This window comes from Streptomyces sp. NPDC102462 (assembly GCF_044765425.1).
GTDB lineage: Bacteria > Actinomycetota > Actinomycetes > Streptomycetales > Streptomycetaceae > Streptomyces.
Map to the genome: position 1 here is coordinate 56,137 of NZ_JBIWKB010000008.1, position 57,671 is coordinate 113,807.

Here is a 57,671-nt window from a genome sequence, read left to right on the forward strand (position 1 = left end):
GCTGAGCGGGCGGAGCGTCGGTGATCTGCGGGCCGTCATCTCGGGCGCCGGGGCGGCCGGTTTCGCCATCGCCAAGATGCTGGTCGAGGCCGGGATCGGGGACGTCGCGGTGGCCGACCGCAAGGGCGTCGTGTCGGCCGACCGGGACGACCTGACGCCGGTCAAGCGGGAACTGGCTGGGTTCACCAACAAGGCCGGCCGCACGGGCTCGCTGGAGGACGCGCTGGCCGGCGCGGACGTCTTCATCGGCGTCTCCGGCGGTACGGTCCCGGAGGCGGCGGTGGCCTCGATGGCCGACGGCGCGTTCGTGTTCGCCATGGCCAACCCGGAGCCCGAGGTGCACCCGGACGTCGCCCACAAGTACGCGGCGGTCGTCGCGACCGGCCGGTCGGACTTCCCGAACCAGATCAACAACGTGCTGGCGTTCCCCGGCATCTTCGCGGGCGCGCTGCAGGTGCGGGCCTCCCGGATCACCGAGGGGATGAAGCTCGCGGCGGCGGAGGCGCTGGCGGCGGTGGTCGGCGACGATCTCGCCGCCGACTACGTCATCCCCTCGCCGTTCGACGAGCGGGTCGCTCCCGCGGTGACGGCGGCGGTGGCGGCGGCGGCCCGAGCGGAGGGCGTTGCCCGCCGGTAGCCGGTTGTCCTGGGCCTCGCCTCGTCCGGCCCCCTCGGCGGGGGCCCACCGAGGCGGGGCGCTCCGCGCGGGTGCGGCGTCATTCGGGTGCGGCGTGGTTGTGGCTGGGTGCGCAGTTCCCCGCGCCCCTTTGGGGGTGTTGCTGTCGTTATTTGGGTGCGGCGTGGTTGTGGCTGGGTGCGCAGTTCCCCGCGCCCCTTTGGGGGTGTTGCCGTTGTGGGTCGGGTGCGGCGTGGTTGTGGCTGGGTGCGCAGTTCCCCGCGCCCCTTTGGGGGTGTTGCTGTCGTGGGTCGGGTGCGGCGTGGTTGTGGTTGGGCGCGCAGTTCCTCGCGCCCCTTTGGGGTTGTTGCCGTTGCGGGTCGGGTTCGGCGGTGTTGTGGTTGGGGGCGCAGTTCCTCGCGTCCCTTTGGGGCGCGGGGTGTGTCACAGGGGTGCCTGGTTCCGTTGGTGGGGTGGGGAACCTATCGTCGAGCCCATGTTCGCTGTCTACGCCGCCCGAATCGACCCCGAGCAGCCGCTGTCCGGCCTTGAGTTGGGGGAGCGCCCGGCCCCCGAGGCCCGCCCCGGCTGGAGCACCGTCGACGTCCGGGCCTCCTCCCTCAACCACCATGACCTGTGGTCGCTCCGGGGCGTCGGCCTTCCGGAGGACCGGCTGCCGATGATCCTGGGCTGTGACGCCGCCGGAGTCGACGAGGACGGCAACGAGGTCGTCCTGCACTCCGTCATCGGCCAGACCGGCCACGGCGTCGGCCCCAGGGAACCCCGCTCCATCCTCACCGAGCGCTACCAGGGCACCTTCGCCGAGCAGGTCGCCGTGCCCACCTGGAACATCCTGCCCAAGCCCAAGGAGCTGTCCTTCGAGGAGGCCGCCTGTCTGCCCACGGCCTGGCTGACGGCGTACCGCATGCTCTTCACCAACGCCGGGGTGCGGCCGGGCGACTCGGTGCTCGTGCAGGGCGCGGGCGGCGGCGTGGCCACGGCCGCGATCGTGCTCGGCAAGGCGGCGGGGCTGCGCGTCTTCGCCACCAGCCGGGACGAGGCCAAGCGCAAGCGGGCCCTGGAGCTGGGTGCCGTCGAGGCGGTGGAGACGGGGGCGCGCCTGCCGCAGCGGGTGGACGCCGTCATCGAGACCGTCGGCGCCGCCACCTGGTCCCACTCGGTGAAGTCCCTGCGGCCCGGCGGCACCATCGTCATCTCCGGCGCCACCAGCGGTGACCGGCCGTCCCACGCCGAGCTGACCCGGATCTTCTTCCTGGAGCTCAAGGTCGTCGGCTCGACCATGGGCACCAAGGAGGAGCTGGAGGATCTGCTCTCCTTCTGCGCCGCCACCGGCGTACGTCCCGTCATCGACGAGGTGCTGCCGCTGGACCGCGCCCGTGAGGGCTTCGAACGAGTGGAGTCCGGCGGCCAGTTCGGAAAGGTCGTGCTCACCCACGGCTGACCCCGGCGCCGCTGCCACACCGACGGTCGACCCGGCCCCCGGGTCGGCCGTCGGCTTTGTCAACCAGGGTTGACAGGTCTCTTCATGTCAACGTAGGTTGACATCATGACCGAGGCAACCAATCTCGCCGAGCGCGCGGGCGACCGCGACCCACGGGTCGGGCTGCGGGCCGTCGTCGCCCTGCGCAGGCTGCTGGAGCAGCTGGAGGCCGTGCAGGTGCGCAACGCCCGCAACCAGGGCTGGTCGTGGCAGGAGATCGCCGCCGAACTCGGCGTCAGCAGGCAGGCCGTGCACAAGAAGTACGGGAGGCAGTGATGTTCGAACGGTTCACGAGGCACGCCCGTGACGTGGTACGCGGCGCCGTGGAGCACGGCGAACGGGAGGGCGCGCGGTCCATCGGCCCCGACCACATGCTCCTCGCGCTGCTCGACCGCGAGGCGAGCCGCGCCTCCTTCGCGCTGGCCGCGCTGGGCCTCGCCGACCGCAAGGAGTCCGTGCGCGGCGCGCTCGGCGAGGCGCGGCGGCGGGGCGGCCTGACCCGGGCGGACGAGGACGCTCTCGCCGGGCTGGGGATCGACGTCCCCGGGATCGTCCAGCGGGTCGAGGAGACGCATGGCGTCGGGGCGCTGTCCGGCGACCGCGGGGGCAAGGGCCGGTGGTCGGGCCACCGCCCCTTCAGCCGGGGCGCCAAGGACGTCCTCGAACGGGCGCTGCGCACCGCCGCCGGCCGCCATGACCGGCACATCGGCGACGAGCACATCCTCATCGCCCTGACCGTCTGCCCCGGCGTACCCGCCGAGGTCCTGGCCGATCACGGCGTGACGTACGAGTCCGTGGCGCGGGTGCTGTACGGCGGCGGAGAGGCGAAGGCGTCCTGACGCGGCCTCCCCCGAGCCCGCGCCGGGCGCGGGCATCGGGCGCGGGGTAGTGGGAGAAGCGGTGCCGGGGGTCAGGGGTGGGGCCGGCGGAGGATCACCCCGATGTGGGCCGCCGCCGTCGACAGATGGCGGCGGGCGTCCCGCAACTGGTCGGCCGTGACGCCGTTGTCGCGGGCCGCGTCCCGGATGTCGTCCCGGAAGCGGTCGAGGAGGCGGTCCAGGTCACGGGCCGGATCGCCGCTGGTGTCCTCGTGGGCCCAGGCCGGTACGTAGTCGGCCGGGAAGTCCTCCGCCGTCTGCTCGTACTCCGGAGCGGGCGCGGCCTTGTGGGTCCCCGCCGCCGGTCCCTGGCCGGTTCCCGCTCCCGCCCCGCCGCGGCCGAACCCGAAGTCCTTGCCGAACTCCTTCCCGAAGTCCTTGCCGAACTCGCCGAATTCCTTGGCGAGTTCGCTCAGCCCCTCACGCATGCCCGTGGGCCAGTCGCCCCGCGTGAAGTGGTCCTGCACACGCTCCTGGACCCGCCGCGCGATCCGCTGCATCTCCTCCTGCGCCTGGGCCCGCGCCCGCGCCTGGGCCTCCTGGGCCTGGCGCCGGGCCCGCTGGGCCTCGTCGCGGGCTCTGCGGCTCTCGTCCTTGGCCCGCCGGGCCTGCTCCTTCCACTCCTGCTTGACGCGGCGCATCTCCTCCTTGGCGGCGCGCCAGGACTCCTTGTCACCGGCCTCGCCGTACTCCCCGAAGGGGCCCTGTTCGGCGGCGCGGGTGCCGGCACCTTGCCGGGCCTCCGAGGCGGCGGCCCGCATCTCGCGCCGCAGGTCGCCCGCCGCGCCGCGCACATCGGCCCGGATCTCGGCGGCGAGTTCCGCGACCGACTCGCGGATCTCCAGCTCCAGGTCGGCCAGTTCCCCGCTGCGGTCGGCCAGTTCGGCGCGGCCCGCGTCCGTGATGGCGTACACCTTGCGGCCGCCCTCGGTGGTGTGCGTGACCAGGCCCTCGGCCTCCAGCTTGGCCAGCCGGGGGTAGACGGTGCCCGCCGACGGGGCGTACAGCCCCTGGAAGCGTTCTTCGAGGAGACGGATCACCTCGTAGCCGTGGCGCGGAGCCTCGTCGAGCAGCTTGAGCAGGTAGAGGCGGAGGCGGCCGTGGGCGAAGACGGGAGGCATGTCAGAGCACCTTCTTGTCGGTCGTGCCGTCGGCCGGGGCGCTCGTCGTGTCGGCTGTCCGGCCGGAAGCGGAATTGTCCCCCGACGTGTGCCGGGACGCGGCCGGATCCGGCTCGGTGTCGTCCCAGGTCGTGTCCTCGTCCTCCTTCGGCGGGCGGCGCAGCAGGGCGATCGAACCGGAGACCGTGGTGGCCCGGAGCTTGCCGTTGCCCGCGCCGAGCCGGCCGGTGATCTTGTGGGCGCCCCACTGGCCGTGCACCCGCAGTCCGTCGAAGGCGTTGGAGATCGTGCCGCTCGCCGTGTTCGCCTCCACCTCCGCGTCCGCCGGATGCGGCAGCCGGATGGCTATCTCGCCGGAGACGCTGGTCAGCCGGACGTCGGTCGGACCGTCCGGATCCAGGTCGATGATCATGGATCCGCTGACGGAGTCGGCGCGCACGGAGGGGCCGGAGCCCTCGACGACGGTCAGGTCGCCCGAGACGGAGTTGAAGCGGAGGTCGCCGGTGACGGCCTGGGCCTCCAGGCTGCCGGAGACCGTGTCCGCGCGGACCGGGCCTGACAGGGCGACGAGGGTCGTGTCACCGGTGACGCCCTTGACCACCGAGGGGCCGCGGATCCCCGAGACCACGGCGCCGGCGCCGACCACGCCCACCTCGACGCGGGTGTCCGCGGGGACCGCGAGCGAGACGACCGCGGTGCGTCGCCAGCCCTTGCGGTCCAGCCACTTGAGGAAGCCCTTCCAGGGCAGGTCCTCGTACGCCACGGTGAGGGTGCCGCCCTCCTGGGTGACCACCAGGGGCGGGCCCTCGATCTGGGAGATCTGGAGCCGGGCGGAACCCTCGTCCGTGCCCACGACGTTGACTGTTCCGTTGACGATGCGCACGTGCAGATCGCGCACAGGGTCGTCGAAGGTGAGCTTCCTGGGCTCTGCGACGGACCACTCGGACATGGTGCTGACCTCCTCGGCGGGACGCGACGCGCCATATCGCGTCTTCCGTGAAACACGATATATCGCGGACCGCGAAAGTCAAGACACCCGTTCGTGGACCGCCCCGGCCCACAGGGGCGAGGCCGGTCCGGGCGCTCGGCGGTTTGCGGGTTCGTGGGTTGCATAGGCTGTGTGCCAAGGCCGAGTGCACACGTATCCGCAGGAGAGACACCCCATGTACTTCACCGACCGCGGCATCGAGGAACTGGAGAAGCGGCGCGGCGAGGAAGAGGTCACCTTCGAGTGGCTTGCCGAGCAGTTGCGCACCTTCGTGGACCTCAACCCGGACTTCGAGGTCCCCGTCGAGCGGCTGGCGACCTGGCTGGCCCGGCTCGACGACGAGGACGACGAGGACGACGAATAGATCGTTGCCCCTCCCACTCGTCTTCATCCGGAGTTAGCCTTCTCCTCCCATTGAGCGAACGGGGGCGGCATGGGCGCAGGGGTCGAACGGATACGGCTGGACGACGGAACCGTCGTCTGGGCCAGGATTGGCGCGGCCGACGACACCGCGCAGGACGACGGGTTCCGGGACACCGGGTTCGGGGGCCGGGTCGTCGACATGGCAGGGGGACTGGCCGCCACGGTCGGGGGCGTCGTGCGCTCCCTGCGCGCCGGTCTGGACACGACGGCGCCGGTCGAGGTGTCCGTGAGCTTCGGGATCGAACTGACGGCGCAGTCCGGCAAGATCGTGAGCGCCATCGCCGAAGGCGGCGGCACCTCCTCCCTGACCGTGTCCCTGACCTGGACCGAACCGGCGGGCGACGGGGGGCGGACCGATCCGGCGGCGGACCGGAGGGCCGGCGCGGCGCCCGGCTCCACGGCCCCCCACGCGGAATGAGCGCCTTCGACGAGATGGTGCGCCCCTCGCTCGCACGCATCGGCGCACCGGGCGACGGGTATGCAACCGACCGTGACGGGTACTGGGGATCAGGCTTCTTCATAGCTCCGGGTTGGCTGCTGACCTGCGCGCACGTCGTGGGAAAGGGGGGTGCTGCGGTGTGGCGAGGCGAGAGGGTCGTGGGCGTGGCCTGGGAGGGCCGCGGCGCCGCGGGCACCCGTGGGGAGCGGACCGCGACCGGCACCGTGGTCCTCGCCGACCCGCGCCCCGAGCACCCCGACGCGGCGGGTGACCGCTGGCGGCTGCCGGACATCGCGCTGGTCCGGGTGCCGGACGCCGAGGACGCGCGGTGCCTGTGGCTGAGCGACCGGGCGCCCAGCACCCCCGCCCCGATCGGCCTGCACGGCTGGTCCCGCAGGACCGGCGAGCTGGGCGTGCGGCACGGCGTCGGCGAGGCGACAGGATCGGACGGCCGGGCGCTGCTGATCAACGGCAGCCTGCCGTTCGAGGGACTGTCCGGCGGGCCCGTGATCGACCGGCGCTACGGCGCGGTCATCGGCATGATCAAGGGCCGCGGCCGGGACGAGGGCGCCGCCGTCCCGATCACCGCGCTGCGCGAACTGCTCGACGTACGCGGCGGCGATCTGGTGCACGAGGTGCTGCGCGCCCACGACCTGCACCACCTCGCGCTCCTCGACGACCCGGCGGAGTACGCGCACTGGACCGCGGCGCAGTCCGGCCTGCCCGGCTACGACGGCTCCGGGATCACCCCCGAACTGCGGGCCCGGCTCTACGGCCATCTGGCGCACCTCCCGCCGCCCGCCGGGCCCGGCGAGGTCGTCCATCTCGTCGAGGAGGTCAGGGCCCGGGTGCTGAACAGCCGGCACCGCTCGCTGATCGTGCACGAGCCGCGCAGCTGGCGCGAGGGCGCAGGACTGCTGCACGGGCTGCGCGCACCGGGGCAGGCCGGCGGGGCCCCGGTCGACCTCGACGCCGTCCTGCTGTACGCGGCGCGGGTGGCCCGGCACACCGTCCGGGAGCGCCCGGGCGAGGCGGACCCGGAACGGCTGCGCGCCTTCGCCGACTGGATCACCGAACAGGCCGACCGGCACGAGTACTGGGCGGTCGGCGAGGCCATCCACGGCATCCTCGACGGCCTCTTCGACCCGGCCGCCGCGCACCCCGCGGAGCCGTCCACGGCCCGCACCGACGTCCTCGTCAAGGTCGGCGAGCCGATGTACGGCGACCTCTACCCCTGGAGCGTCCAGCTGATCTACGACGGCCAGGACGTCACGCCCGTGGCCGGCGACGACCGCGGCGTACGCGCCGACGAGCTGTCCGCCACCCTGCGCGAACCGCTGGCCCGCGCGCTCAGCCAGGGCGACCACGGCGAACACCTGGCCGCGGTCGAGGTGTTCCTGCCGCGCCGCCTGTTCGACCTGCCCGTGGACGACTGGGGCCTCGCTCCCGACGGCGCCGTAGGCGAGAGCGAAGACACTACCGACGATGCCGCCGATCCCGACGAGCGCGCCATGCCGCTCGGGCTGCGCCGGACCGTCGTCATCCGCGACGCACGGCGCAACGCCAGGAAACCCTCGCCGGAATGGCTCAAACGGTGGCGGGGCACGGCCCGCGGCCCGCTCTCCCACCAGCCGCTGCGCGGCGAGGCACCGGCCGGCGGACACCCGCCCGGCGGCCGTAGCGAGGGCGAGTACGCCGTCTACGGCCGGCTGTCGGCGCTGGGCAACGGCTGCGTTCCGGTCTACTGCGGCCCGGTCGGCAGCGGCGAGGGCCAGGTGGCCATGAAGTACGCGCTCATGGCCGGCCACTCCGTGGTGCTGTGGCGCCGGGACCGGCACGACCACGAGGAGTGCCGCGCCTTCCACCGGCAGGCCGCCGACCTGCTCGGGCTCGCCAAGGGGGCGGACGGGCTGCACGGCCCGGTCCGTGACCTGCGCATCCGGCTCGCCGACCCCGACACCGTGCGCGCCCAGGGGCTGCGCGGCAAGCTGGCCGTGATGTTCGATCCGCCCGACCGCACTCCGTACGGAACGGAGGCCATGCGACCGCCACCCCTGGCCGCCCCAGGCGGCTGACCGCCCACCGGACACCCCGTCAACCCACCTGCATCACAAGGGCGTTCCCGGACCGGGAAGCGACACCGGACGCCCGCGAAGCTCGGCAGGCACGGCCGCCTGGCGGTAACGTCGTACGTCGAACGGCCGGGCCCGCAGCCTGATCACCGGAGCCGGGAGGAGCCCATGGTGAACGACTGGCGGATCTACCGCGGAGTGGGTCAGCCGCACGACGGAGTACGGCGGTTGCCCGCGCCGCCGCCCTGGCGTGACTTCGCGGCCGCCCAGGACGGGGCGGAGTCCGGCCCGGAGGACTCCAGCAGCGCCCGCCGGCTCGGCGTGCGCCGGCGCCTGGTCGAGAACTACGCCCCACGGCCCGCCGAGGTCGACGCCGTCAACGCCGCGCTCTATCTGCGCCGCCCGCTGCTCGTCACGGGCAACCCGGGCACCGGCAAGTCCACCCTCGCCTACGCGGTCGCCCATGAACTCGGCCTCGGCAAGGTGCTGCGCTGGCCGATCGTCAGCCGCACCACGCTCCACGACGGCCTGTACCGCTACGACGCGATCGGCAGGCTCCAGGACGTCCAGCTGGAACGCGCCCAGGGCGCGGAAGGGGCCGCGGCGGCGGCCTCCGGCATCGGCTCCTACATCCGTCTCGGCCCGCTCGGCACCGCCCTGCTCCCCGCCGAGCAGCCCCGGGTCCTGCTCATCGACGAACTGGACAAGAGCGACCTCGACCTGCCCAACGATCTCCTGAACACCCTGGAAGAGGGCGAGTTCGCGATCCCCGAACTGGAGCGGCTTGCGGACCGCGAACCCGTCGTCGACGTGCTCACCCACGACGGCGAGCGGGTGCGCGTGCACGGCGGACGCATCGCCTGCACCGCCTTCCCGGTGATCGTCCTGACCTCCAACGGCGAGCGTGACTTCCCGGCGCCGCTGCTGCGCCGCTGCATCCAGCTCGAACTGGAGCCGCCCGGCGAGGAACAGCTCACCGCCATGGTGGAGGCGCACCTCGGCGAGGAGAGCGTGACCACGGGCCGCGATCTGATCGCCCGGTTCCTGGACCGGGAACCGGGCGAGGTGGTCGCCGCGGACCAGCTCCTCAACGCCCTCTTCCTCACCCAGCACGCACCGCGCGCGGAACGCCTCACCCGGGAGCGGATCGCGGACATGCTCATGCAGCCGCTCGACCGTACGAGGTGATGGCCGGATGCGCGGCATGCGTCTGGACGAGCTGATCGGCAGGCTGCGCCGCGGCGGGCTCGACCTCACCGCCGAGGACGTCGCCGACGCCGTCTGGCTGGCGCAGCGGCTCGGCACGGCCCTGCCCCGCGACGCGCCCCGGGCGCCGGGCCCGGCCGCGTCCACCCCGGACCGGGACCCACCCGGCCCGGGCCCCGGCCCCGGCAAGGAGCCCGCGGGCCGGCCGGCCACGCCCGAGGCTCCGGCGCGGGCCACCGGGGACGCACCCTCCGCCCCCGTGCCCCTGCACACCGCGGGCGCCGCCCCGCACGGCAACGCCGACGGCACTCCCTCCGTCTTCCCGGTCCGCGCGCCCGCCGCCGGCGCCCTGCCCGGACTGCTCGGCCTGGAAAAGGCGCTGCGCGCGCTCGGCCGCTACCGGTTCGCCACCGACACCCCCCGGGACGAGGAGATCGACGAGGAGGCCACCGCGGACCGTGCCGCCGCGAGCGGCGTACTGCTGCCCGTGACCCGGCCCGGCCGCCGCCACCGCTGCGACGTCCAGCTGCTCATGGACACCGGCCCCGCCATGGCCGTATGGGGGCAGCTCGTCGAGGAACTGCGCCAGGCCTGCCAGCAGTCCGGCGCCTTCGCCTCCGTCCGCGTCCACCACCTGTACGGCGACGAGTCCGGCACGCCCCTGGTCGGCACCACCGCGGGACCCGGCGCACACACCCGGCTGCGCAGGGCCGACGAACTGCACGACCCCACCGGCCGCCGGCTCACCCTGGTGATCAGCGACTGTGTGGGGCCGCTGTGGCAGAACGGCACCGCGCAGCGGCTGCTGCACGCCTGGCCGCGCACCGCGCCGCTGGCGGTCGTGCAGCCGCTGCCGCCCCGCCTGTGGGGCCGCACCGCGTTCCCCGCCGAACCGGGCCGCCTGGTGCGCCCCGGCGAACTGAGCGGCCGGATCGGCTTCGTGCCCGACGAGGAGCCCTGGGAGGCACCGGCCGCCGACGCCCGGCCGGTGCCGGTGCTCCAGCCGACGCCGGAGGCGTTCGCGGCCTGGGCCCGCCTGCTGTCCGGCACGGGGCCGACCAGCGAACGCGCCTGGGCCGCGCTGACCGCGCCCGCCGTCCCGGCCGCACCCGGCGCCGGGACCCCGCGCAGCGACGACGAGATCCTGCGCGCCTTCCGGGCCGCCGCCTCACCCGGCGCGCTGCGTCTCGCCGTCTACCTGGCGGCGGCCCCGCTCACCCTGCCCGTGATGCAACTGGTCCAACGCGCCATGCTTCCGGACACCGGCCCCATGGAACTCGCCGAGGTGCTGCTCGGCGGCCTGCTCAGGCAACTGCCCGGCACCGAGGAGCAGCCCTGCTTCGCCTTCCCCGGCAGGCTCCAGGAACTGCTGCTCGACTCCCTCGACCAGGACACCGCCGGACTCGTCCTCAAGCACTGCTCCGCCTATGTGGAACGGTACTTCGGCAAGGGCACCCGCAACTTCGCGGCGCTCGCCGCCGCCCGGCTCGCCGACCGCGACCCGGCCGCGGGCACCGCCCGCTTCGCCGACGACGGCGGGGCACAGGACGCCCAGGGCGGCGTCGAGGCCGAACTGTTCGCCCGCATCCCCGCCCGGGTGCTGCGCTTCTACCTGCCCGACCTGGTGACCCCCGAGCCGCTGGCCGAGGCGGAACGGCTGCTGCGCCAGTGGCAGCAGCTCGCCGACCCGGAGACGCTGCGCCGCGCGCGGGAACAGGCCGAGGCCGCGGTGGGCCCGCCCGGCGGCCCGGCCGCGCAGGACCCCGCCGACGCCGTACGGGCCCGGCTGGTCCTCGGCCGGATCCTGCGGGCCGAGGCCGGCACGGCGGCGGTGCGTGCGGCCGGCCGGCGGGCCGGACTGCTGCGGGACGCCCTCGACGACCTCGCGGCGGCCCACGCGGCGGCACCGGCGGACAGCGCCGAGCAGGCGGAGGCGGCCCTGGAACTGGCCGCGTGCCGACGGGAGCTGTGGCAGCTGACGGGAGAGTCGGAGCAGTTGTCGGCGGCAGCGGCGGTGCTGGACCCGGGGCACGCGCCCTGGCCCGGTGTGGCGGCCGGGGCGCGGGCGTGGGCCGAGTCGGTGCGGCAGGGCGGGGTGCGGGAGCCCGCCGGCGGTGCGCCCGCGTCGGTCACCGCCCATCGGGCCCGGCTGCTGCTGCGCGGGCGCCTGCTGCTGGACCTGGGCCGCCCCGGGGTCGCCGTACCGGACCTGCGTGAGGCGTGCGCGCTGCTGGAGACCGAGCGGGCCGCCGCGGCGGTGCGCAGCCCGGCGCTGCTCGACCTGGCCCGGGCGCTCCGGGCCGCGGGAGCCGAGGACGCCGAGACCCGTGCCGCGCTGGAGGCGGCCGAGCGGGCCGCCGGTGAGGACACGGACCTGCGGCTGCCCGCTCTCGCCGCGCGGGCCGCGTTCCACGACGCGATGGGCGAGGCCCCCGAGGCCGACGAGGCGTACGAGACGGCCGTCATGCTGGCGCCGCCCTACAGCCCGCGGCGCTGCGAACTCCTCACCGCCTGGGGCGAGTCGCTGCTGCGGCGCGCGTCGGCGCGGGACGGCGCGCGGGTCGTGGACCGGGCCGAGAACGTGCTGCGCGAGGCGCTGAAGGCGCTGCCCGCGCGGTCGGCCCAGCGCGGCCGGCTCCAGGGCCTGGTGGGCAGCGCCCTGGCCCAGCGGTTCCGGCATCTCGGCTTCCTGCCCGACCTGTTCGAGAGCCGGCACCTGCTGGGGCAGGCGGTACGGGCGGCGGCCGACGCGGCGGTGCGGGCCGAGGTGTGGCTGCAGCTCGGCCGGGTCCGGCTCGAAGGCTGGTACCGGGCCGGGGCGCCGGTCCTGGTGGACGCGCTCCAGGCGTACGAGAACGCGGAACGGGAGGCACTGGCCGCGCACGGGGCCGACCCCGGCTCGGTGACGGCGGCCCGGGCGCGGCACGGCACGGGATCCGTGCTCGCCCTGATGGACCGCCCCCGCGCGGCCCTTGCCGCCTACCGGGCGGCCCGGGACCAGTGGCAGCGGCTGGTGGGTGCGCTGCGGGAGGTGGACTGGGGGGACGTGGAACTGACGCGGCGGCTGGAGGAGGAACAGGCGTGGTTCGCGGACACGGGCATGCCGGACGGACAGGCGCGGTCCCGGGCCGAGCGCATGCCGGAGGAACAGTGGCACGCGGTGGCGCCGCCATGGTGGCCATGGACGGCAGAATGGGCGAACTTGACGGAACACGAACGAAGTTGATCGCAGTCGGGTTTCTGCCCCCGGCCTGTCGGGAAGAAGTGGGCAGCCAGTGCGGCTGTGCGGGGCGGGCGTAGGCAGGGAGGAGCCGAGGGTGGGGGAGCAGAGGAACGGGGCGGTCGGTCCCGGCGACGAGGTCGCACGGACCGCGCTCCTGCCGGACCTCACCGACGTCGACCTGCGGACATTGCGCGCCATGGACGATCCGGGGCTGAGCCTCGCGGTGGCGCGGGTGCTCCGCAGCCCGCACGAGTTGACCGAGGCCTGGTACTCCACCGGGGACGACCCGCTGCTGTCCGGCGACGCCCCAGAGCGCATGTTTCCGGTCGGATCCGTGGAGCGCGTCCCGGGCGAGGAGAGCCGGGAATGACCCTGGCGTCCGTCTCGTCCGAGGTCGCCAGGGCGCTCGCGAGCACCCGGCCCCTGCCCATGGGCGACGCGGCACTGCGTGCCGGACTCCACGCGCGTCGACTGCTGTTCCTGAAGTCCCTCCTGGTACGGCTGGAACAGCCCGGCGGCGCGCTCGGCCCGGCAGCCCGACGGCGCTTCGAGCGCGACTGGGCCCTGCTGGAGAGCGCGGAGCGGGCCGACCCGGCAGCGGTGCGCGACGTGCTCGACTACCCCATGACCGGCGCCTGGCTGGCCGAAGCGCTCGCCGCACCCGACGGACCCGCCCTGGAACGGCATCTGGCGCACTTCGGCGGGGTGGCCCTGGCCGCCGCGATCCGGGCCGGCTGCCCGGTCGGCGGCACCCGGACCCTGCCCACCGGCGTGCTGGCCCTGCCCGGCCTGGGCACGCTGCGCCGCACCACCCCGCAGATACGCCTGACCGGCCGGGCCGGGACCCTGCGGATGGCGGACCCGACGGGCCGACAGGCCCCCGTCCTGCTGCGCACCGCCCCACGGCCGGAGGGCCGCACCACCCGCGTCCTCGGCGGCGGCCCCGGCTGGTCCGCCCTGCGCACACTGCCGGGCAGCGCGATCGTCCTGGACGACCTGGACCCCTACCGGGTCCCGCCGCACGGAATCGGCCCAGCCGCCCTGCCCGCGGCCGAGCGCCCCGAGTCCGCCTGGTGGCTGTGGGCCCAGCGCTGGAGCGAGGCGCACGCGCTGCTGTCGGCGACCGATCCCGGCCGGGCCGCGGAGATCGGGACGGTACTGCGGGCCGTGGTCCCCCTCGCCCCCGAGCGACGGGCCGGCGGCGCCCCGCGCAGCGCCACCGCCCGGGCCGCGCCCGGCGCGGTGCTGGCCCAGCTTCCCGGGGACGGCGCGGAACTCGCGGAATCCCTCGTGCACGAGACCCAGCACACCAAACTGGCCGCCCTGCACGACCTCTCACCGCTGTGCGTACCCGGCGCCGGCACCCTGCACCGGGTCGGCTGGCGGCCCGATCCCCGCCCCGTCATGGGCGTGCTCCAGGGCGTCTACGCGCATCTCGCGCTCGTCGATCTGTGGTCGCGGGCCGGCGGCACCCCGTCCGCCCCGCCCGGCTGGCGGCGCCGCGCCGAACTGCGGCTGGAAATCTACCGTGAGCACGTCGGAGAAGCCTTGTCCGCGCTCGGCGAATCCGATGAACTGACCCTGGTGGGAAGGGAGTTCGTACGGGGGATGGGCCGACACCACGCCGGTCTCGGCAGGGCGGCCAGAAGCCTGCGATAACACTCCGTGGGCATAGGATTGCGTCACGCTATGCACGTGGCCGCGCGGCAGCGCGGCGGACGCTGGAACAGGGAGCGACGATGGCGGTACAGCGGCGTTCGGGCGGGGACGGTACGCCGTCGCCCGAACACTTCCTGGTGGTCTTTCCGGGCTACCACCGCTCTTGGGCGACATGGATCGCACAGTGCCTGGAGGGCCACGGCCACCGGGCCACCCTGCAGCGCTGGGACCCGCCGCGCGAGGTCCCGCTCGAGGACTCCCTCGGCGACCTGCTGCTGTCCAGCGGGCGCGTCCTCCTCGTCCTCAACGACTGGTTCTTCGAACTCGGACCGCGGCCTGCGGGGGAGTGGAACGACGCCCTGCGCGGATTCGTCGCCGCGCACGCCGACCGCTTCGCCGCGGTCAACCTCACCAACCGCCCGCTGCTGCCGGCCACGGCCGTCCTGGAACCCGCGAGCCTTTGGGGGCTGAGCGAGGAGAGCGCCGAGGAACGGCTGCTGCGCCGGCTCGGCCTGGAGCGCGCCCGGGTGCCACGGACCGTGACCAACCGGGTCCGCTACCCCGACACACGCTGCGAGATCTGGGGCGAGGTCCCCCGCCGCAACCCGCGCTTCACCGGCCGCGACGACCTGCTCACCGACATCCACCAGCGGCTGGCGGACGCCGAGCGCGGCGCCGCCGCCTGCACCCTGCTCGGCATGTCGGGCATCGGGAAGACCCAGCTCGCCGTCGAGTACGCGCACCGGTTCAGCACCGACTACGACGTCGTGTGGTGGGTCAACTCCGACGACCGCAACATCCAGCGCGACCGGCTCGGCGAACTCGCCGTGGAGATGGGCCTGACCATCGGCAGCGAGCCCGGCGAACGCATCCGCGCCGTCCGTGACGCCCTGCGCCGCGGTGAGCCGTACGCCAACTGGCTGGTGATCCTGGACGGCTGGGACGACACCGACGGGATCAACACCCTGCTCCCGCAGGGTCCCGGGCACGTCCTGATCACCTCCCGCAACCGCGGCTGGAGCGAGCACACCGACATCGTGGAGATCCCCGCCTTCCTGCGCGCGGAGTCCACCGCCTATCTGATGCGGCGCGCCCCGCACATCACCGCGGCCCAGGCCGACGAGGTCGCCGCCGAGTTCGGCGACGTTCCGCTGCCCCTCGTACAGGCCGCCTCCTGGCTCGGCGAGTCCGGCATGGAGGTGCCCGAGTACCTGCGCATGGTGCGCGAACGCCAGCTCTCCACGGTCGACGAGCCCGCCACCGGCGAGGGCTTCCCGCAGTCGTCCATGACCTCCTGGTCGATACTGCTCAACCGGCTGCGCCGTGCCCAGCCGCAGGCCATCGACGTACTCAGCCTGTGCACGTCGTTCGCCCCCGGCCGTATCCCGCTGGGTCTGATCCGCGCCTACCCGCAGGCGGACCTCCCGGAGGACCTGCGCTGGATGACCACCGACCTGGCCGCCTGGACCCGGGCCCTGGACACCCTCGTCAACTACTCGGTGCTGACCCGCGAGACCCGAGGCCCGGCGGGCGTCGAGATGGGCCCGCACCAGGAGTCCGTGCACATGCACCGGCTCGTCCACGACATCGTCTCCAAACTGGTCAGCGAGCAGGGCCGCACGGACCACCAGCGGGTCGTACGCACCCTGCTCGCGGAGGCCGACCCCGGCAACCCCATGGACAGCAGGAACTGGCCGCGCTACGCCGAACTGCTGCCGCACCTGGAACCCTCGGGCGCGCTCTCCAGCACCCGGCCCCGGGTCCGGGAGACCGTCCTGAACTGTCTGCGCTACTGCTTCCGCAGCGGGGAGTACCGCAGCGGACTCGACCTCGCCCGGCGGATCCGGGAGAACTGGTCGGGCACGTCCGACCCGCTGGACCAGTCGATGCTCGACCTGACCACCCAGGAGAGCAACATCCTGCGGGCCAGCGGCAGCTTCCGCGAGGCGCACGAGCTGGACCGCGGCATCCTGGACAAGCTCCAGGCCGCGCCGGTGCGCAACGAACTGGCCGAGCTGACCACCAAGGGCACCATGTCGAGCAGCCTGCGGCAGCTGGGGCGCTACCAGGAGGCGTACCAACTCCAGCAGGAAGTCCTCGACGGCAACACCCGGCTCCTCGGGCCGGACGAGACGCTCACCCTGATCGCCCGGCACAACCTGGGCGTCGTGCTGCGGCTGCTCGGCCGCTACGCCGAGGCGTACGAGATGGACCTGGAAACCCTCTCCCGGCGCGAGAACACGCTGCGCGCCCGGCACATCAACACGCTCAGCTCGGGCAACGCCGTCACCCACGACCTGCGGCTGCTCGGCCGCTACCGGGACGCGCTGGCCCGCCAGGAACCCGTGCTGCGCCTGCACGTCCAGGTGCTGGGGCCGCAGCATCCGCAGACGCTGGAGGCCCGCGCCCAACTGCTCATGTGCCGGCGCCGCGAGGGCGGACAGGCGCGGGACACCGGGCCCGCCATGGTCAGCCTGCTGGACCAGCTGACCCAGGTGCACGGCCGAGAGCACTACCGCACACTGTCGTTCCTCACGAACTACGGCAACTACCTGCGGGAACACGGCGACCTCGGGCTGGCGCGCGAGCTGATCGCGGAGGCCGAGGCGGGCTACCGTGCGCTGCTCGGACCCGCCCATCCCGTCGCCACCGGAATGCTGTCCAACACCGGTCTGGTGATGCAGGCCGCGGGCGAACGCGCCGAAGCGATGGCCATGTTCGAGTCCGCGCTCGCTGGGCTCACCGCCACCCTGACCGCCGACCATCCCTGGGTCCTGGGCTGCGCGCTGAACGCGGCGAGCGCGCGGAACTTCAACGGCCGTATCGCCGACGCCGTCGAGCTGAGCCGGGACACCCTGCGGCGCTCCCGCCGGGTGCTGGGCGACGAGCATCCCCTCACCCTGTCCTGCCAGGTGGCCCTCGCCGCCGACCTGCGGGCGGCACGGGAGCAGGAGGAGGCCGGAAAGCTGGAGGAGGACGGCCTGCTGTCCCTCACCCGCACCCTGGGAGCCCAACACCCCCACACCATCTCAGCCCGCCAACGAACCCGCCCCTACTGGGACTTCGAAACCTACCTGAGCTGAACGCTCCGCTGGAGTACGCCGGGACAGGCAGTCGGTCATCTGCGGCACCGTCGTGGTTGCTCGCGCCCCTTTAGGGGCGCGGGGAACTGCGCGAGCAACCACAACAAACCCGCACCCGCGCCCGCTCCGCAACCGACCCCCCGAACAGGCGAAGGGCCCGAAACCGAGCAAGAACTCGACCCCGGACCCTCCAACCATCGCCCAAACCGCCGGAGGCCTACGCTTCGAAGACCTCCCGCACCAACTGCTCCTGCTCCGCCTGGTGCCGCTTGGCGGAGCCGACCGCCGGGGACGAGCCGTGCGGCCGGGAGATGCGGCGCAGCCGCTCACCGTGCGGCACGTCCGCGCCGACCGCCAGGTCCAGGTGGTCGATCAGGTTGAGGGCGATGAACGGCCAGGCACCCTGGTTCGCCGGCTCCTCCTGGGCCCACAGGTACTTCTCGGCGTTCGGGTACTTGGCGATCTCGGCCTGCAACTCGGCGCCCGGCAGCGGGTACAGCCGCTCGATCCGGATGATCGCCGTGTCGGTCACACCGCGCTTCTTCCGCTCGGCGTCGAGGTCGTAGTAGACCTTGCCCGCGCAGAAGACAACCTTCTTCACGGCCGCCGCGTCGACCGAGTCGTCGCCGATGACCGGGCGGAACTGACCGCTCGTGAACTCGTCCGCCTTCGACGCCGCCGCCTTCAGCCGCAGCATCGACTTCGGGGTGAAGACGACCAGCGGCTTGTGGTGCGGGTTGTGCACCTGCCACCGCAGCAGATGGAAGTAGTTCGACGGCAGGGTCGGCATCGCGACCGTCATGTTGTTCTGCGCGCACAGCTGAAGGAAACGCTCGGGGCGGGCCGAGGAGTGGTCCGGGCCCTGGCCCTCGTAGCCGTGCGGGAGGAGCAGCACCACGCCGCTCGTCTGCCCCCACTTCTGCTCCGCCGACGAGATGAACTCGTCCACCACCGTCTGCGCGCCGTTGACGAAGTCGCCGAACTGGGCCTCCCACATCACCAGCGCGTCCGGCCGGGCCAGCGAGTAGCCGTACTCGAAGCCCATCGCCGCGTACTCGGAGAGCAGCGAGTTGTAGACGTTGAGGCGGGCCTGGTCCTCGGACAGATACAGCAGCGGCGTGTAGTCCTCGCCCGTCTCGCGGTCGATCAGGACCGCGTGGCGCTGGCCGAAGGTGCCGCGCTGCGAGTCCTGGCCCGCCAGCCGGACCGGGGTGCCCTCGAGCAGCAGCGAGCCGATGGCGAGCGTCTCGCCCATGCCCCAGTCGATCGTGTCGTCCTCGACCATGGCCGCCCGGCGCTGCAGCTGCGGCAGCAGCCGCGGGTGGACGGTGACCCGGTCGGGCACGTTGACCTGGGACTCGGCGATGCGCTTGACGACCTCGGAGGAGACGGCCGTGGGGATCGCCACCGGGAAGCCGTCCTGCGGCTCCTGGACGTTCGCGGCGGCCGGCTGCGAGGTGGCCTCGCGGACCTCCGTGAAGACCTTCTCCAGCTGCCCCTGGTAGTCCTGCAGCGCCTGCTCGGCCTCTTCCAGGGTGATGTCGCCGCGACCGATCAGGGACTCGGTGTAGAGCTTGCGGACCGAGCGCTTCTTGTCGATCAGGTCGTACATCAGCGGCTGGGTGAAGGCCGGGTTGTCCGACTCGTTGTGACCGCGGCGGCGGTAGCAGATGAGGTCGATCACCACGTCCTTGTTGAACGCCTGGCGGAACTCGAAGGCCAGGCGCGCGACGCGCACGACCGCCTCCGGGTCGTCGCCGTTCACGTGGAAGATCGGGGCCTCGATCATGCGGGCCACGTCCGTCGCGTACATGGAGGAACGCGAGGACTCGGGGGCCGCGGTGAAGCCGACCTGGTTGTTGATGACGATGTGGACCGTGCCGCCGGTGCGGTAGCCGCGCAGCTGCGACATGTTCAGGGTCTCGGCCACCACGCCCTGGCCCGCGAAGGCCGCGTCGCCGTGGATCGCCACCGGCAGGACGGTGAAGTCCGTGCCGCCCTTGTTGATGATGTCCTGCTTGGCGCGGGACACGCCCTCCAGGACCGGGTCGACGGCCTCCAGGTGGGAGGGGTTGGCGACCAGCGAGACCTTGATCTGCTCGCCGTCCAGGCCGGTGAAGGTGCCCTCGGCGCCCAGGTGGTACTTGACGTCGCCGGAGCCGTGCATCGACTTCGGGTCGAGGTTGCCCTCGAACTCGCGGAAGATCTGGGCGTACGACTTGCCGACGATGTTGGCGAGGACGTTCAGGCGGCCACGGTGGGCCATGCCGATGACGACCTCGTCCAGCCGGGACTCGGCCGCCGAGTCGAGGACCGCGTCCAGCAGCGGGATGACGGACTCGCCGCCCTCCAAGGAGAACCGCTTCTGCCCGACGTACTTGGTCTGCAGGAAGGTCTCGAACGCCTCCGCGGCGTTCAGCCGGCGCAGGATCCGCAGCTGCTCCTCGCGCTCCGGCTTGGAGTGCGGGCGCTCCACGCGGTCCTGGATCCACTTGCGCTGCTTCGGGTCCTGGATGTGCATGAACTCGATGCCGGTGGTGCGGCAGTACGAGTCGCGCAGCACACCGAGGATGTCGCGCAGCTTCATCATCGACTTGCCGGCGAAGCCGCCGACGGCGAACTCGCGCTCCAGGTCCCACAGCGTCAGACCGTGCTCGACGATGTCCAGGTCCGGGTGCTTGCGCTGGCGGTACTCCAGCGGGTCGGTGTCGGCCATGACATGGCCGCGCACCCGGTAGGAGTGGATCAGCTCGAAGACGCGGGCGGCCTTGGTGACGTCGTCGTCGTGCGAGGCGTCGATGTCCTTGAGCCAGCGGACCGGCTCGTAGGGGATGCGCAGCGCCTCGAAGATCTCGTCGTAGAAGCGGTTCTCACCGAGCAGCAGGTTGGCGACCTGGCGCAGGAACTCGCCGGAGGCGGCGCCCTGGATCACCCGGTGGTCGTAGGTCGACGTGAGCGTCATGACCTTCGAGATGCCGAGCTTGTTCAGGGTGTCCTGGCTGGTGCCCTGGAACTCCGCCGGGTAGTCCATCGAGCCGACGCCCATGATGACCGACTGACCGGGCATCAGACGTGGCACGGAGTGGACGGTGCCGAGGCCGCCCGGGTTGGTCAGGGAGACCGTGACGCCGGTGAAGTCGTCCATCGTCAGCTTGCCGTCGCGGGCGCGGCGGACGATGTCCTCGTAGGCCTGCCAGAACTCGAAGAAGTTCAGCGTCTCGGCCCTCTTGATCGCCGCGACGACGAGCTGGCGGTCGCCGTTGGGCTTGACCAGGTCGATGGCGAGGCCGAGGTTGACGTGGGCCGGCTTGACGAGGGTCGGCTTGCCGTCCTTCTCGCCGAACGACCAGTTCATCGACGGCATGGCCTTGATGGCCTGGACCATCGCGAAGCCGATGAGGTGCGTGAAGGAGATCTTCCCGCCGCGCGCCCGCTTCAGGTGGTTGTTGATGACGATGCGGTTGTCGAACAGCAGCTTCACCGGGACCGCGCGGACCGAGGTGGCGGTCGGCAGTTCCAGTGAGGCGTTCATGTTCTTGGCGACCGCCGCGGAGGGGCCGCGCAGCGTCACGTACTCGGGGCCCTCAGGAGCCCCGGTGGCCGGGGCCGCCGGGGCTGCCGGCCTGGCCGCCGGCGCGGCGGGCTTGGCCGGCGCGGGTGCGGCAACGGCGGGCCGGGGGGCGGCCGGGGCCGGGGTCGCGGGCTTCGGGGCGGCCGGCGCAGGCGCGGCCGGCGCAGGCGCGGCGGACGCGGCGGGCGTGGGCGCCGCCGGGGCGGCGGGCCGGGCCGGGGCCGCCGGTGCGGAGGTCTCTGCGGCCCCCGCGGTCGCAGTACCCGCCTGGGCCGGGGCGGCAGCCGCTCCGGGCTTGTAATCGGCGAAGAAGTCCCACCAGGCGCGGTCTACCGAATTCGGGTCCTGGAGGTACTGCTGATAGATCTCGTCGACGAGCCACTCGTTCGCGCCGAACGCGGCGGTGGGGTTCTTCCCGGCCTGTTCGTCGGTCGTGGTGGCACCGCCCGACCGAAGGCCGGGGGAGCTCGGGTTACTGGGGGACTGTGGCGACACGGCGGCAACCGCCCTCTTCCGCTTCACAAGGTGATGGACAGCGGGAATAAAGGCTACGCCTCCATGAGCGTGAAGGTCAGGTCGGGCCGGTTCATCGTCGTGTAAGTCACATCAGAAAGCGGGTTTCGGGCCTTGAAATGGCGGGAAACAAGCGGGATTCAGCTGTGCGAGGGATGCCTCGGCCCGCGCCTCGGCGCGCGTGGCGGCGCGGCTTCGCGCGGATCCACGCACCCGTCGGCCGGGACGCTCGTGGATCTTGTGGCTCCGCTTCGAACTTTACGTCAACTTGGCAGAGAAGGCTCTCCCGGAAGGGTGATGAGAATCCGGCAGCCCCGCTCGGATTCGGCCACCCCGATCCGGCCGCCGTGCAGATCGACCGCCCAGCGGGCGATCGCGAGACCGAGCCCGGTGCCGCCGTCGCTGCCCGGACCGTGCGGGCGGCTGACGGCGCCCCGGTTGAACCGCTCGAAGACCTTGCGCCACTCCGAGCGCGGAATGCCGGGGCCCTCGTCCAGGACCTCCAGTTCCAGCGAGTCGGGCTGCGGGCCGCGCCGCGCCTTCACGGTGACGCGGCCGTGCGGCGGACTGTGCTTGACCGCGTTGTCGATGAGGTTCGCGACGACCTGGTGGATGCGCTCCGGGTCGGCGAGCGCGGTCAGCTCCGGCGGGGAGACGTCGAGGTGCAGATGGACGTCGGTACGGGTGTGGCTGCCCGAGCCGGAGGCGATGGCGGCACGCGCCGAGGCGACCATGTTGGCCTCCTTCAGCACGCCCGACAGATACGGCCACACCTCGAAACGCCGCTTGCGCAGCGGGACGACCCCGTTGTCCAGCCGGGACAGGTCGAGCAGCGTCTCCACCAGCCGGCCCAGCCGCTCCGTCTGCTTGAGCGCCGTGCGCATGGTCTCGGTGTCCGGCTCCGCGATGCCGTCCACGACGTTCTCCAGCACCGCCCGCAGGCCCGCGATGGGGGTGCGCAGCTCGTGCGAGACGTTCGCCACCAGCTCCTTGCGCTGGCGGTCCTGGGCCTCCAGCTCGTCCGCCATCACATTGATCGTCTGGGCCAGGTCGCCCAGTTCGTCCCGGCGGTTCTCACGCACCCGGCGCGTGTAGTCGCCGTGCGAGATGGAGCGCGCCACCGCGTTCATCTCGTCCAGCGGCGCGGTCAGCGACAGCGCCACGAACTGCGTGATCAGCAGGGTGGCGATCATCGAGAAGACCGTGATGAAGCGCAGCTCCGTCTTCGTGTGCACCGCGATCATCGACAGACCTGTCGTGATCAGCACCGAGATGACGACCAGCGCACCCAGCTTGGTCTTGATCGAGAACGGGCGTACGCCGCCCCAGGGTTCCCCGGGGCTCCTCCGTGCGGCCGACCGCCCGTCGCTCATGGCGTCGGCGTCTCCAGCGCGTAGCCCACCCCGTGCACCGTGCGGATCCGCTCGGCGCCGATCTTCCGGCGCAGCGCCTTGATGTGGCTGTCGACGGTCCGGGTGCCGGAGGCGTCCGCCCAGTCCCACACCTCGGCGAGCAGCTGCTCGCGGGAGAGCACCGCGCGCGGCGTGTTCGCCAGGCAGACCAGCAGATCGAACTCGGTCGGCGTCAGGTGCACGTCCTCGCTGCGCACCCGTACCCGGCGCTGCGCGTGGTCGATCTCCAGCTCGCCGAGGCGCAGGATGCCCGAACGGGGGGTCGCCGCGGCCAGCGCGGCCCGCTCCACCCGGCGCAGCAGCACATGCACCCGCGCGGCCAGCTCCCGCATGGAGAACGGCTTGGTCATGTAGTCGTCCGCCCCGACCCCGAGCCCGACCAGCATGTCGGTCTCGTCGTCCCGCGCGGTCAGCATCAGCACCGGTACCGGGCGCTGGGCCTGCACCCGGCGGCAGACCTCCAGACCGTCGAAGCCGGGCAGCATGATGTCGAGGATCAGCAGATCGGGCTGCCATGCCTCGGCCGTGTCGACGGCGGCCGGGCCGTCGCCCGCGGTCTGCACGAGGAAACCCTCGGCGCGCAGCCGGGCCGCGATGGCGTCGACGATCGTCTGGTCGTCCTCGACGACCAGGACCCGGCGCTGAGCGCCCGGGCTGGCCGCCGACGTGCCGTTGTGGGAGGTGTGTGTCTGCTCCATCGCCCGCCCCTGAAGTGTGCTTTCCGGAATCCGTGGGGTGATCCCATGACTGCGATTGACGCTTGAATGATCCGCGTCAGGGAAGCACACTACGGCGACAGACCGTGCCGTCGCTATCCAGGTCGTACGGCGAGGTGCACGACGTCCGGAACGCCCCGGGCAACGGGGATCTCTTCGGTACGCACCTGCTGGAACCCGGCATTCTGCAAGGTTCCTTCAAATTCCGGAGAGGGCTGCGCCGACCACACGGCGAGCACTCCGCCGGGCCTCAACACCCTTGCGCAGTCCGCCAGTCCGGCCGGTGCGTAGAGGCCGCCGTTGCCCTCGGTGACCGTCCAGCCGGGCCCGTTGTCGATGTCCAGGCACAGCGCGTCGAACGTGGTGGACGTCTCATGGACGTACGCCACCAGGTCCGCCTCCACGATGTGGGTGCGCGGGTCGGCCAGGGCCGCGGCGGACACCTCGGCGAGCGGTCCGCCGCGGTGCCAGTCGACGACCGCGGGTTCCCGTTCGACGACCGTGATCCGCCCCCAGCGCGGGTTCGCCGCGGCGTGTGCGAGCGAGAACCCGACTCCCAGGCCGCCAATCAGCACCTGCGGCGCCGGGCGGTCGTCCAGGGCGTCGAGCGCGGCGTCCACCAGCAGCCGCTCCGAGCGCCCGTCGGAGGTGTCCATCAGGAAGCAGCCGTTGGCGATGATCTGCAGCAGCGTGCCGTGCCGGCGCAGCACCACCTCGCCGTAGGGGCCCTCACGGCGGTCCAGGACTTCGGGAATGGCGTACGGGGTGGTCATGGCCCCATCCTGCCCGACACCCGGGGCCGGTCCGGCGGGCCGGTCACGGTCCCGCTCACGGTCACGGGAGGGCGGCGCGCGTCACCCGAACGAGCGGCGCGCCGCGGCCGTGTCCTCCCGTACGGCGCAGCCGGTTCCTCTGAGCATCCTGTGAATCGGGTTACGCGTGGCGTCGGTCATAGACAGCGGCCCCCGCGGCGCGAAGGGTGGGGCCGAGCGGAAGGAGCGCCTGACGGTGGAACGGACCGCGGAGGCGGCGACCACGGCCCCGCCCACGCGCCTCAAGGACGCCCCCGAGCCGGCCGGGAGCCGGACGGCCGAGCTGTTGGACGGGATGCCGCGGCAGCGGGGCCCCGCGCCGTCGGCGGCACCGCCGGTCGCGCGGACGCTGTGCGTGCCGCGGCCCTGGCGGCTGCTGCCCACGCCCGCCGGTACGCCGTTCACCTTCGCCTACGCGGCCCTGCTCGCCGTGACCTCGCTGGTCGCCTCGTTCGCCGACCCGTCCCTCGTGCACGCCCTCCAGCAGGGATCGAGCACGGACGTGGCCCACCTGGTGGGCGCGCCCGGCGCGGTGCTGGTGGCGAGCGCGCTGTGGATCGCCGGCGGGGCCGCATCGCCGTACGCGCTCGGCTTCCTGCTGGTCCTCACCGCGCTGGAGCGGCGCGTCGGCGCCCTGCGCGCGGCCGGTGTCTTCCTGCTCGGACACGTGCCGGCCACGCTGGCGACCGAGGTGCCCGTGGGGCTCGCCGTGCTCACCGGGCATCTGCCGGTCACCTCGCTGCACCGCCTCGACTACGGCATCAGCTTCGGCGTGGCCGCCGTCACCGGCGCCCTGGCCGGGCTTGCCGCGCCCTGGCTGCGGTGGACGCTGCTGGGCCTGTTCGGCGGGATGGTCGCCGCGGACCTGATCGAGTTCGCCGACCCGATGACCGACTGGGGTCACCTCATCGCGCTGGCCATCGGTGTGGCGACCTGGCCCCTGGTACGCCGCTGGAATCACACCCCGGCACCGACCGCGCCCTGAAGGGGCGCGGGGAACTGCGCGGGTAACCCCAACGCACCCGCATCCGGCAGCCGGCCCGCGCCCTGAAGGGGCGCGGGGAACGGCGCGGGCAACCGCAACGCACCCGCACCCGGCAGCCGGCCCGCTCTGTCACGGCGACCGACCGGTGGCCTCGTGATCGCTCAGAGCGAACGGGGCCCGGGGAACAATCGGTGGCTCACGTGCATTGAGTCGGCATAGCTCAACTTGACTGCCGAAGGGGAGATCATGGCTGCTGAGTCCGCGGCGTTCACAACGCTCACCCTGCCCGTGCTGCCGCTCGACGACGAGGTCGTGCTGCCCGGGATGGTGGTTCCGCTGGACCTCAACGACACCGACGTACGCGCCGCGGTGGAGGCCGCCCAGGCCGCCGCGCGCGCGGAACCGGGCAAGCCCAGGGTTCTGCTGGTCCCGCGCATCGACGGGACGTACGCGAGCACCGGTGTGCTCGGCACCGTCGAGCAGGTGGGCCGGCTGGCCGACGGCGACCCCGGCGCGCTGATCCGCGGCCGGAGCCGGGTGAGGATCGGCGCCGGGACCACCGGGCCGGGCGCGGCGCTGTGGGTCGAGGGGACCCGCATCGACGAGCAGGTGCCTGAGCCGCTGCCGGGCCACGTCGCCGAACTCGTCAAGGAGTACAAGGCCCTCGCCACCGCCTGGCTGCGCAAGCGCGGCGCATGGCAGGTCGTCGACCGCGTGCAGGCCATCGACGACGTCTCCGCGCTCGCCGACAACTCCGGCTACTCGCCGTTCCTGACCACCGAACAGAAGATCGAACTGCTGGAGACCGGCGACCCGGTGGCCCGGCTCAGGCTGGCCACCCAGCAGCTGCGCGACCACCTCGCCGAGCAGGACGTGGCCGAGACCATCGCCAAGGACGTCCAGGAGGGCGTCGACAAGCAGCAGCGCGAGTTCCTGCTCCGCCGCCAGCTGGAGGCGGTCCGCAAGGAACTGCGGGAGCTGAACGGCGAGAACGGCAAGGATTCGGACGAGGAGTCCGACGACTACCGCGCCCGCGTCGAGGCCGCCGACCTGCCGGAGAAGGTCCGCGAGGCCGCGCTCAAGGAAGTCGACAAGCTGGAGCGGGCGAGCGACCAGTCCCCGGAGGGCTCCTGGATCCGCACCTGGCTCGACACCGTCCTCGAACTGCCCTGGAACGAGCGGACCGAGGACGCCTACGACATCCAGGGGGCCAAGGCGATCCTGGACGCCGAGCACGCGGGCCTGGAGGACGTGAAGGAGCGCATCACCGAGTACCTGGCGGTGCGCAAGCGCCGTACCGACCGGGGTCTCGGTGTGATCGGCGGCCGGCGCGGCGGCGCCGTGCTCGCGCTCGTCGGGCCGCCCGGTGTGGGCAAGACGAGCCTGGGTGAGTCCGTGGCGCACGCGATGGGCCGCAAGTTCGTCCGCGTCGCCCTCGGCGGCGTCCGGGACGAGGCCGAGATCCGCGGCCACCGGCGTACCTACGTCGGCGCGCTGCCCGGCCGGATCGTCCGCGCGATCAAGGAGGCCGGGTCGATGAACCCGGTGGTCCTGCTGGACGAGATCGACAAGGTCGGCTCGGACTTCCGCGGCGACCCGGCGGCGGCCCTGCTCGAGGTCCTGGACCCGGCGCAGAACCACACCTTCCGCGACCACTACCTGGAGGTCGAACTCGACCTGAGCGACGTCGTGTTCCTGGCGACGGCGAACGTGCTCGAAGCCATCCCGGAGGCCCTGCTCGACCGCATGGAGCTGGTCCGCCTCGACGGCTACACCGAGGACGAGAAGGTCGTCATCGCCCGCGACCACCTGCTCCCGCGCCAGCTGGAGCGGGCGGGCCTGGACAAGGACGAGGTCACGCTCGACGAGAGCGCCCTGCGCAAGCTGGCGGGCGAGTACACGCGCGAGGCGGGCGTGCGCACCCTGGAGCGGTCCATCGCCCGGCTGCTGCGCAAGGTCGCGGCCCAGCACGAACTGGGCGAGCGCGAGCTGCCGTTCACCATCACGGACGCCGAACTGCGGGGTCTGATCGGCCGGCCGCACCACGTGCCCGAGTCCGCCCAGGACCCGGCGGAGCGCCGTACGGCCGTGCCGGGCGTGGCCACCGGCCTCGCGGTCACCGGGGCGGGCGGCGACGTCCTGTTCGTCGAGGCGTCCCTCGCGGACCCGGAGACCGGCGCGGCGGGCCTGACCCTGACCGGGCAGCTGGGCGACGTGATGAAGGAGTCGGCGCAGATCGCGCTGAGCTTCCTGCGCAGCCACGGCGCCGAGCTGGAACTGCCGGTGGCCGACCTGAAGGACCGGGGCGTGCACATCCACTTCCCGGCGGGCGCGGTGCCGAAGGACGGTCCGAGCGCCGGCGTCACCATGACGACGGCCCTGGCCTCGCTGCTGTCCGGGCGGCTGGTGCGCACGGACGTGGCGATGACCGGCGAGGTCTCGCTGACCGGCCGGGTGCTGCCCATCGGCGGGGTGAAGCAGAAGCTGCTCGCCGCGCACCGGGCCGGGGTGACGACCGTCGTCATCCCGAAGCGCAACGAGCCCGACCTGGACGACGTCCCGGCCGAGGTGCTGGACAAGCTCGACGTCCACACCGTCACGGACGTCCGCCAGGTCCTGGAGCTGGCCCTCGCGCCGGCCGCGAACGGCGCGGAGCCCGAGGTTCCGGTGGCGGCGTGACGGACGTCATCGGATGAAGGAAGGCCCGGGCCCCCTGCCGGGGACCCGGGCCTTCGCCTGCCTGGGAGGTCAGCCGTTCGCGAGTGCCTGCACCCGGTCCAGCGCCCCGTTGAACTTGTCGTGGTCCCCGACGGTCGGCCCGGTCGAGGTGTACTGCCACATGGTGTAGTAGCCCCAGCCGGCCGGGAGGGTGCCCACGTCGGAGGCGTAACGGGCGATCCACAGCGGGTTGGCCGAGGCGAAGCCGCCGTAGTTGCCGGTGCACTGGGTCCACCAGCTGGTGGCCGTGTAGATGACGGCGTCGCGGCCCGTGCGGGCCTTGTACGTGTTCAGGAAGTCGGCGATCCAGCTGACCATCGCGGCGGCCGTCTTGCCGTAGCAGGCGGCGCCGTACGGGTTCCACTCGATGTCGAGGGCGCCCGGGAGGGTCCTGCCGTCCCGGGACCAGCCGCCGCCGTGGTCGACGAAGTAGTTGGCCTGGGCGGCGCCGCTCGTGGTGTCGGGGGTCGCGAAGTGGTACGCGCCGCGGATCATGCCGACGTTGTAGGAGCCGTTGTACTGCTGGGCGAAGTAGGGGTTCGTGTAGTACGTGCCCTCCGTCGCCTTCGTGTACGCCCACTTGACCCCGCTGTTCCACAGGGTCGACCAGGCGACGTTGCCCTGGTAGCTGGCGACGTCGACGCCCTCGGTCTGGGTGGCGTCACCGGTGCGGGGCATGCCGCTCTGGCCGTCGTGCGCCAGGACGCCCATGCCCATGTACGCGGAGCCGCGGGCGGGCGTGGTGGCGGCCTGGGCGCTGGTGAGGGGGAGGGTGAGGGACAGGGCGGCCAGCAGCGTCACGAACAGGGCCGTGAATCTGCGGCGGGTGGTACCGGGTCTGTGCACGGGCATGGCGTGCCTCCGAGGAGTGGGTGGGGGGACCGCGGATGACCGACTGGCGTGAGCATGCCAGTAATTGGTAAAGAAGCTACGCACGTAGACCGCGCCGTGGGAAGGGGCCCCGGAGGCTGCCGTTGGTCTACGCCTGCGAAATACTTACGGAGCTGCGGCGATGGCGGCGCGTGGCGGAAACTTTCAGAACCGCGAAACCGATCAGGGGTGCTGACGTGCACGAGGACGCGAACGGCGACGGACGGCCCGTCGCCGGCCGGCTGTCGGCGAGTGGTGCAGACCAGGAATTCCTGGCGCTGGAACGCGAGTTGACCATGCTGCTGCGGCGTGCCCGGGCCAACCAGGGCGAGATGGCCCGCGAGGTACACCCCGATCTGGAGCCCGCCGCGTACGGCCTGCTCGTCCTGCTGGAGGAACACGGCCGGCAGCGCGCCACCGACCTCGCCGGCTACATCGGTGTCGGCAAGGCCACCATGTCCCGCCAGCTGCGCGCCCTTGAGCAACTGGGGCTGGTCGGCCGCGAGCCCGACCCCGCGGACGGCCGCGCCTGGCTGGTGAACCTGACCGAGGAGGGCCGCGGCCGGGTCGTCCGGGTGCGCGAGGCCCGCCGCGCCCGCTACGTCAGCCAGCTCGCCCACTGGGACCGCAGCGAGGTCGCGGAACTGGCCCGGCTGCTCCACCAGTTGAACGGGGTCATGGAGAAGTAGGCCATCGCGGAGGAGGCCACGCAGGGGCGCGTCCTGCCGGGGCGGGGCTTGGCGCGGTAGGACGTGGGCGGGTGGGTCTTGTCGGGGCGGGTCATGGGGAGGTGGGTCGTGGAGGGGCGCGTCCTGGGAGGGCGCGTACCGGCGGGGTCGGCCGTGGCGGGGTGGCGGGGGTGGCTCGGTCATGCTGGGTGGGGCCCGGCTCTCAGGACGGCCTCGGTCACCGCAGTTCCGCGTAGACCACCGTCGCGTCGTCGTGCGTCTTGCTGCGCCCCAGATACCTGCGTTCCTCGCGGTCGGCCGTCTCCAGGGCCCGTACCCGGTCGACCAGGGCCCGTGCGCCCTCCTTCCGCAGCAGAGTGAAGCAGTCCGCCCAGTCGCCCTCGTGGAACTTCTCCACCCAGCGTGTCGCCCCGTCCGTCAGCGCGGCCAGGGCGCGGACCTCGTGGCGGGGCACGCTCCCGGTCACCGCGCGGACGGCGACCGACGGGTCCGCCGCGGCCGTGAAGAAGCCCCCCTCCTTGTTGCGGACCGTCGCGTCCGCCACCGCGTCCGAGGCCAGCGCGGCGCGGGGCAGCCGGGCCAGCCGGTCGTCCTGGACCGCGGTGACCGTGCCGGCGGGGGACTCCAGCAGCAGGGTGGAGTCGGACAGGACCAGGTACTCCAGCAGGTCGGCCGACCAGCGGACCAGGACGACGGTCGCCTGGGGCGTGCGCGGGTGAGAAAGGTCACAGGTGAACGCGTGCGCCTCGGCTGTACGGAGAATCGCCCGGGAGAGAATCTCCGACAGCGTCAGATCTCGGTCGGAAACGGTCAGTTCGGTCAGTGCGCCGCCGAGTCGCGCGGTGAACCACGGGACGGAATGCAGACATCCCGTCCCGTCCTTCGGCGGGGTCACCCCGTCCAGGACGATCACGCAACCGCCCTGTCCGCAGGCCGGTAGTCCGACACCGGCGAAGTCCTCGTCGGGGCGGTCCGGGTCGCCGGGCTCGGAAACGACGTCAGTACGCATCCAGCCAGTCTGCACGAGCCCTTCACAAGGTCTGTCAAAGACCCCCAATGGTTGCCGCATTGGTGCGACGACGCAGGTCAGTCGCCTGGTTTGCGGGGGAATGGCACACTCCGGGAACGCGTGGCGGCGAATCCTGCCAAAGCGAGCCGCCCGCGTCCAACCGGCCCGCCCGAAACCACCCCCGCGCTTGCCCGAGGAACTTGCCCGCCAACTCCCCTCCGAGGTTCACTCCTTCGGGTGGCGGGCCAGGTGATGCATGACCGCCGACCACCGGCACTGGGAGGGTCGGAACGGACCGTACCGGGTGTACACACCACCTTGGCTTCGACGACGGACATCGAGACGGCGGGGTGCCACCCGGACCCATGGGTAGACGAGTTCAGGAATGCGAGCACCGGTGCAGATGAAGCGGCCTCGGCGCAAAGGCAGGCAGACGACCCCCGAAGGGAGCGCCGGGCACACATCCGTCGGCACCGGCCGCCCCACCCACGTACGCAACCGGCTGATCGTCGCCGTGGCCGTGGTGGCCGCGGCCGTCGCCGGGGCCGGCGCCCCGTCCCTGCTCGCCGCCTCCGGACAGCTGAGCGACACCCAGGAACTGGTGACCCTCGCCGGACGCACCGAGAGCGCGCTGACCCTCGCGCACGCGCTCGCCGACGAACGCGACGAGGTCACCTCCTACATCGCCGCGGGCCGCCCCAAGTCCAAGGCACCCTCCGAGGACCGCGGCGCCCGCGTCGACCAGCAGGTCGAGGACCTGCGCGCCGACCCCGACACGCCCGCCGGGCTGCGCGCCGACCTCGACGCCATCGCCTCCGTCCGGCGGGCCGCGCTCACCGGCAAGAGCACCGCGCTGGAGGCCCACCAGGGCTACACCGCCACCATCACCGACCTGCACCGGCTGGCCGGGGAACTCGCCGAGCGGATGCCCGAGCGGGCGGGCTCCGGAGCCTACGCACTCGCCGAGCTCGACCTTGCCGTCCAGCAGTCCGCCGCCGCCCGCGGGCTGCTCCTCGCGGCCCTGAACGTGCCGAGCACCACCCAGACGGTGATCGACCCCATCACCGGGCTGCCCACGACGAGCGTGGTCACCACCGAGGCCGACAAGAAGCAGCGCGACGCCCTCACCGCCGCCGCCCAGCAGGCCCGCCTGCGGGCCGACGCCGCCCTCGCCGACTTCCGCGACGGCGCGCCCAAGCAGGCCGTCACGACGTACGACTCCACGGTCACCGGCCCCGAGGTCAACTCCGCCGACAAGTACCTCGCCGCCCTCACCGACCAGCCGACGCTCTCCGACGGCGAACTGGCCACCGGCACCAAGAAGCTGGACGCCGCGCTGTCCGCGCGGGTCGACCTGATGCGGGGAGTGGAGTCCTCGCTCTACGACCGCCGCACCAAGGACCTGGAACTCCTGCGCGACGACGACGTCACCGCGCTGGAGATCCGTGTCGCCGCCCTCGGCGCCCTGCTGCTGCTCGCCGTCGGCATCGCCACCGCCCTGGCCCGCACCCTCACCCGCCCGCTCTCGGTGCTGCGCCGCGGCTCGGCACGGCTGGCCGACGCCGAGAACCCGTCGGCCGAGGAACCCATCACGTTCACCGGCCGCAACGACGAGTTCGCCCAGGCCGTCCGCTCCGTCAACGCCCTGCACGCGCGCGCCGCCGCCCTGTACGAGCGCGTCGCCACCCTGGAGGCCGATCGCAAGCACCTGGTCGGCCAGCGCCAGAAGATGGCCGACGCCCGCGAGGAACTGCGGGCCGAACTCGCGGCCGCGCAGGCGGACCTGGAGCAGGTGCGGGGCGGCATCGGCGGCACCGTCGTGAACCTGGCGCTGCGCACGCTCGGCCTGGTCGAGCGGCAGCTGGCCGTCATCGAGGGCCTGGAGGAACGCGAGCAGGACCCCGACCGGCTGGCCACGCTGTTCAAGCTCGACCACTTCGCCACGGTCATGCGCAGGCACAGCGAGAACCTGCTGGTCCTCGCCGGGACCGAGCACGTCCAGAACCACCACGGGCCGGTGCCGCTGGTCGACGTGGTACGGGCCGCGGTCAGCGAGATCGAACGCTACGAGCGGGTCCGTATCGCCGCGCTGCCGCCGCACGCCCACGTGGCCGGCTTCGCGGCCGACGACGTCTCCCATCTGCTGGCCGAACTGCTGGAGAACGCCACCTCGTTCTCCCCGCCGGACCTGCCCGTCGAGATCTCCGGCTGGCTGCTGGAGAGCGGCGAGGTGATGCTCTCGGTGCAGGACGAGGGCATCGGCATGGCCGCCGAGCGGCTGGAACGGCTCAACGCCCGCCTCGCCGACTTCGACCCGGAGGCGGCGTACGGCCAGGAGAGCGAGGACGGTCTCGGGCTCGGCCTGTACGTCGTGGCCCGCCTCGCGCACCGGCACGGCGTCCGGGTGCAGTTGCGCGAGCAGAAGCAGGGCGGGGTGGCCGCGGTCGTGGTCCTCACCCAGGACCTGCTGACGAACGCCCCGGCGAAGGCCGTGCCGTCCCCGGCGGCCGCGGTCGGCGGTGCCCGGCCCGTCTCCCTGCCCGGCGCGGACGCCGAGGCCAACTCCAATGTGCTGCACGGCCGGACGGCCGACGCCGACCCGCTGGTCGCGCTCGCCGAGCAGACCGTACGGGACGCGGCCGGCCCGGACCGCCTCCCGCACGCCCCCACGCCGCCGCACCCCAGGCCCGGCGACCCGGAGCCCGAGAACACCCTGTCCGCACACACCCGGACATCGGAACACCCGGCGGGGCACGTGGATGCGTCGACGGACGGAAGCGGTCGCGCCGAGCATGCTGAGGTGGGACTCAGGGACGCGCCCGTGTCCGGGAGCGGCCCTGGCAGGCACGCCGCGGCGCCGGGGCCTTCGGCCGGACGGGCGGGCCACGTGGATGCGCCAGCGGGCGGTGGGCCAGGCGGGCACGCCGAGGTGGGGCGCGGGGACGTACCGGCGGACGGGAGTGACCCCAGCGACCACGCCGCGGCGCCGGGGCATCCGGCCGCGCAGGCGGGCCAGGCGGAGGCACCGGCGGACGGGAACGGCCCGGCCGAGCACGCCGCGGCGCCGGGATACCGGGAGGGACAGACGGACGCACCGGCCGACGGACGTGGTCCCGGCGGGCATGCTGCCGTGTCTGAGCGTCCGGTGCCGGGGTCCGTCGGGTCCTCGGAGAGGCTTGCTGAGACGACCATGGAGTTGCTGGTGCCCAACCCGGCGGCCGTCGACGCCGCGGCGGCCCGGCAGGGCGCACCCGCCACGGAGGCCGGGACCCACGGGTTCCCGGCGCCCGGAACCCCCCGGCCCGGCGACGACGCTCAGGCGCCCGCCACCGCCGCCGAGAGGGAGGCCGGCGGCGACGAGGCGGCCCACGAACGCACGCCCGACCTGCTCACCGCCAAGGGCCTGCCCAAACGCACCCCGAAGATCACCGCAACCGCCCCGGCCCCCCGCCGGCAGCCCGGATCCGTGGATGCCGACGCCCTGCGCCGCAGGCTCGGCGGGTTCCGCCGCGGAGCGGATGCCGGCCGCCGCGACGTCGCGGCGGAGATAGCGGAACAGACAGGCGAAACCAGCACACCCGCGGCCCAGACCGCGCAGCGCACCGCCGGAGAAGCCACGGGGGGCACCGTCGAGGAGGCAAGCAGTTGACCGCGCCCAGTACCTTCGGACTGAGCAGTGAAGCCCGCAACCTGCACTGGCTGCTGACGAACCTGGTCGAGGAGGTGCCGGGCATCCAGTCGGTCGCGGTGGTCTCCTCCGACGGCCTGCTGCTCCTGTCCTCCGACCCCGCCCGCGCCGCCGAGGCCCGCGAGGCCGGCGAGACGCCGCGCACCGGCCCCCGCGGCTCCGCCGCCGACCTGGCCACCATCGTCTCCGGCATCGGCAGCCTCACCCTCGGCGCCGCCAAGCTGATGGACTCCGGCGGGGTCAAGCACACGATGGTCGCGATGGACGAGGGGAGCCTCTTCGTGATGTCGATCAGCGACGGCTCGCTGCTCGGCGTGCACGGCTCCGCGGACTGCGACATGAGCGTCGTGGCGTACCACATGGCGCTGTTCGTGGGCCGGGCCGGCCATGTGCTGACCCCGGAACTCCGCAGCGAGCTGCGAAAATCCCTGGAGTCCGAGTCGACGGGGAGCCCCCGATGAGCAGCGCTCCGAAGAAGCTCCCGGTCCGCGGCGGAGACCGCAAGCCCGCCCGGGTCCGCCCCTACTCGCTCACCGGCGGCCGCACCCGCTTCGGCCACGTCCTCCTCGTGGAGACGTTCGTGGCCAGCACGGAGGCCCTTGAGGCCCCGGAAGAGCGCAAGGAGCTGACTGGGGGTACCTCCCATGCGTTGAGCTATGGGGGAGGTAATGTCGCCTCGCGGGTCATGCCGGAGATGCGGGCCATCGTCGAACTGTGCCGCCGCATGCGTACGGTGGCCGAGATCGCCGCGCTGCTGCACATGCCGCTCGGCGTGGTCCGGGTGCTTCTGAGCGACCTCGCGGACCAAGGAAAGATCCGTGTGTACGGAACCGGAACCGGTCACGGTGTCGGCCGGCCGGACCGCGCTCTGCTGGAAAGGGTGCTGAGTGGACTCCGTCGTCTCTGACGCCGTCGGCGTCGCCCCCCTCGTCGTCGAGCCCGACGAGGAGCTGAAGTCCTGGCAGACGGACCGCACCCGGGCGCCCGCGGCCACGAAGATCGTCGTGGCGGGTGGCTTCGGCGTCGGCAAGACCACGCTGGTCACCGCCGTCTCGGAGATCACTCCGTTGCAGACCGAGGCGCTGATGACCGAGGCGAGCGAGGCCACCGACGACCTCACCGCCACGCCCGGCAAGCTGACCACCACCGTGGCCATGGACTTCGGCCGTCTCACGCTCGACGACGACCTGGTCCTCTACCTGTTCGGCACGCCGGGTCAGCAGCGGTTCTGGTTCATGTGGGACGACCTGGTGCGGGGCGCCATCGGCGCCGTCGTGCTCGCCGACACCCGCCGGCTCAAGGACTGCTTCCCGGCGCTCGACTACTTCGAGAGCTGCGGGGTGCCGTACGTCGTCGCCGTCAACCACTTCGACGGCAGCGAGCTGTTCGACCCGCAGGACGTCCGGGACGCGCTCACCGTCCCCGCGCACGTACCTGTCATGATCATGGATGCGCGGCGCCGGATATCGGTGATCGAGACCCTCCTCGCCCTCGTCGCCCACGCACTTGAGGAAACCCCCGAGTAGGCCGTAGGCCCACCGTCGTCCTCCAGGAGGCACCACCCGCATGCGGAAGATACTCGTCGTCGGAGCCGGCCAGTCCGGTCTCCAGCTCGCCCTCGGACTTCAGTCCCACGGCTACGAGGTCACCCTGATGTCGAACCGGACCGCGGACGAGATCCGCTCCGGCCGGGTCATGTCGACGCAGTGCATGTTCCACACGGCGCTGCAGCACGAGCGCGATCTCCAGCTGAACTTCTGGGAGTCCCAGGCCCCGAAGATCGAAGGACTCGGCGTCTCGGTCGCGGCACCCGGCTCCTACGAGCCCGGCCCCGCGCAGCGGGCCATCGACTGGGTGGGCAAGCTGGACGGGTACGCGCAGTCCGTCGACCAGCGGGTGAAGATGGCCGGCTGGATGGAGACGTTCGCGCAGCGCGGCGGCCAACTGGTCATCCACGGCGCGGCGGTCGGCGACCTCGACTACTTCTCCCGCACCTACGACCTGGTGCTGGTCTCGGCGGGCAAGGGCGAGCTGGTGTCCATGTTCGCCCGCGACCCCGAGCGCTCGCCCTACAGCGAGCCGCAACGCGCTCTCGCGGTGGCCTACGTGCACGGCCTCGGCCCGCGCCCGGAGCACCCCGAGTTCGACGCGGTGCGCTGCAACCTGGTCCCCGGCGTCGGCGAACTGTTCGTCATGCCGACCCTGACCACCTCCGGCCGCGCGGACATCCTGTTCTGGGAGGGCATACCGGGCGGACCCGTCGACGCCTTCGCCGGCGTCAAGGACCCGGGCGAACACCTCTCCCTGACCCTGGAACTCATGGAGCGGTTCACGCCCTGGGAGCACGCGCGGGCCACGAAGGCCGAACTGACCGACGCGGGCGGGGTGCTGGCGGGCCGTTACGCGCCCACCGTGCGCAACCCCGTCGGCCGGCTCCCCGGTGGTGGTCTGGTCCTCGGCGTGGCGGACGTGGTCGTCGCCAACGACCCGATCACCGGGCAGGGTTCCAACTCGGCGTCCAAGTGTGCGGCCTCCTATCTCGCGTCGATCCTCGAACACGGGGAGAAGGAGTTCGACGAGGCGTGGATGCGGGCCACGTTCGAGCGGTACTGGGAGACGGCCCGGCATGTCACCAAGTGGACCAACGCGATGCTTGCGCCGCCGCCGGAGCATGTGCTGAACCTGATCGGGGCGGCGGGGGAGTTGCAGCCGGTCGCGGATCGGTTCGCGAACGGGTTCAATGATCCGGCCGACTTCGAGAACTTCTTCTTTGAGGCGGAGAAGTCGGAGGCGTACGTGGCTTCTGTGGCCGGGGCCTAATCGCCGTGGGGGGCAGTGTGCGCGGGCGGCAGCGGGTACGTTGTGGCCGATCGCGCAGTTCCCCGCGCCCCTGAGCCCCGTAGGGGTTAATGGGGATGGGCGGCCGCGGGTGCGTGGTGGCTGGTCGCGCAGTTCCCCGCGCCCCTATGCCTATGGGGTGGCAGTTGGGTCGGGGCGTACTGCGCCCAGGATGGGGTTGGTGGCGATGGGGGAGATCTTTACTCGGTCGCCGGTGCGGGGGGCCTGGACGACCTTTCCGTCGCCCAGGTACATCGCCACGTGCGTGGCCTCGGGGAAGTAGATCACGAGGTCGCCCGGGCGCAGCTCGTTCAGCGGGACGTGGGCCAGCCGCGCCCACTGCTCCTGACTGGTCCGCGGGATCGGGGTGCCGGCGTGCTCCCACGCCTGTGAGGTCAGCCCCGAGCAGTCGTACGCCCCTGGCCCCTGCGCACCCCACTGGTACGGCTTGCCGAGCTGCCGCACCGCGTAGCGCACGGCCCGGTCGCCCTGCCGCGACGGGGGCCGCGCGCTGCCGAGCGAGCCGGAGGCGACGAGCTTGCGCTGTGCGGCGTCGACGCCGTCCTGCTCGAACCGGGCGAGTTCGGCGAGCCGGTCGGCGCTGAGCGAGGCGAGCAGCCTCTCGACGTCGGCGAGCCGGGTACGCACGTCGTTCCGCTGCCGCTGCTGCCGCTCGGCGAGCCGGGCCTGCCCGTCGAGGGCCTTGCGGGCCTTGCGGACCAGGACGTCCTGCTTCTTCTCCCCGGCCCGCAGCCGGTCCACCGCCCGCGCGCGACCCCGGGCCACCTGGCCGATCACATGCCCCTCGTCCAGCGCGCGCTGCGGGTCGCGGGCGAGCAGCAGCCGTACGTACGGGGACAGGGCGGTGCTGCTCTGGTACTGCTGCCGGGCGAGCCGCGCGGCGTCCCGGCGGCTGTCGTGCAGGGATCGCCGGGCGCGGGCCAGCTCCGCGTCGAGCCGTTCGACCTCGGCGCGCTGCCGGGCCAGCCGCTCCGCGGTGGCGTTGTAGGTCTCGGTGGACCGTTCGGCCTGCCGGTACAGCTTCTGAAGGTCCGTCAGCAGCTCGGCCACGGGCCGCTGCGGTGCCGGCACGGCTGCGGCGGGTGCGGGCACGAGGGCGGCCTGGGCCGCGACCGCGGCCGTACCCACCAGGCGCAGCAACCTTTCTGACACGTTGTCACCTCCGATGCGGGCGGGCGTTTGTCGTATCTTCGCCTCCGCACCGTGGACATCAGGGGTACGCGCGCGATCCGCGCGCCGAACGTGCGCGGTTCGGCTCAACCGTGTCACCCCTGGGTGTCATCCGGCTTGCCGGGCGATGCGGCATCCGCTCCGGCCGCCGGCCGGGACCAGGGCCACCGGAGCCCGGCGCCGCCCTTCGCCGACCTGCCGCCCTCGGCGTCGAACGTGTACTTCCAGCCCTGTACGAGCCCCATGCGCCTGCTGTGGCCGCGGGGCACGCGGCGGTAGACGAGGACGGTGGGCGGCCCGCCGTGCGCGTCCGGCACCGGGATGCGGTACGTCTTCGGCGGGTGACCGGTGGGGCCCAGCAGCACCGGGAGCACGCGCCCGTCCATGGGCCCGCCCTCGAACGGGATGTCCTGACTCTTCACGGCACCAGTGTCAGCCATCCTCGGCGAGCGCGGCGACGAGCGCCGCCGTCTGCGGGTCACGGCCCGCGGTGACCGTCAAGGCGGCGACGAACTGCTCGACCAGCCAGTCCCGCAGCTCGTCCAGGGGCGGCTGTTTGTCCTCGTCGAGCCAGATCAGCGAGGCCGCCTCCACGGCGGTGATCCACATCCGTACGGTCATCCGGAGCCGGGGCCCGGGGTCGGTGATGCCGAGGTGGTGGTGGATGTGCACGGCGGCGGCCCGCCGGACGCCGTCCACGATCGCGGTGGTGCGGCTGGTCTCCACGACGCTGCCGCCCTGCAGAAGTGCGCTGAAGCCGGTGTCGTGCTGGTCGACGAAGGCGAGGTAGCGGTCCAGTGCGTGGGCCAGGCGGGCCAGCCGGGGACCCTCGCGCGGCTCGTCGAAGCACTGCTCCAGCTCTTCGGCGGCGGACCCGAGGGCGGCCTCGTACAACTGCTGCTTGCCGCCGGGAAAGTAACGGTAGACCAGCGGGCGCGAGACCTTGGCCGCCTCCGCCACGTCGTCGAGGGACACCTCCTCGGGCGCGCGGTGCGCGAACAGCGACAGCGCGGCGTCGATGAGCTGACTGCGGCGCTCCTCGACGCTGAGCCGGCGGTAGGCGGGGCTGGCGGCCTGCGGGGTCATGACCGGCAGCGTAACCGCTTTCGGCGCAGGCGCCCCCGGGGCCCTCGGCCCCGGCCGCGGCTCAGGCCAGCAGCCCGGACGAGCGCCACAGCCGGCGGCCCGCACCGCGCAGCACCCCGATGTCGTCCAGGAAGTCCGTCAGGCGCCTGGCCCCCGTCTGCATCACCTCGCGGCGGTGGCCGCTGGCCTTCACCTGTGCCATCGCCTCCCGCTTGGGCAGGCCCACGTTCGTGTACACCTCGGGGTTGATGAAGGCCACCGAGAACACCCGGGCGAACTCGCCCGAGGTGACCCGGGTGAACTCCTGGGACCACCTGGGGGCGGTCACCATCTGGCGGCGCAGTTCCTCGCGGGCGTAGCGCACGTGCCGGGCCTCCTCGACGACGTGGATCCGGGTCACGCCCCGGATCAGCGGCTGGACCCGCTCGTCGGGGAAGGTCAGCCGCTGCATCCAGTCGAGGACTTCCTCGCCGAGCAGCGTCGCCGTGAAGGAGCCCGGAGTCGTGGAGACCGTCTTGAAGATCCGGCCCAGGGTCTGGTGCGCGCGGCCCACGGGGTACCAGGGCGTGTCGCTGCGGGAGATCAGCCGGGCGAACATCTTGGAGTGCCGGCACTCGTCCTCGATCTCGGTGAGCGCGTAGCGCACATGGGCGCTGGTCGCCGCCCGGTCGTAGATGTGCCGGACCAGCAGCTGCATCAGGATGAGTTCGAACCAGATGCCGAGCGAGGCGAGTGCCGCTGCCTCGTGCCGGGAGAGCAGGATCCGCTGGTCCTCGCTCATCCGCTTCCACAGCGGGGTGTCGTAGAGCGACACCAGTTCCGGTGGCCAGAACCACTTGCCCTCCTCGAAGGGCGCGTCCCAGTCCAGCTCCTGGTCGGGATCGAAGGAGTGCTTGGCGGAAGAGGCGAGCAGCCGCTCGGCCACCTGCTCCCGGTCCTTGAGCAGGCCGAGCGCGTCGCGCAGCCCGTCGAGGGCGTCCGCTTCCGTCAGGGTCGTCATGGCTCCGTCACCTCGTTGCCCGGGGTCCAGTCTCTCCGCACTTATGAGACTGCTTGTCAGCAAGCCCGTCAATCCCCCGCACACGACTTGTTGACTCGGCGTCTACGTGTGAGCCTGCGAGACATGCCCACCTATGACGTGTACGCCAAGGACCCGGGAGAACCCCTCTGGCAGGTGCCCGCGACCGGCGCGGCCCGGTTCAGCTGGGAGTACGAGGACGGCCGCGACCGGCTGCTCGCCCTGTACCAGAAGGGCAAGGACAAACAGTGGGACGGCACGCGGCGCATCGACTGGGACATCGACGTCGACCCGTACGACGCGCTCGGCACCCCCGACGAGGCGATGACCCTCTACGGAACCCCCTACTGGGCGAAGATGACCGACCGCGACAAGGGAGAGCTGCGCCGGCACTTCGCCTCCTGGCAGTTCAGCCAGTTCCTGCACGGGGAACAGGGCGCGATGATCTGCGCCGCGCGGATCGTGGAGTCGGTGCCCGACCTGGACGCCAAGTTCTACTCCGCGACCCAGACCATGGACGAGGCACGGCACGCCGAGATCTACGGCCGGTTCCTGCACGAGAAGATCGGGCTCGTCTACCCGATCAACGACAACCTGCGGTCGCTGCTCGACGACACGCTGCGCGACAGCCGCTGGGACATGCCCTACCTGGGCATGCAGGTGCTGATCGAGGGCCTTGCCCTCGCCGCGTTCGGCATGATCCGCGACACCACCGAGAAGCCGCTGCCGAAGCAGATCCTGGCGTACGTCATGCAGGACGAGGCCCGGCACGTCGCCTTCGGCCGGATGGCGCTGCGGGACTACTACAAACAGCTCACCGACGCCGAACTGCGCGAGCGCGAGGACTTCGTCATCGAGGGCTGCTACCTGATGCGGGACCGGCTGCGCGGGGTGGAGGTGCTGGAGAACTTCGGCATTCCCGGGCCGCAGGCGGCGGAACTGAGCGAACGGTCCGAATTCCTCCAGCTGTTCCGCAAGCTCCTGTTCAGCCGGATCGTGCCCTGCGTCAAGGACATCGGCCTGTGGGGCAGCCGCCTCCAGCAGGCCTACGTCGACATGGGCGTCCTGGAACTGGGCGACGGTGACCTCGACCGGCTCATGGCCCAGGACGAGGAGATCGCCGAGAAGCTGGACGCGGAACGCTTCGAGGCGGAGGAACGGGAGCGGGTGGCGGAGGTGGAGCGGACGATCGAGGCGGGCGCGGACGGCTGAGGGGACGCCGGCCCCGCACACCTGAACCAAGGGCCGGTGCGCCCCCTCGGGCGCCGGCCCGCGGGGACCCCCGTCTCACAGTCCGAGTACCGCCCGCATCACCGCCTTGGCGATCGGCGCCGCGTCACCGCCGCCGCTGATCTCTCCTCGGTCCGCCGAGGCGTCCTCCACCACCACCGCGACGGCCACCTTCGGCTCCAGATCGGCGTCGGCCTTGGCCCAGGACACGAACCAGGCATACGGCACACCGGCGTTGCCGAGGCCGTGCTGCGCGGTGCCCGTCTTACCGCCCACGGTGGCACCCGCAATGGCCGCGTTGGTGCCGGTGCCGTCGCGGACCACGCCGGTCATCAGCTCCTTCATCCGCAGGGCCGTCGCCGGGTTCATCACCTGGCGCAGCGCACGGGGACCCGCGGTGCCCAGCGTCTCACCGCCCCTGCGGGTGGTCCGCTCCACCAGGTACGGCGCCCGCACCTGCCCGCCGCCCGCGACGGCCGCCGCCACCATCGCCATCTGCAGCGGCGTGGCCCGCGTGTTGTACTGGCCGATCGACGACAGCGCCAGCTGCGCCCTGTCCACCGAGGTGTCGAAGGTGCTCTGCGCGACCGAGAACGGGATCTTCAGATCGGTGTCGTTGAAACCGAACGCCTGCGCCGTGGCCACCATGTTCTCCACCCCGACGTCCACGCCCAGCTTCGCGAACACCGTGTTGCAGGACCACTCGAACGCGGCCCGCAGCGAGGCGTCCGCACAGCCCTCGCCCTCATTGGTCAGGCGCGTCCGGGTGCCGGGCAGCGTGTACGGGTCCGGGGAGTTTGTCGGCCGGTCCAGATCCTGGACCAGACCGGCGTCCAGCGCCGCCGCCGCCGTGACCACCTTGAACGTGGAACCCGGCGGATAGGTCTGCCGCACGGCCCGGTTGAGCATCGGCTTGTCCGGGTCCCGGTTGAGCCGGGCCCAGGCCGACGTCACCGAGCCGCCGTTGCCGGACAGCACGGCCGGGTCGTACGACGGGCTGGACACCAGCGCCAGGATCCGGCCGGTCGACGGCTCCACGGCGGCCACCGCGCCCTTGCGCCCGCCGAGCCCCCGGTACGCCGCCTCCTGCGCGGCCCGGTGGAGCGTGGTGACGACGTTCCCCGGCTGGTTCCGCGCCCGGGTCACGTCGTTCCACAGCGGGAACGGCGACAGCAGCGGATCGGAGCCCGAGAGGATGCCGTCCTCCGCGTGCTCCAGGAACGTCGTCCCGTACACCTGCGAGGCGAAGCCGGTGACCGGGGCGTACAACGGGCCGTTCACGTACGTCCGTTCGTGGCGCAGTTGCTCCCCGGTGTCCCGGGAGCCGGTCACCGGGGCGCCCCCGACCAGGATGTCGCCGCGTGGCTGACCGTAACGGGCGATCGTGGCACGGCGGTTGGCCGGATTGCCGTCGTAGGCGGGGCCCTCGACGACCTGCACCCGGGCGGCGTTCACAAGGAGCGCCGCGAGCAGCAGCGCGCAGAACACGGCGGCGTGTCGGATGTGCCGCGTCATCGGTCCGCCCACGGTTCCTCCGGGCGCCGCGCCGAGTCGCTGACCCGGATGAGCAGCGCGGTGATCGTCCAGTTGGTGACGACCGAGGAGCCGCCCTGCGCCAGGAACGGCATCGCCATGCCGGTCAGCGGGATCAGCCCGGTCACCCCGCCCGCGATGACGAACACCTGGAGCGCCACGAGCGAGGCCAGGCCGGTGGCGAGGAGCCGCCCGAAGGGATCGCACAGGGCGAGGCCGGTACGGTAGCCGCGCTCCACCAGCAGCCCGTACAGCAGGAAGATCGCCGACAGCCCGGCGAGCCCCAGTTCCTCGCCCGCCGTCGCCAGGATGAAGTCCGACTTGGCCGCGAAGCCGATCAGTACGGAGTGGCCGAGGCCGAGGCCGCTGCCGAGCACCCCGCCCGCGGCGAAGGCGAACAGGGACTGCGCGAGCTGGTTGGGGCCCTCGCCCGCCTCGATCGTCGCGAACGGGTGCTGCCAGTCCTCGATCCTCGTGTGCACGTGCGGCTCCAGCCAGCCGACCGCGACCGCGCCGAACGCGGCGAGCAGCACGCCCACCGCGATCCAGCCGGTGCGGCCGGTGGCGACGTACAGCAGGACCACGAACAGGCCGAAGAACAGCAGCGAGGTGCCGAGGTCCCGCTCCAGGACCAGGACGCCGACGCTGATCAGCCACACGGTGACGATCGGGCCGAGGACCCGGCCGGTGGGCAGCTGCACGAACCAGACGCGGCGGCCCGCGTAGGCGAGCGCGCTCCGGTTGGCCGCCAGGTACGCGGCGAAGAACACCGCGAGCAGCACTTTCGCGAACTCGCCCGGCTGGATGGAGAATCCCGAGATCCGGACCCAGATGCGGGCGCCGTTCACCGCGGGGAACAGGATCGGCAGCATCAGCAGGCCGAGGGCCGCGGCGCCACTCACATAGGCGTAGCGCTGGAGCACCCGGTGGTCGCGCAGCAGCGCCACCACCACGATGAACAGCCCCACGCCGAGCGTGGACCACACGAGCTGGGCGGGCGCCGCCCGGTCGCCGGGCGTCTCCAGGTCGAGCCGGTAGATCAGCACCAGGCCGAGGCCGTTGAGCAGCACCCCGATCGGCAGCAGCAGGCAGTCCGCGCCGGGCGCCCGGAACCGGACCGCCATGTGCGCCAGCAGAGCGAGCACGCCGAGCCCGGCGCCATAGCCGGCGGCGCCGGGCGGTACGGCACCGGTGCGCGCGAGGCCGACGGCGCAGTAGCCGTACACGGACAGCAGGACGGCCAGCACGATAAGGGCCAGCTCGATGCCGCGGCGCCGGGGGAGCGGTACGACGGGGGTGGGGGTTTGTGCCGCCGGCCCGGCGGTTCCGGCCTTCGTCATGTCCGGAACCTACCCGTACCGGCGGCCTTGCGGGCTTTGGGTGTCAGCACCAGCGTGGCGCGGGCCCGATGTTGTCGATGTACCGGGCCGAGGCCCAGGCCCAGGTGCCGTCCGTGAGCAGGTACCACAGCGGGTTGCCGCGGACACTGTCGCCGCGGACCGCGCAGCGGATCGAGACGATCTCGCCCCGCTGGAGGAAGCCGATCCGCAGGCTGTCGCGGTCGGGGCGGGCGTGCAGCCACAGGCCGCTGTCCGCCGTGACCACGCCCCGGTAGTGGTGATCCTCACCCGCACGGGACGCCGCGGCGGCGGGCGCGCCGGAGAACGCGCCGACCAGGGCACAGGACGCGGCGCCCGCGGCGAGACCGCGGACGAGGACGGAACGCAGGGCCATGGAGACCTCCGAGAGGAAAACGAGAAGAAGCCGACTGCACGCCACGCTAAGAGCCCCCCTCCCGCCCGTCCCCCCGCACTGACCCAACAGAACCAACCCAGTGCCCCCGAAGAGTCGCCCCCGTCAGGGGCGCGGGGAACTGCGCGATCGGCCACAAGCGACCCGCACCCCGCATCGGACGCGCACCCCCGAGCCGATCCCGCCAGGGTCGCGGGGAACTGCGCAACCGTCCACACAAGCCGCCGCGTCCTTGCCCCCGCCCCACCCCTCCTGTTCCCATGGTCAAGGGGTGATGCCGCATGAGCGGACTGCGCGTGGTGCCGGACCGGCGGCACGGCCGGGAGCGGCTGTACGTGTGCCTCGTCGACGGCAGGAACGTCGCCTGGTACGACCGCGAGGCGGCCCGGGTCAACCTGCTCAGCGAGGACCGCAGGGAGGACGTACTGGAGGCCCTGGGCCCGTTCCTGACCGGCCCGGTGGCCGTGGGCCCGCCGTCCGTCCCCACGCCCGCGGAGCTGGCCCGGCTCTCCCTGCACCCGGACGACGACCTGGCACCCAACCGCCCCGGCGAGGCACTGCTGGTGGCCCTCGACCGGGACCCCGGCCCGGCCCGGCGGCTACGGCCGGACCCGCGGCGCCGGGCGCTGCTCGCCGAGCAGACCGTCGGCGAGGCCCTGGACGGGCTGGACGGCGCGGGCTGGCACACCCTGCACTCCATTGCGCTGCCGGGCGGCGACCGCATCCATCACCTGCTGATCGGCCCCGGCGGACTCTTCGCCCTGCACAGCCTGTACGCCCGTAAACAGCGCGTCCTGGTGTCCGACCCGCTGGTCGCGCTGGGCCGCCGCGAGGCGCACCCGCTGCTGCGCCGCGTCCGCGCCGACGCCGACCGCGCCTCCTACGCCCTGACCGCCGAGGTACGCCCGGTCCTGGCCGTCGCGGGCGCCGCGGAGATCACCGTCACCGTCCCGCCGCGCGAGCTGCGCGTCCTGCGGGACACGGACGTGCCGGCGCTGTCCCGGCTGGGCGCGGTGCTGAAGCCGGCGGACGTGGAGGCCCTGCACGCGATGGCCCGCGACCGCAACACCTGGCTGCGGGTGTGAGACCGGGGCACGACAGCGGAGCGCTCCGCGCGGGGGGCCGTGCAGCGCCAGTTGCCTGCCGGCGCCTCAGCGGGGAGTCGTGTTGTGCCATCGGGCGGTTGCGGCGCCAGTTGCCTGTCGGCGCCTTAGCGGGGAGTCGTGTTGTGCCGTCGGGTGGCTGCGGCGTCAGTTGCCTGTCGGCGCCTTAGCGGGGAGTTGTGTTGTGCCGTCGGGTGGCTGCGGCGTCTTCGTGGCTGGGCGCGCAGTTCCCCGCGCCCCTTCGGGGCGCTGCCCAACCGCGGCGCTGCGCCCCGGGGCGGGCCCTGGGCGACGGCATCGGCCGGGTGGCTGTGGCGTCTTCGTGGCTGGGCGCGCAGTTCCCCGCGCCCCTTCGGGGCGCGGCGCCCCACCGGAGAGCCCGCCGTATGCCGTCAGGGGAGTTCCGCTGCCTGTGCGTCGTCCATGAGGGGGGCCATCAGGTCGCCGAAATCCTGCAGCCGAGCGGCCATGTCGTCGGCCTGGAACGCCAGCTGCCCCGCCTCCCGGCAGTCCTCGACCTCCTCCCAGGTGACCGGCGCGGACACCGACGGCCCGGTCCGGGCGCGCAGCGTGTACGGCGTGGCCGTGGTCTTCCGCCCGGCGTTCTGGCTCCAGTCCACGAAGACCTTCCCCGGCCGCAGGCTCCGCGTCATCCGGTGCACCACCAATCGCGGCAGCGCACGTTCCGCCGCCACGGCCACGCCCTTCGCGTACTCGGAGGCGCGTTCCGACGAGGCCCCGCGCACCGCGGCCAGCAGATGCAGCCCCTTCGCCCCGGAGGTCTTCGCGTACGCCTCGATCCCGTCCGCCGCCAGCCGCTCCCGCAGCCACAGCGCGACCTCGCAGCAGTGCACGACCGTCGCCGGGGCCCCGGGGTCGAGGTCGAAGACCAGCCGGTCGGCCTGCTCGGGCGCCCCGATCGACCACTGGGGCGTGTGGAACTCGGTGACGAGGTTCGCCGCCCACATCAGCGAGGCCAAGTCCTGTACCAGCACCATCCGCGCGGGCCCCTCCGACCTGGGTACCTCGGCGGTCGTGACCCACTCGGGCGTACCCGGCGGCACGTTCTTGGTGAAGAACACCTGACCGCCCGGCCCGTCCGGATAGCGCAGGAAGGACACCGGCCGGTCACGGAGGTGGGGGAGCAGGACACGGGACGTGGTCGCGTAGTAGTGCAGCAGCTCGCCCTTGGTGAAGCCGGTCGCCGGATACAGCACCTTCTCCAGGTTGCTGAGCGCGACCCGTCGCCCCTCCACCTCTGTGATCGGCGTCATACGATGACAATCCCAGATATTCGCGGACACATCACCACGAACCTGATGGAAGGGTGTGGAACGTGCGATCCATATGGAACGGCGCCATCTCCTTCGGCCTCGTCAGCATCCCGATCAAGCTGGTGAACGCCACCGAGAGCCATGCGATCTCCTTCCGCCAGATCCACACCGAGGACGGCGGCCGTATCCGGTACCGCAAGTTCTGCGAACTGGAGGACCGCGAGGTGAGCGGTGCGGAGATCGGCAAGGCGTACGAGGACGCGGACGGCACGATGATTCCGATCTCCGACGACGACCTGGCCCACCTGCCGATCCCGACCGCGCGCACGATCGACATCGTGGCCTTCGTACCGGCCGAACGGATCGATCCGCTCCAGATGGGCGCCGCGTACTATCTCGCGGCCGGCGGCGCGGCGGCGGCCAAGCCGTACACCCTGCTGCGCGAGGCGCTCAAGCGCAGCAACAAGGTGGCCATCGCCAAGTACGCGCTGCGCGGCCGGGAGCGCCTCGGGATGCTGCGGGTGGTGGGCGAGGCCATCGCCATGCACGGCCTGCTGTGGCCGGACGAGGTACGGGCCCCCGAGGGGGTCGCGCCGGAGACGGACGTCACGGTCCGTGACAAGGAACTCGATCTCGCGGACGCGCTGATGGATACGCTCGGCGAGGTCGACCTGGCGGATCTGCACGACGAGTACCAGGTGGCCCTGGAGGAGGTCATCGCCGCGAAGGCGGCAGGCGAGGAGCCTCCCGAGATGCCCGCACCGGCCCCGGGCGGCAAGGTGCTCGACCTGATGGCCGCGCTGGAGAACAGCGTCCGGGCCGCCAAGGAGTCCCGCGGTGCCGAGGAGGCGGAGCACGCCGAGGTCACCGCGCTGCCGCGGGGCCGGTCCACCCGCGCGGCCCCCAAGGAGACCGGCGGCCGGAAGACGACGGCCGCGGCGAAGAAGACGGCGGCGAAGAAGACCACGGCCGCCGCGGGGAAGACGGCCAAGTCCGCCCAGGCCAAGAAGACGGCGGCGAAGCCGGCGGCCAAGTCCGCGGAGCGCGCGGCGGCCAAGAAGACCACAGCCAAGAAGACGACGACCAAGAAGTCCACCGCGTCCCGCAAACGCACGGCCTGACCGCGCCGGCAGCCGCACCACCGGCCCCGCGAACGCGGAGCGCTCCGCAGGCGGTCTGCCAGGACCCGCAGACATTCCCCGGCCGGGGCGGCCCCGGATCCCGTCCGCGGGGACGGCGGTGCGCAGGCCGACGCGGTTCTTCGGGCGTGGAGCCGGACGCCCCCTGGGCGCACGGGCGCCACGGCCCGCGCCCGCGCCCGCGATCGTGCGGACCGGACGCGCGTGGCGCACCGTGCAAGCGCACCGCCTGGGCGCGGCCCCCGAGCACACCGCGCTGGTGGAAAGAGCCGTCGCGGTCCCGGTCGTCGGGGGTGTCAGCGGCGTAGGGCCTCCACGGGCTGGATGCGGGACGCCCGCCAGGCCGGGTAGACGCCGGCCAGGACACCGGTGGCCAGACCGATGGCCGGCGCGCTCGCCACGACCGCCGGGTGCAGCACCGGCGTCCACTGCCGTGCCACGGCGACGCCCACGACGGTGAGCGTCCCCAGGGACGTACCGGCAAGCCCGCCGAGCCCGCCCAGCACACCGGACTCCGCGAGGAACTGCGCGGTGATGTGCCGGCCGCGGGCGCCGAGCGCGCGCCGCAGTCCGATCTCACCGGTCCGCTCCAGCACGGCGACCAGCGTGGTGTTGGCGATGCCGATGCTGCCGATCAGCAGGCAGATCACGGCGAGCAGCAGGAACAGCTGGTCGAGGTCGGAACCGACCTCGTTGCGCAGCGCCTTGGGGTCCGGCGGCGGCGTCGCCTTGAAGTACTCGGCGTGCGCCGGGTCCAGTGCCACCGGCGCCTCCCGCGCGACCTGCGGCGCGGCCCCCACCCGGGTGGAGATCAACATCTGCGCGTTGCCCCGGGGCGTGCCCCAGACCTCCTGCGCCGTGGAGCGGGGCACGACGACCGACAGCAGGATGTCCGGTTTGCGCCGGACATCGTCGACGATGCCGACGACGACGAAGGCCTTCTCGCCGATGAAGATCGCCGGCTGGGTCTCCAGCGTGCCGATGCCCAGCCGGGAGGCCATGCCCGCGCCGATGACCGCCACCCGCTGCCGGGTCCTGTCGTGCCAGGAGTTGAAGAGCGTGCCCTGTTCCAGGGTGGGGCCCGCGGCCCGCAGCACTCCGGACGACGCGGCCACCACCGGGATCTGCTCGCTGCCCGCGCCGTCGCCCACCGGCGCCGCCCGCACACCGGTGCCCGCGCCCAGCTCCACCGGCCAGTACACACCGGCGTGTGCGACCCCGTTCAGCTGCTCGACCCGCCGGTCGGCGTCGGCCGGGAAACCCAGCGGGACGTACGGGTTCTGCTCCCGTGAGACGTCCTCCACGTTCACCTCGGTGGCCGACAGGGCGTTGAAGCGCTCGTCGATCTGGGAGGAGGCCGTCGCCGTCAGCCCCAGGATGGCGACGAACGTACCCACGCCGAGCACCGTGCCGACCGAGGTCAGCGCCGAGCGCGCGGGCCGCTGCAGAATCCCGGCCAGGGCCTCCGAGACGAGGTCGCGCAGCGGCAGCCGGGACGGACGGACCGTGCGGGCGGGGCGTGCGGCACGCCGGAAGGGAATGTTCACGCGCCCACCGGTTCGCTCAGCAGGCCGTCCCGGATCGCCACGGTCCGGCCGCCGTGCGCGGCCACCGCCGGGTCATGGGTGATGACCATGATCGTCATGCCGGTCCGGTGCAGCCGGTCCAGGAGCTGGAGGACGGACTCCGCCGTCGCCGTGTCCAGGTTCCCGGTGGGCTCGTCGCACAGCAGCAGCGACGGGCGGCCCACCAGGGCGCGCGCGATGGCCACCCGCTGCCGCTCACCCCCGGACAGCGTCGTCGGCAGCGCCCGGATCCGATGGCCGAGGCCGACCTGCTCCAGCGCCTCCCGGGCGCGCGCCCGGCGTTCCCGGCGCGGCGTCCCCCGGTAGGTCAGGGCCAGTGCCACGTTGTCCCAGGCCGTGCGGTGCGGCAGCAGGTGGAAGGACTGGAAGACGAACCCGATGCGCTGCCCGCGCAGCGCCGTGCGCTCGGCGTCCCGCAGGGCGTCGACGTCGATGCCGTCCAGCAGGTAGCGGCCCTCGGTCAGCGAGTCGAGGAGCCCGAGCACATTGAGGAAGGAGGACTTCCCGGCGCCGGACGGGCCGACGACCGTGACGAACTCGCCCGCGTGGATGGTCAGATCGCAGGGCAGCAGAGCCCGCACCGGGGACGGCCCCGGGTAGGTGAGCGCGGCCCCGCGCAGTTCGATGACCGGCGGTGCGACGGCCGCGGCGCTCACCGCGCCGCCCCGCCGGGCGCCGCCGCACCGGAGCGCACCCCGGTGACGGCACGGTCCCCGGGCGCCAGCCGGGCGCCGCCCCGGGGCCGCACCTCCACATAGCCGTCGCCCGTGGTGCCCGTGGTGACGGGCACCCGACGCCGGGTGCCGTCCGCGTCCAGCACGGTGACCGAGGTGGTGCCGTCGGCACCCGCGAAGACCGCCGAGACCGGTACGACCAGCACCTTGCCCCGGGTCGAGGCCGCCCGCACGGTGAGCCGCACGTCCTGCCCGGCCAGCTCCACCGGCAGGCTCTTGTCCGGCTCGACCAGCATCAGATAGCCCTGGGCGGCCGACTCCTGGCCCTGTGCCTGCTCGTCACCTGCCGCGGGCGCCTCCCGCGAAGCGGTGTCGGCGACCGAGGACACCGTGCCGGTGGCCGTCGCGCCGGTCAGCTCGGACAGCAGCTCGACACGCTGACCGGCCCTGATCAACCCCTTCTCGTGCGCCTGGAGATAGCTGCTGACCACGAGTTGGCCGGCGGAGACCGTCAGCACCGTGCCGGCGACCTTGCTGCCCACGTGCGCGGCCACGCTCTCCACGCGGGCCGGGAACCGGTCCACGAAGACGACCTCGGCGGCCGGAAGCATCGGACCGGAGGTCTCCCGCACCGCGGTCAGATGCTCGCGGGCCGTGCGCAGGTCCTCCTGCGCGCGCGTCACCTGCTTGCGCGCCTCGGCCGGATCGGCCGCCGGGGACAGCTGCGCCGGCGCGTCCGAGGGGGCCGGTGACGCCGACGGCCGCGCGCCGGCCGTGCCGTTCGCGCCGGCGGCGGGCGCCAGGGCCGTGTCCAGCGCGTCCTGCGCGTCCTCGGCGGCGCGCCGGGCCTCGGTGACCGCCTTCTCGGCGGCGTCCACCGCCTCGGCGCCGTCCGCGTCGGCGGGCAGCGGGTCGTAGCCGATGCTCGCGTAGAAGGCGGCGAGCGCGTCCTTGGTGCCCTGGCCGAAGTGGCCCGCGCGGTCACCGCCGGTGCCGTGGCCGAGGCCGGCGAGCGCCGACTGGAGCTGCGCCACGTCGTCGCCGTCGGCGCCCGGCTTGAGGTCCCGGTAGACGGGGAGACCGCCTTTGAGTACGAACACCGGCCGGCCGGAGACCTCCAGCAGCAACTGGCCCGCCCGCAGCGCCTGTCCGGCCTTCACCGGGAGTTTCGTCACCACGGGCGCGCCCCCGTCCGGGCCGGAGCCGGCCGGGGCCACCTCGACGGACTGCGCCGCCCGCACCGTGCCGCGCACGATCACCGAGTCCTGCAAGGTGCGGTGTTCGACCGGCGCCGTCAGCGTGCTCGGGGGCGGCGCCGAGGAGTCCGCGACCGCCTGCGCCGGCGACTTGATCAACTGCGCCGCCGCCACGCCCGCCCCGGACAGGAGCACGGCCCCCGTAACCCCCCAGACCACCCAACGACGCCCACGCGCAAACCCATCGGCCTCGCCCACACCAGCCCCCTTTCCGGAACCTACGCCTCCATGCCCACCACCCACACCAGCCCAACACCCCAGCGGCCCGACGGCCGATCGCCCGCCCGGCCGGTGGGCAGCTGGGCCGCGTGCTGCCGCCACCCTGCCCGGCGGTCTGACGGCCCTTCGGCCGCTGAACCGCCGGACGCCTGCCCCGGCCGAGCAGGACTTCCGCCCGCTCAGCCGCGCACTGCTAACCCGGCTGCCAGCCAGGCGGCGGCCGCTATCCGTTGAACCGCAACGCCCGCCCGGCCACCCGAAGTTGGCTCGGCAGCCCGGCCGCTGACCGCCCGCCCGGCCGCCAGGTTGGCTGGCCCGCGCGCTGCCACCCCCTGCCCGACGGCCCTTCGGCCGCTGAACTGCTTGACGCCCGGCGGCCCGACGACCCTACGGCCGCTGAACTACCCGACGCTCGCCCGACCGTGCGCTGCCCGTCCGGCTGTCGACCAGCGCAACGCCCGCCCGCCGTCCGACCACCCGATGGTGGCTCGGCTGCCCGGCCGCCCGGCCGCCCTTCGGCCGCTGAACCGCCCGACGCCCGCCCGGCCGAGCGAGCCCCTTCCGCCCGCCCAACTGTGCGTACCCGCCCGGCGGCCGCTGCCCGTACAACCGCGCAGCGCCCGCCCCACCGGCGGTGGCCGCCGCCCTGCGACACCGCTCGGCCGCAGCGACCCCCTCAGTCAGCCACGGACCCCGCTCAGCCATGAACCCTGCTGAGCCGCGCAGCGACCCCGCTTGAGCCGCGCAGCGACACTGCTGAGCCGCGCAGCGACCCGTCAGGCGCGTAGTGCTTGTTCGGCTGTTTTGAGTGCGGACTCGTTGAGTTTTTTGGCCTCTGTCAGTTCGAGCTGGTGGGCCTCGATCTGCCGCCGCTGGATCTCCGCGTCCTGCTCGAACCAGATCCGCACGAGATCCACCGACTCCTTGCAGTCGATGTCGGCCAGGGCGACGTTGACCGCCCGCTGCGAGGGCCTGTCGCCTGCCGACGGCGCCAGCTTCGGTGCCTCGTACGGCGTGCCGACGTCGTAGCCCTTGCCCTTCATGCACCGCGACCAGGCCGCGAGCGCGGACCGCACGGGCGCGGTCTGCTGCGACTGGTCGAGGCTGTCGTGGTCCAGCTTGGAGACCAGCGAGAAGTCCGGCTTCGAGGAGCCGATCCGGTCCACGGCCCAGCGCCCACACCCGCCCTCGGGGATCTTCTTCCCCCGGTAGCTGCGGGGTGCCGCCGATGCCTCGGGGCTGAAGGCGACCCGGCCGGTCAGCACGGCCACCGCCGCCTCGCTCAGCTTCGGCATCCGCTGCCCCCGCTGGTCCGGTTCCTCGGCCAGTCCGTAGCCGTACCGCTCGGCGGTCGCCCGGTCCGTGATGCCGTAACGACGTTCGATGTTCGCGTCGTTGTCGTTCGGCGGCGGATTGACCCCGACCGGCGGGAACGTCACCTGGAAGCCGTAGCGCGCCATGCACTCGCTCTGCAGTTTGCGCGAGGCCCGTTCCAGGACGACCGTGTCCTGGTACGTCTGCATGTAGTCCTCCAGCGGCAGCGACAGCCCCTTGGCCAGGCCCTGCCGGGGTGTCGCGTCCGGCCATGCGGCCGTGTCGGCGCCCGCCGCAGCGGCGGCCTGCGCGCCGTCCGTGCCGCCGGGGCCGCCCGGTCCAGAAGTGCAGCCCGCGGCGGCCGCGGCCAGGGCCAGGAGCCCGGCGACCGCGGTGGCGGTCGCCCGGCGTCCCGGACGGGCCGTGCTCGTGCTCACCGACCGGCTCACGCGAAGTGCGCGGACGCGTTCTCGTTCTTCAACGTGGAGTCCAGGTTGACGAACGGGCAGTCGTACGCGGAGGCGTGGCCGAAGTACTGCGAGTGGCCGAGGTAGTCGGAGTTGTAGTAGACGCGGTAGTTGTCCGCGGGCGCGCAGTTGCGCACCGACGCCGCGTTGTTCTTCACGGCCTGGCCGCTGCCGTTGCCGTTGCCGTTGAACACGTAGACGTAGTTGTACAGGTCGGAGCCGACGTACTTGCTGCGTCCCGCGAAGTCGGGGATGTTGCCGTAGAAGTCGGCCCAACTGGACACGATGCGGTCGCCGTTGAGGGCGAGATCCTTGGAGTTGTAGACCATCCACAGGTCGCCGGTGCAGGTCACGCCGTAGACGTCGCAGTTGCTGGTGACCTTCACGGTGGTCGCCGCCTCGGCGGGACCGGCGCCCGCCAGTACGGCGGCCGCGGCCGCGAACGCCGACACCGCGGCACCCGCCCTGACTCGCGCGGACATGCTCTTCACGATTTCCTCCCCCTGTTCCACGGCTGACGCCGCGTCGGACACCGCCGACATGTCATAGGCCGGTCACATGCGTGACCGGCCGGTGATCAACAGCAGGAACATACGTTCCCCGTCCGGGGTCCGATGCGCCGATCTTGATAACGATCGGGAAAAATCGAAGCGCTTTCTCTTCCAAAGATTCCCAAGTGGGGCGCCGGGGGCAGGGCGGACGAACCGCGGCATGCCCCGTCATCGTCGCCCTTACGGGGCGCGGGAACCGGCCACACCGGCGGCGCTTTCCCGCCGCGGCCGGCGTTCGCGTGCCGCCTGCACCTGCTGGTACTGCCCGAGGAACACCGGCGCCCCGTCCGTCACCCGCCACAGGAAAAGACCCGGGTCCAGCTGCACGCTGCCGGTGTCCGACCGGAAGGCGATGGTCCTCGTGACACCCCGGTACGCCAGCGACCGCAACCGGTGGACCAGGGTGCCCGTGTCCACCGGACCCGTCCCCACCGCGGTCAGCGCGCGGGCGACGAGACCGGCCGCATCGTACGCCTCAGCCGCGCCCCGCCCCACCGTGCCCACGCCGTACCGCCGCCGGTACGCACGCACGAACCCGGCGGCCGGCTTCAGCCGCGCCGGGTCCACGAACGTCGCCGAGAAGACCCACCCCTCGGCCGCCGCGCCCGCCGCGTCCAGGAACACCGGGTCGAGCACCGGCTCGGTCGCGGCGGCCGTGCCGGTGAACCCGGCCGCCCGCAGCGCGCGGGCGCAGGCGGCGGCCCGCCGCGGCGAACTGCCGCAGTACACCACCGCCTCGGCCCTCGCCGCCCGGGCGGCCACAGCACCGAAGTCGTCGGTGTCCGTGGCCACCGGGTACGTGGTGACCGACCCGCCGGACGGCGGAGCCGCCGTCAGCGAGGTGGCGATCAGCCAGCTGTAGTCGCGGGTGGCCCGGTCGTCGACCAGCGCGGTACGGGTGACCGGCCTGACGCTGGTGAGATAGCGGACGAGTGGCGCGTCGATCGCGCCGTCGGACGGCCTGACCTGGAACACGGCCGGCTCCGTCACCGACACCGTGCTGTACAGGCCGTCGGAGCCCGCCCACGCGGTCACCATCGGCAGCGGGGCCTTGTTGTAGGTGTCCCGCACCGCGAACGCGGTCGCGTCGGACGTCGGTCCGACCACCGCCCACGCCTTCCCGCCCGCCACGAGCCGCCGGGCCAGCGCCTCGGCCCGGTCCGGGTCCCCGCGGTCGTCGAGCACGGTGAGGGCCAGGTCGAAGCCGCGGTCCGCGCGCGCGTTGTGCTGCTCGACCGCGAGCCGCACGCCTCGCTCGACGGCCGTGCCGAGCGCCTTGCCAGGGCCCGTCAGATCCGCCTGCACGGCGATCGTGCGCGAAGGCCGGCGGCCGTTCGGGTCCGCCCCGCGGCGACCGCCGAGCAGCCAGGCGGCGCCGCCGCCCGCGGCCACGACGCCCGCCGCCGCGGAGCCCAGCACCAGGAAACGGCGGCGGCCGGACACGGTCCGCTCCTCGGCCGCCGCATCGGCCGGTGCCGCGTCATCCGGCGCGGGCCGTTCCGGCTCCGGCAGCTTCAGGACCGCGGCCGAACGCTCGGCGATGACCGCGGGCAGACCCGGCGGCAGCCAGTCGTCGGTGGCGAACTCCCCGAGTTCCGCGCGTAGTTCGGGCACGGTCGGGCGGTCGGCCGGATCCTTGGCGAGGCAGCGGGCGAGCAGCGCGCGCAGCGACTCGTCCGGGACGCCGCCGAGATCGGGCGCCTCGTGGATGGTGCGGTACAGCACACTCGGCGCTCGGCCGCTGCCGAACGGCGGCCGCCCGCTCGCCGCGTAGACGAGCAGACAGGCCAGCGAGAAGACGTCGCTGGGCGCGCCCACCTCCCCGTCGCGGACCCGGGCCTGCTCGGGCGAGAGATAGCCCGGGGTGCCGACGATCACGTCGGTCGCGGTCAGCGCGGTGGCGCCGCTCGCGCGGGCGATGCCGAAGTCGATCAGCCGGGGGCCGTCCAGGGCCAGCAGCACGTTCCCCGGTTTCACATCGCGGTGGACGAGCCCGGCCGCGTGGACGGCGGCGAGCGCGTCCGCGAGACGGGCACCCAGCGCCCGCACCGTGTCCGCGGGCAGCGGCCCGTGCCCGCCGACCGTCTCGGCGAGCGAGGGACCGGGCACGAACGCGGTGGCGATCCACGGCTCGGGGGCCTCCGGATCGGCGGCCGTCACCGGCGTCGTCCACCGGCCGTCGACCCGGGCCGCCGCGGCCGCCTCACGGCGGAACCGGGCCCGGAAACCGGGATCGGCGGCGTGCTCGGCACGGATCACCTTGACGGCGGCCAGGGCCCCGCCCCCGGAGCGCGCCAGATACACCACGCCCATGCCGCCCGCCCCGATCCGGGCCAGCAGCCGGTACCCGCCGATCGACTCCGGGTCCGCGGCGGTCAGCGGCAGCATCGTCGCCCGCCCCCCGGCCGGCGCACCGTCACGCCGTCCTCGGCTGCGGCGCCTTGTCCGGCGCCGGGCCCAGATAGTGGAACTCGCCGTCGATGACCTGGTGCACAAAACTGGCCGGCGTGGTCAGGACCGGCTGGCCCGCGCCCCTCTGGTCGAAGGCGAAGTCCCGGGTGATGCCGTGGTACGTGGCCTTCTGCAACGGACCGATCAGCGCCTTGCGCGCCGGCCGTCTCCCGTTCGTCGCGACGAGCTGCCGGATCAGCAGCTTCGCCGCGTCGTAGCCCTCGGCGGCCCAGAAGCCCGGTGCGTGCCCGTACCGCGTGCGGAAGGACTGCGCGAACGAGCGGACACCGGCCGCGCCCGGCCCGATCGCGCTGGCCACCACCGTCCACCCGGCCGCGGCCGGCTCGGCGGCGAACCGGGCGTCGAGGGCGGGCTCGGCCGCGTACTTCGGCCCGGTGAAGTCCGCCAGCCCCCGCGCCGCCCGGATCGCCCCGTCGAGCGGGCCCGCGTACACGAACGCCTTGATGCCGGCGGCCCGCATCTCCGACAGCACGGGGGTCAGATCGCCGGTGCCGGCCGGCACCACCCGCGGGTGCGTGGCGTCGCCGTACTGGCGGACGACGAAGTTGACCATCTGGATGGTCATCCAGGAGACGTCACCGCCGCTGCGGTCCAGCAGCACCCCGACCGGAGTCGCCGCGCTCGTCGCCTCCAACTGGTAGCCGAGGCTCATGGCGACCACGTTGTGCAGCGGCCGGCCGCGCACGAAGGAACGGACGTTCCGCGCGAGGTTCTGCCCCGCGGACATGCCCAGCACGGGCAGCAGGGCAGCGTCGTAGACGGGCAGGGCGGCCTGT

The 57,671-nt window shown here is 73.0% G+C and carries 46 protein-coding genes (2 of these 46 only partly in view); 23 read left to right on the forward strand and 23 right to left on the reverse strand.

Going from position 1 to position 57,671, the window contains the following annotated elements; genetic code table 11:
* From ACIRFL_RS09600 to ACIRFL_RS09615, 4 genes are all read left to right on the forward strand, one after another.
* Window positions 1-637 carry the 3' portion of an NADP-dependent malic enzyme gene (locus tag ACIRFL_RS09600; protein WP_404025873.1) on the forward strand. The gene continues 587 nt to the left of window position 1, outside the view, so the window shows 637 of its 1,224 coding nt (coding positions 588-1,224); its start codon lies off the left edge, out of view; its stop codon occupies window positions 635-637.
* A 475-nt stretch (window positions 638-1,112) separates the two neighbouring features.
* Complete coding sequence (locus tag ACIRFL_RS09605; protein ID WP_404025875.1) at window positions 1,113-2,078, forward strand: zinc-binding dehydrogenase; 966 nt, start codon at window positions 1,113-1,115, stop codon at window positions 2,076-2,078.
* A 105-nt stretch (window positions 2,079-2,183) separates the two neighbouring features.
* Entirely contained in the window at window positions 2,184-2,393 is a 210-nt protein-coding gene (locus ACIRFL_RS09610; RefSeq protein ID WP_351729564.1) for a helix-turn-helix domain-containing protein, read from the forward strand.
* Entirely contained in the window at window positions 2,393-2,956 is a 564-nt protein-coding gene (locus tag ACIRFL_RS09615) for a Clp protease N-terminal domain-containing protein (protein ID WP_404025878.1), read from the forward strand. The genes ACIRFL_RS09610 and ACIRFL_RS09615 overlap by 1 nt, the downstream gene beginning before the upstream one ends.
* Window positions 2,957-3,027: 71 nt before the next feature.
* Here ACIRFL_RS09615 and ACIRFL_RS09620 read toward each other — a convergent pair whose 3' ends face one another.
* Window positions 3,028-4,116 carry a PadR family transcriptional regulator gene (locus tag ACIRFL_RS09620; protein ID WP_404025880.1) on the reverse strand — a complete coding sequence of 363 codons (1,089 nt, stop codon included), beginning with the start codon at window positions 4,114-4,116 and terminating at the stop codon, window positions 3,028-3,030.
* Between the two features lies 1 nt (window position 4,117).
* Window positions 4,118-5,065: a DUF4097 family beta strand repeat-containing protein gene (locus ACIRFL_RS09625; RefSeq protein ID WP_404025882.1), complete on the reverse strand. Its 948-nt coding sequence runs from the start codon at window positions 5,063-5,065 to the stop codon at window positions 4,118-4,120.
* A gap of 214 nt (window positions 5,066-5,279) precedes the next feature.
* Between ACIRFL_RS09625 and ACIRFL_RS09630 the strand changes: the two genes are divergently transcribed.
* The 8 genes from ACIRFL_RS09630 to fxsT all read left to right on the forward strand — a co-directional run bounded on the left by ACIRFL_RS09630 (window position 5,280) and on the right by fxsT (window position 17,209).
* Window positions 5,280-5,468, forward strand: a complete 189-nt coding sequence (locus ACIRFL_RS09630) for a DUF6104 family protein (RefSeq protein WP_030597201.1) — start codon at window positions 5,280-5,282, stop codon at window positions 5,466-5,468.
* Between the two features lie 69 nt (window positions 5,469-5,537).
* Window positions 5,538-5,945, forward strand: coding sequence for a CU044_2847 family protein (locus tag ACIRFL_RS09635; RefSeq protein WP_404025885.1), 408 nt, complete (start codon window positions 5,538-5,540; stop codon window positions 5,943-5,945).
* A 14-nt stretch (window positions 5,946-5,959) separates the two neighbouring features.
* Window positions 5,960-8,041 carry a trypsin-like peptidase domain-containing protein gene (locus ACIRFL_RS09640; protein WP_404026157.1) on the forward strand — a complete coding sequence of 694 codons (2,082 nt, stop codon included), beginning with the start codon at window positions 5,960-5,962 and terminating at the stop codon, window positions 8,039-8,041.
* Between the two features lie 168 nt (window positions 8,042-8,209).
* Window positions 8,210-9,226, forward strand: a complete 1,017-nt coding sequence (locus tag ACIRFL_RS09645; protein WP_404026158.1) for an AAA family ATPase — start codon at window positions 8,210-8,212, stop codon at window positions 9,224-9,226.
* Window positions 9,227-9,233: 7 nt separating this feature from the next.
* Complete coding sequence (locus tag ACIRFL_RS09650) at window positions 9,234-12,470, forward strand: SAV_2336 N-terminal domain-related protein (RefSeq protein WP_404025887.1); 3,237 nt, start codon at window positions 9,234-9,236, stop codon at window positions 12,468-12,470.
* A gap of 91 nt (window positions 12,471-12,561) precedes the next feature.
* Window positions 12,562-12,837 carry a hypothetical protein gene (locus ACIRFL_RS09655; protein WP_404025889.1) on the forward strand — a complete coding sequence of 92 codons (276 nt, stop codon included), beginning with the start codon at window positions 12,562-12,564 and terminating at the stop codon, window positions 12,835-12,837.
* Entirely contained in the window at window positions 12,834-14,126 is a 1,293-nt protein-coding gene (locus ACIRFL_RS09660) for an aKG-HExxH-type peptide beta-hydroxylase (RefSeq protein ID WP_404025891.1), read from the forward strand. Before ACIRFL_RS09655 ends, ACIRFL_RS09660 begins: the two co-directional genes overlap by 4 nt.
* Window positions 14,127-14,206: 80 nt before the next feature.
* On the forward strand, window positions 14,207-17,209 hold the full coding sequence (fxsT, locus tag ACIRFL_RS09665; RefSeq protein WP_404025893.1) for an FxSxx-COOH system tetratricopeptide repeat protein: 3,003 nt from the start codon (window positions 14,207-14,209) through the stop codon (window positions 17,207-17,209).
* A 217-nt stretch (window positions 17,210-17,426) separates the two neighbouring features.
* Here the strand turns inward: fxsT and ACIRFL_RS09670 are convergent, their stop codons facing one another.
* The 4 genes from ACIRFL_RS09670 to ACIRFL_RS09685 all read right to left on the reverse strand — a co-directional run bounded on the left by ACIRFL_RS09670 (window position 17,427) and on the right by ACIRFL_RS09685 (window position 24,194).
* Window positions 17,427-21,275 (reverse strand): multifunctional oxoglutarate decarboxylase/oxoglutarate dehydrogenase thiamine pyrophosphate-binding subunit/dihydrolipoyllysine-residue succinyltransferase subunit, encoded by a 3,849-nt coding sequence (locus ACIRFL_RS09670; protein WP_404025896.1) that lies wholly within the window; start codon window positions 21,273-21,275, stop codon window positions 17,427-17,429.
* A gap of 281 nt (window positions 21,276-21,556) precedes the next feature.
* Window positions 21,557-22,666 (reverse strand): sensor histidine kinase, encoded by a 1,110-nt coding sequence (locus ACIRFL_RS09675; RefSeq protein WP_404025898.1) that lies wholly within the window; start codon window positions 22,664-22,666, stop codon window positions 21,557-21,559.
* A complete protein-coding gene (locus tag ACIRFL_RS09680) occupies window positions 22,663-23,403 on the reverse strand; it encodes a response regulator transcription factor (protein ID WP_388720890.1) in 741 nt (246 codons plus the stop codon). The genes ACIRFL_RS09675 and ACIRFL_RS09680 overlap by 4 nt, the downstream gene beginning before the upstream one ends.
* Before the next feature lie 113 nt (window positions 23,404-23,516).
* On the reverse strand, window positions 23,517-24,194 hold the full coding sequence (locus ACIRFL_RS09685; RefSeq protein WP_404025900.1) for a spermidine synthase: 678 nt from the start codon (window positions 24,192-24,194) through the stop codon (window positions 23,517-23,519).
* Between the two features lie 235 nt (window positions 24,195-24,429).
* Here ACIRFL_RS09685 and ACIRFL_RS09690 point away from each other — a divergent pair, with 235 nt between their 5' ends.
* The gene (locus tag ACIRFL_RS09690; RefSeq protein WP_404025901.1) at window positions 24,430-25,218 is read left to right on the forward strand and encodes a rhomboid-like protein; all 789 of its coding nucleotides are present in this window, start codon (window positions 24,430-24,432) and stop codon (window positions 25,216-25,218) included.
* A gap of 246 nt (window positions 25,219-25,464) precedes the next feature.
* Complete coding sequence (gene lon / locus ACIRFL_RS09695) at window positions 25,465-27,897, forward strand: endopeptidase La (protein ID WP_404025903.1); 2,433 nt, start codon at window positions 25,465-25,467, stop codon at window positions 27,895-27,897.
* Between the two features lie 69 nt (window positions 27,898-27,966).
* On the opposite strand, the gene ACIRFL_RS09700 is transcribed toward lon, so the two are convergent.
* A complete protein-coding gene (locus ACIRFL_RS09700) occupies window positions 27,967-28,788 on the reverse strand; it encodes a lysozyme (RefSeq protein WP_404025906.1) in 822 nt (273 codons plus the stop codon).
* 215 nt (window positions 28,789-29,003) lie between these two features.
* On the opposite strand from ACIRFL_RS09700, the gene ACIRFL_RS09705 reads away from it, so the two are divergent.
* On the forward strand, window positions 29,004-29,495 hold the full coding sequence (locus ACIRFL_RS09705) for a MarR family winged helix-turn-helix transcriptional regulator (RefSeq protein ID WP_404025907.1): 492 nt from the start codon (window positions 29,004-29,006) through the stop codon (window positions 29,493-29,495).
* A 217-nt stretch (window positions 29,496-29,712) separates the two neighbouring features.
* On the opposite strand, the gene ACIRFL_RS09710 is transcribed toward ACIRFL_RS09705, so the two are convergent.
* Window positions 29,713-30,504, reverse strand: coding sequence for a hypothetical protein (locus ACIRFL_RS09710; RefSeq protein WP_404025909.1), 792 nt, complete (start codon window positions 30,502-30,504; stop codon window positions 29,713-29,715).
* Window positions 30,505-30,889: 385 nt separating this feature from the next.
* On the opposite strand from ACIRFL_RS09710, the gene ACIRFL_RS09715 reads away from it, so the two are divergent.
* Genes ACIRFL_RS09715 through ACIRFL_RS09735 form a run of 5 tightly spaced genes read left to right on the forward strand, consistent with a single transcriptional unit; the run spans window position 30,890 to window position 37,012 of the window.
* Window positions 30,890-34,153, forward strand: a complete 3,264-nt coding sequence (locus tag ACIRFL_RS09715; RefSeq protein ID WP_404025912.1) for a nitrate- and nitrite sensing domain-containing protein — start codon at window positions 30,890-30,892, stop codon at window positions 34,151-34,153.
* Window positions 34,150-34,653, forward strand: coding sequence for a roadblock/LC7 domain-containing protein (locus ACIRFL_RS09720; RefSeq protein ID WP_404025914.1), 504 nt, complete (start codon window positions 34,150-34,152; stop codon window positions 34,651-34,653). The genes ACIRFL_RS09715 and ACIRFL_RS09720 overlap by 4 nt, the downstream gene beginning before the upstream one ends.
* A complete protein-coding gene (locus ACIRFL_RS09725; RefSeq protein ID WP_404025915.1) occupies window positions 34,650-35,099 on the forward strand; it encodes a DUF742 domain-containing protein in 450 nt (149 codons plus the stop codon). The genes ACIRFL_RS09720 and ACIRFL_RS09725 overlap by 4 nt, the downstream gene beginning before the upstream one ends.
* Window positions 35,080-35,718: a GTP-binding protein gene (locus tag ACIRFL_RS09730; RefSeq protein WP_404025918.1), complete on the forward strand. Its 639-nt coding sequence runs from the start codon at window positions 35,080-35,082 to the stop codon at window positions 35,716-35,718. The genes ACIRFL_RS09725 and ACIRFL_RS09730 overlap by 20 nt, the downstream gene beginning before the upstream one ends.
* A 40-nt stretch (window positions 35,719-35,758) precedes the next feature.
* Window positions 35,759-37,012, forward strand: a complete 1,254-nt coding sequence (locus tag ACIRFL_RS09735) for a styrene monooxygenase/indole monooxygenase family protein (protein ID WP_404025920.1) — start codon at window positions 35,759-35,761, stop codon at window positions 37,010-37,012.
* 150 nt (window positions 37,013-37,162) lie between these two features.
* Here the strand turns inward: ACIRFL_RS09735 and ACIRFL_RS09740 are convergent, their stop codons facing one another.
* The 4 genes from ACIRFL_RS09740 to ACIRFL_RS09755 all read right to left on the reverse strand — a co-directional run bounded on the left by ACIRFL_RS09740 (window position 37,163) and on the right by ACIRFL_RS09755 (window position 40,307).
* A complete protein-coding gene (locus ACIRFL_RS09740) occupies window positions 37,163-38,203 on the reverse strand; it encodes an NlpC/P60 family protein (RefSeq protein WP_404025921.1) in 1,041 nt (346 codons plus the stop codon).
* A 113-nt stretch (window positions 38,204-38,316) separates the two neighbouring features.
* The gene (locus ACIRFL_RS09745) at window positions 38,317-38,643 is read right to left on the reverse strand and encodes a hypothetical protein (RefSeq protein ID WP_404025924.1); all 327 of its coding nucleotides are present in this window, start codon (window positions 38,641-38,643) and stop codon (window positions 38,317-38,319) included.
* Window positions 38,644-38,653: 10 nt separating this feature from the next.
* Window positions 38,654-39,307, reverse strand: coding sequence for a TetR/AcrR family transcriptional regulator (locus tag ACIRFL_RS09750; protein WP_404025926.1), 654 nt, complete (start codon window positions 39,305-39,307; stop codon window positions 38,654-38,656).
* 61 nt (window positions 39,308-39,368) lie between these two features.
* Complete coding sequence (locus ACIRFL_RS09755; RefSeq protein WP_404025929.1) at window positions 39,369-40,307, reverse strand: diiron oxygenase; 939 nt, start codon at window positions 40,305-40,307, stop codon at window positions 39,369-39,371.
* A 123-nt stretch (window positions 40,308-40,430) separates the two neighbouring features.
* Here ACIRFL_RS09755 and ACIRFL_RS09760 point away from each other — a divergent pair, with 123 nt between their 5' ends.
* On the forward strand, window positions 40,431-41,537 hold the full coding sequence (locus ACIRFL_RS09760; protein ID WP_404025931.1) for a ferritin-like domain-containing protein: 1,107 nt from the start codon (window positions 40,431-40,433) through the stop codon (window positions 41,535-41,537).
* 75 nt (window positions 41,538-41,612) lie between these two features.
* Here ACIRFL_RS09760 and ACIRFL_RS09765 read toward each other — a convergent pair whose 3' ends face one another.
* Genes ACIRFL_RS09765 through ACIRFL_RS09775 form a run of 3 tightly spaced genes read right to left on the reverse strand, consistent with a single transcriptional unit; the run spans window position 41,613 to window position 44,822 of the window.
* A complete protein-coding gene (locus tag ACIRFL_RS09765; RefSeq protein WP_404025932.1) occupies window positions 41,613-43,070 on the reverse strand; it encodes a penicillin-binding transpeptidase domain-containing protein in 1,458 nt (485 codons plus the stop codon).
* Window positions 43,067-44,428 (reverse strand): FtsW/RodA/SpoVE family cell cycle protein, encoded by a 1,362-nt coding sequence (locus tag ACIRFL_RS09770; protein ID WP_404025934.1) that lies wholly within the window; start codon window positions 44,426-44,428, stop codon window positions 43,067-43,069. Before ACIRFL_RS09770 ends, ACIRFL_RS09765 begins: the two co-directional genes overlap by 4 nt.
* 43 nt (window positions 44,429-44,471) lie before the next feature.
* Entirely contained in the window at window positions 44,472-44,822 is a 351-nt protein-coding gene (locus ACIRFL_RS09775; RefSeq protein ID WP_404025936.1) for an SH3 domain-containing protein, read from the reverse strand.
* A gap of 299 nt (window positions 44,823-45,121) precedes the next feature.
* On the opposite strand from ACIRFL_RS09775, the gene ACIRFL_RS09780 reads away from it, so the two are divergent.
* Window positions 45,122-45,925 (forward strand): nuclease-related domain-containing protein, encoded by an 804-nt coding sequence (locus ACIRFL_RS09780; RefSeq protein ID WP_404025938.1) that lies wholly within the window; start codon window positions 45,122-45,124, stop codon window positions 45,923-45,925.
* A 410-nt stretch (window positions 45,926-46,335) separates the two neighbouring features.
* Here ACIRFL_RS09780 and ligD read toward each other — a convergent pair whose 3' ends face one another.
* Complete coding sequence (gene ligD, locus ACIRFL_RS09785) at window positions 46,336-47,217, reverse strand: non-homologous end-joining DNA ligase (protein ID WP_404025940.1); 882 nt, start codon at window positions 47,215-47,217, stop codon at window positions 46,336-46,338.
* A gap of 62 nt (window positions 47,218-47,279) precedes the next feature.
* Between ligD and ACIRFL_RS09790 the strand changes: the two genes are divergently transcribed.
* Window positions 47,280-48,338, forward strand: coding sequence for a Ku protein (locus tag ACIRFL_RS09790; protein WP_404025941.1), 1,059 nt, complete (start codon window positions 47,280-47,282; stop codon window positions 48,336-48,338).
* Between the two features lie 314 nt (window positions 48,339-48,652).
* On the opposite strand, the gene ACIRFL_RS09795 is transcribed toward ACIRFL_RS09790, so the two are convergent.
* From ACIRFL_RS09795 to ACIRFL_RS09825, 7 genes are all read right to left on the reverse strand, one after another.
* Window positions 48,653-49,903 carry an ABC transporter permease gene (locus ACIRFL_RS09795; protein WP_404025944.1) on the reverse strand — a complete coding sequence of 417 codons (1,251 nt, stop codon included), beginning with the start codon at window positions 49,901-49,903 and terminating at the stop codon, window positions 48,653-48,655.
* Window positions 49,900-50,598, reverse strand: a complete 699-nt coding sequence (locus ACIRFL_RS09800) for an ABC transporter ATP-binding protein (RefSeq protein WP_404025946.1) — start codon at window positions 50,596-50,598, stop codon at window positions 49,900-49,902. Before ACIRFL_RS09800 ends, ACIRFL_RS09795 begins: the two co-directional genes overlap by 4 nt.
* A complete protein-coding gene (locus ACIRFL_RS09805; protein WP_404025948.1) occupies window positions 50,595-52,007 on the reverse strand; it encodes a hypothetical protein in 1,413 nt (470 codons plus the stop codon). Before ACIRFL_RS09805 ends, ACIRFL_RS09800 begins: the two co-directional genes overlap by 4 nt.
* 860 nt (window positions 52,008-52,867) lie before the next feature.
* Window positions 52,868-53,842 (reverse strand): hypothetical protein, encoded by a 975-nt coding sequence (locus tag ACIRFL_RS09810; RefSeq protein ID WP_404025949.1) that lies wholly within the window; start codon window positions 53,840-53,842, stop codon window positions 52,868-52,870.
* Between the two features lie 8 nt (window positions 53,843-53,850).
* Complete coding sequence (locus ACIRFL_RS09815) at window positions 53,851-54,354, reverse strand: hypothetical protein (protein ID WP_404025950.1); 504 nt, start codon at window positions 54,352-54,354, stop codon at window positions 53,851-53,853.
* 249 nt (window positions 54,355-54,603) lie between these two features.
* Window positions 54,604-56,811, reverse strand: a complete 2,208-nt coding sequence (locus ACIRFL_RS09820; RefSeq protein WP_404025952.1) for a bifunctional serine/threonine-protein kinase/ABC transporter substrate-binding protein — start codon at window positions 56,809-56,811, stop codon at window positions 54,604-54,606.
* A 28-nt stretch (window positions 56,812-56,839) separates the two neighbouring features.
* On the reverse strand, window positions 56,840-57,671 hold the 3' end of the coding sequence (locus ACIRFL_RS09825) for an ABC transporter substrate-binding protein (RefSeq protein WP_404026159.1). Its footprint extends 1,310 nt past the window's final position; 832 of the gene's 2,142 nt are visible here — the last part of the coding sequence; the start codon falls outside the window, past its right edge; the stop codon is at window positions 56,840-56,842.

Bases quoted from the DNA above. Each gene is read 5' to 3' on its own strand.
- ACIRFL_RS09760 (WP_404025931.1), top strand. From the start codon at position 40,431: ATGCCCACCTATGACGTGTACGCCAAGGACCCGGGAGAACCCCTCTGG.
- ACIRFL_RS09715 (WP_404025912.1), top strand. From the start codon at position 30,890: ATGCGAGCACCGGTGCAGATGAAGCGGCCTCGGCGCAAAGGCAGGCAG.
- ACIRFL_RS09610 (WP_351729564.1), top strand. From the start codon at position 2,184: ATGACCGAGGCAACCAATCTCGCCGAGCGCGCGGGCGACCGCGACCCA.
- ACIRFL_RS09765 (WP_404025932.1), bottom strand. From the start codon at position 43,070: ATGACGCGGCACATCCGACACGCCGCCGTGTTCTGCGCGCTGCTGCTC.
- ACIRFL_RS09615 (WP_404025878.1), top strand. From the start codon at position 2,393: ATGTTCGAACGGTTCACGAGGCACGCCCGTGACGTGGTACGCGGCGCC.
- ACIRFL_RS09750 (WP_404025926.1), bottom strand. From the start codon at position 39,307: ATGACCCCGCAGGCCGCCAGCCCCGCCTACCGCCGGCTCAGCGTCGAG.
- ACIRFL_RS09605 (WP_404025875.1), top strand. From the start codon at position 1,113: ATGTTCGCTGTCTACGCCGCCCGAATCGACCCCGAGCAGCCGCTGTCC.
- ACIRFL_RS09635 (WP_404025885.1), top strand. From the start codon at position 5,538: ATGGGCGCAGGGGTCGAACGGATACGGCTGGACGACGGAACCGTCGTC.
- ACIRFL_RS09640 (WP_404026157.1), top strand. From the start codon at position 5,960: ATGGTGCGCCCCTCGCTCGCACGCATCGGCGCACCGGGCGACGGGTAT.
- ACIRFL_RS09755 (WP_404025929.1), bottom strand. From the start codon at position 40,307: ATGACGACCCTGACGGAAGCGGACGCCCTCGACGGGCTGCGCGACGCG.
- ACIRFL_RS09660 (WP_404025891.1), top strand. From the start codon at position 12,834: ATGACCCTGGCGTCCGTCTCGTCCGAGGTCGCCAGGGCGCTCGCGAGC.
- ACIRFL_RS09815 (WP_404025950.1), bottom strand. From the start codon at position 54,354: ATGTCCGCGCGAGTCAGGGCGGGTGCCGCGGTGTCGGCGTTCGCGGCC.
- ACIRFL_RS09620 (WP_404025880.1), bottom strand. From the start codon at position 4,116: ATGCCTCCCGTCTTCGCCCACGGCCGCCTCCGCCTCTACCTGCTCAAG.
- ACIRFL_RS09820 (WP_404025952.1), bottom strand. From the start codon at position 56,811: ATGCTGCCGCTGACCGCCGCGGACCCGGAGTCGATCGGCGGGTACCGG.
- lon (WP_404025903.1), top strand. From the start codon at position 25,465: ATGGCTGCTGAGTCCGCGGCGTTCACAACGCTCACCCTGCCCGTGCTG.
- ACIRFL_RS09725 (WP_404025915.1), top strand. From the start codon at position 34,650: ATGAGCAGCGCTCCGAAGAAGCTCCCGGTCCGCGGCGGAGACCGCAAG.
- ACIRFL_RS09710 (WP_404025909.1), bottom strand. From the start codon at position 30,504: ATGCGTACTGACGTCGTTTCCGAGCCCGGCGACCCGGACCGCCCCGAC.
- ACIRFL_RS09685 (WP_404025900.1), bottom strand. From the start codon at position 24,194: ATGACCACCCCGTACGCCATTCCCGAAGTCCTGGACCGCCGTGAGGGC.
- ACIRFL_RS09700 (WP_404025906.1), bottom strand. From the start codon at position 28,788: ATGCCCGTGCACAGACCCGGTACCACCCGCCGCAGATTCACGGCCCTG.
- ACIRFL_RS09625 (WP_404025882.1), bottom strand. From the start codon at position 5,065: ATGTCCGAGTGGTCCGTCGCAGAGCCCAGGAAGCTCACCTTCGACGAC.
- ACIRFL_RS09780 (WP_404025938.1), top strand. From the start codon at position 45,122: ATGAGCGGACTGCGCGTGGTGCCGGACCGGCGGCACGGCCGGGAGCGG.
- ACIRFL_RS09630 (WP_030597201.1), top strand. From the start codon at position 5,280: ATGTACTTCACCGACCGCGGCATCGAGGAACTGGAGAAGCGGCGCGGC.
- ACIRFL_RS09735 (WP_404025920.1), top strand. From the start codon at position 35,759: ATGCGGAAGATACTCGTCGTCGGAGCCGGCCAGTCCGGTCTCCAGCTC.
- ACIRFL_RS09650 (WP_404025887.1), top strand. From the start codon at position 9,234: ATGCGCGGCATGCGTCTGGACGAGCTGATCGGCAGGCTGCGCCGCGGC.
- ACIRFL_RS09775 (WP_404025936.1), bottom strand. From the start codon at position 44,822: ATGGCCCTGCGTTCCGTCCTCGTCCGCGGTCTCGCCGCGGGCGCCGCG.
- ACIRFL_RS09675 (WP_404025898.1), bottom strand. From the start codon at position 22,666: ATGAGCGACGGGCGGTCGGCCGCACGGAGGAGCCCCGGGGAACCCTGG.
- fxsT (WP_404025893.1), top strand. From the start codon at position 14,207: ATGGCGGTACAGCGGCGTTCGGGCGGGGACGGTACGCCGTCGCCCGAA.
- ACIRFL_RS09770 (WP_404025934.1), bottom strand. From the start codon at position 44,428: ATGACGAAGGCCGGAACCGCCGGGCCGGCGGCACAAACCCCCACCCCC.
- ligD (WP_404025940.1), bottom strand. From the start codon at position 47,217: ATGACGCCGATCACAGAGGTGGAGGGGCGACGGGTCGCGCTCAGCAAC.
- ACIRFL_RS09680 (WP_388720890.1), bottom strand. From the start codon at position 23,403: ATGGAGCAGACACACACCTCCCACAACGGCACGTCGGCGGCCAGCCCG.